Origin of the sequence: Streptomyces griseus, from assembly GCF_900460065.1 — a bacterium.
Lineage (GTDB): Bacteria > Actinomycetota > Actinomycetes > Streptomycetales > Streptomycetaceae > Streptomyces > Streptomyces griseus.
Window position 1 is genome coordinate 57672 of the sequence record NZ_UAVD01000036.1, and the last position, 57227, is coordinate 114898.

General features: G+C 70.2%; 49 protein-coding genes, 1 tRNA gene and 2 pseudogenes. 20 read left to right on the forward strand and 32 right to left on the reverse strand.

Annotation, left to right across the window (positions count from 1 at the left end):
- Positions 1-429 precede the first annotated feature (429 nt).
- The 5 genes from DTB53_RS26010 to DTB53_RS26035 all read right to left on the reverse strand — a co-directional run bounded on the left by DTB53_RS26010 (position 430) and on the right by DTB53_RS26035 (position 7164).
- On the reverse strand, positions 430-1962 hold the full coding sequence (locus DTB53_RS26010; RefSeq protein WP_042496550.1) for a DUF7059 domain-containing protein: 1533 nt from the start codon (positions 1960-1962) through the stop codon (positions 430-432).
- 78 nt (positions 1963-2040) lie between these two features.
- Positions 2041-2727 (reverse strand): hypothetical protein, encoded by a 687-nt coding sequence (locus tag DTB53_RS26015; protein ID WP_030701059.1) that lies wholly within the window; start codon positions 2725-2727, stop codon positions 2041-2043.
- Positions 2728-3171: 444 nt separating this feature from the next.
- Positions 3172-5598, reverse strand: a complete 2427-nt coding sequence (locus DTB53_RS26025; RefSeq protein ID WP_042496554.1) for a sodium-translocating pyrophosphatase — start codon at positions 5596-5598, stop codon at positions 3172-3174.
- Between the two features lie 542 nt (positions 5599-6140).
- Positions 6141-6611 (reverse strand): ATP-binding protein, encoded by a 471-nt coding sequence (locus DTB53_RS26030; RefSeq protein WP_012379796.1) that lies wholly within the window; start codon positions 6609-6611, stop codon positions 6141-6143.
- A 199-nt stretch (positions 6612-6810) separates the two neighbouring features.
- Entirely contained in the window at positions 6811-7164 is a 354-nt protein-coding gene (locus DTB53_RS26035; RefSeq protein ID WP_003967428.1) for an STAS domain-containing protein, read from the reverse strand.
- 79 nt (positions 7165-7243) lie between these two features.
- Between DTB53_RS26035 and DTB53_RS26040 the strand changes: the two genes are divergently transcribed.
- Positions 7244-9712 carry a DEAD/DEAH box helicase gene (locus DTB53_RS26040; protein ID WP_075025225.1) on the forward strand — a complete coding sequence of 823 codons (2469 nt, stop codon included), beginning with the start codon at positions 7244-7246 and terminating at the stop codon, positions 9710-9712.
- Here the strand turns inward: DTB53_RS26040 and DTB53_RS26045 are convergent.
- From DTB53_RS26045 to DTB53_RS26055, 3 genes and pseudogenes are all read right to left on the reverse strand, one after another.
- Positions 9675-10187 (reverse strand): Rv3654c family TadE-like protein, encoded by a 513-nt coding sequence (locus tag DTB53_RS26045; RefSeq protein WP_106431700.1) that lies wholly within the window; start codon positions 10185-10187, stop codon positions 9675-9677. The two genes, DTB53_RS26040 and DTB53_RS26045, sit on opposite strands and share 38 nt — an antisense overlap.
- 256 nt (positions 10188-10443) lie before the next feature.
- On the reverse strand, positions 10444-10929 hold the full coding sequence (locus DTB53_RS26050) for a TadE family type IV pilus minor pilin (protein WP_042496560.1): 486 nt from the start codon (positions 10927-10929) through the stop codon (positions 10444-10446).
- Positions 10916-11026, reverse strand: a pseudogene (locus DTB53_RS26055) (DUF4244 domain-containing protein); the annotation flags it as partial. The gene DTB53_RS26050 and the pseudogene DTB53_RS26055, both read right to left, overlap by 14 nt.
- A 233-nt stretch (positions 11027-11259) precedes the next feature.
- Between DTB53_RS26055 and DTB53_RS26060 the strand changes: the two are divergent.
- From DTB53_RS26060 to DTB53_RS26080, 5 genes are all read left to right on the forward strand, one after another.
- Positions 11260-12294: a tyrosine-type recombinase/integrase gene (locus DTB53_RS26060; RefSeq protein WP_236586395.1), complete on the forward strand. Its 1035-nt coding sequence runs from the start codon at positions 11260-11262 to the stop codon at positions 12292-12294.
- 71 nt (positions 12295-12365) lie between these two features.
- Positions 12366-14810 (forward strand): tyrosine-type recombinase/integrase, encoded by a 2445-nt coding sequence (locus DTB53_RS26065; RefSeq protein ID WP_236586394.1) that lies wholly within the window; start codon positions 12366-12368, stop codon positions 14808-14810.
- A complete protein-coding gene (locus tag DTB53_RS26070; protein ID WP_012379803.1) occupies positions 14807-15388 on the forward strand; it encodes a DUF6262 family protein in 582 nt (193 codons plus the stop codon). The genes DTB53_RS26065 and DTB53_RS26070 overlap by 4 nt, the downstream gene beginning before the upstream one ends.
- A 347-nt stretch (positions 15389-15735) precedes the next feature.
- Positions 15736-16389, forward strand: a complete 654-nt coding sequence (locus DTB53_RS26075) for a hypothetical protein (protein WP_012379804.1) — start codon at positions 15736-15738, stop codon at positions 16387-16389.
- Complete coding sequence (locus tag DTB53_RS26080; protein WP_042496567.1) at positions 16358-17551, forward strand: helix-turn-helix domain-containing protein; 1194 nt, start codon at positions 16358-16360, stop codon at positions 17549-17551. The genes DTB53_RS26075 and DTB53_RS26080 overlap by 32 nt, the downstream gene beginning before the upstream one ends.
- 53 nt (positions 17552-17604) lie before the next feature.
- Here the strand turns inward: DTB53_RS26080 and DTB53_RS26085 are convergent, their stop codons facing one another.
- The 6 genes from DTB53_RS26085 to ssd all read right to left on the reverse strand — a co-directional run bounded on the left by DTB53_RS26085 (position 17605) and on the right by ssd (position 24988).
- Positions 17605-18663 (reverse strand): hypothetical protein, encoded by a 1059-nt coding sequence (locus tag DTB53_RS26085; RefSeq protein WP_042496572.1) that lies wholly within the window; start codon positions 18661-18663, stop codon positions 17605-17607.
- Positions 18664-18784: 121 nt separating this feature from the next.
- A complete protein-coding gene (locus DTB53_RS26090; RefSeq protein WP_052295625.1) occupies positions 18785-20023 on the reverse strand; it encodes a hypothetical protein in 1239 nt (412 codons plus the stop codon).
- Between the two features lie 924 nt (positions 20024-20947).
- Entirely contained in the window at positions 20948-21790 is an 843-nt protein-coding gene (locus DTB53_RS26100; RefSeq protein ID WP_012379808.1) for a type II secretion system F family protein, read from the reverse strand.
- Positions 21787-22710, reverse strand: coding sequence for a type II secretion system F family protein (locus DTB53_RS26105; RefSeq protein WP_012379809.1), 924 nt, complete (start codon positions 22708-22710; stop codon positions 21787-21789). Before DTB53_RS26105 ends, DTB53_RS26100 begins: the two co-directional genes overlap by 4 nt.
- Positions 22707-23855 carry a TadA family conjugal transfer-associated ATPase gene (locus tag DTB53_RS26110; protein WP_003967436.1) on the reverse strand — a complete coding sequence of 383 codons (1149 nt, stop codon included), beginning with the start codon at positions 23853-23855 and terminating at the stop codon, positions 22707-22709. Before DTB53_RS26110 ends, DTB53_RS26105 begins: the two co-directional genes overlap by 4 nt.
- Entirely contained in the window at positions 23852-24988 is a 1137-nt protein-coding gene (gene ssd / locus DTB53_RS26115) for a septum site-determining protein Ssd (RefSeq protein WP_012379810.1), read from the reverse strand. Before ssd ends, DTB53_RS26110 begins: the two co-directional genes overlap by 4 nt.
- A gap of 499 nt (positions 24989-25487) precedes the next feature.
- Here ssd and DTB53_RS26120 point away from each other — a divergent pair, with 499 nt between their 5' ends.
- Positions 25488-26333 (forward strand): HAD family hydrolase, encoded by an 846-nt coding sequence (locus DTB53_RS26120; RefSeq protein WP_012379811.1) that lies wholly within the window; start codon positions 25488-25490, stop codon positions 26331-26333.
- 769 nt (positions 26334-27102) lie between these two features.
- On the opposite strand, the gene DTB53_RS26125 is transcribed toward DTB53_RS26120, so the two are convergent.
- Positions 27103-27927, reverse strand: coding sequence for a Fic family protein (locus DTB53_RS26125; protein WP_003967439.1), 825 nt, complete (start codon positions 27925-27927; stop codon positions 27103-27105).
- A 102-nt stretch (positions 27928-28029) separates the two neighbouring features.
- Here DTB53_RS26125 and DTB53_RS26130 point away from each other — a divergent pair, with 102 nt between their 5' ends.
- Complete coding sequence (locus DTB53_RS26130; protein ID WP_030701078.1) at positions 28030-29025, forward strand: ATP-binding protein; 996 nt, start codon at positions 28030-28032, stop codon at positions 29023-29025.
- Positions 29026-29222: 197 nt separating this feature from the next.
- Here the strand turns inward: DTB53_RS26130 and DTB53_RS26135 are convergent, their stop codons facing one another.
- Positions 29223-30767 (reverse strand): lipoprotein, encoded by a 1545-nt coding sequence (locus DTB53_RS26135; RefSeq protein WP_042496576.1) that lies wholly within the window; start codon positions 30765-30767, stop codon positions 29223-29225.
- Between the two features lie 493 nt (positions 30768-31260).
- On the opposite strand from DTB53_RS26135, the gene acs reads away from it, so the two are divergent.
- From acs to DTB53_RS37565, 5 genes are all read left to right on the forward strand, one after another.
- Positions 31261-33258 carry an acetate--CoA ligase gene (gene acs / locus DTB53_RS26140; RefSeq protein ID WP_030701082.1) on the forward strand — a complete coding sequence of 666 codons (1998 nt, stop codon included), beginning with the start codon at positions 31261-31263 and terminating at the stop codon, positions 33256-33258.
- Between the two features lie 230 nt (positions 33259-33488).
- Positions 33489-34910, forward strand: coding sequence for a Na+/H+ antiporter NhaA (gene nhaA / locus DTB53_RS26145; RefSeq protein ID WP_003967443.1), 1422 nt, complete (start codon positions 33489-33491; stop codon positions 34908-34910).
- 40 nt (positions 34911-34950) lie between these two features.
- Entirely contained in the window at positions 34951-35490 is a 540-nt protein-coding gene (locus tag DTB53_RS26150) for a phage holin family protein (protein ID WP_012379814.1), read from the forward strand.
- Positions 35487-36545: an alpha/beta fold hydrolase gene (locus DTB53_RS26155; RefSeq protein ID WP_012379815.1), complete on the forward strand. Its 1059-nt coding sequence runs from the start codon at positions 35487-35489 to the stop codon at positions 36543-36545. The genes DTB53_RS26150 and DTB53_RS26155 overlap by 4 nt, the downstream gene beginning before the upstream one ends.
- Positions 36546-36660: 115 nt before the next feature.
- Complete coding sequence (locus DTB53_RS37565; protein WP_075025224.1) at positions 36661-36864, forward strand: hypothetical protein; 204 nt, start codon at positions 36661-36663, stop codon at positions 36862-36864.
- 101 nt (positions 36865-36965) lie between these two features.
- On the opposite strand, the gene DTB53_RS26165 is transcribed toward DTB53_RS37565, so the two are convergent.
- The 3 genes from DTB53_RS26165 to nth form a co-directional block, all read right to left on the reverse strand.
- Positions 36966-38171 carry a MarP family serine protease gene (locus DTB53_RS26165; RefSeq protein WP_003967446.1) on the reverse strand — a complete coding sequence of 402 codons (1206 nt, stop codon included), beginning with the start codon at positions 38169-38171 and terminating at the stop codon, positions 36966-36968.
- A gap of 91 nt (positions 38172-38262) precedes the next feature.
- The gene (locus DTB53_RS26170; protein ID WP_030701089.1) at positions 38263-39051 is read right to left on the reverse strand and encodes an NUDIX hydrolase; all 789 of its coding nucleotides are present in this window, start codon (positions 39049-39051) and stop codon (positions 38263-38265) included.
- Positions 39052-39184: 133 nt separating this feature from the next.
- Positions 39185-39931: an endonuclease III gene (gene nth, locus DTB53_RS26175; RefSeq protein ID WP_012379816.1), complete on the reverse strand. Its 747-nt coding sequence runs from the start codon at positions 39929-39931 to the stop codon at positions 39185-39187.
- 520 nt (positions 39932-40451) lie between these two features.
- Here nth and DTB53_RS26180 point away from each other — a divergent pair.
- Positions 40452-41126 (forward strand): Crp/Fnr family transcriptional regulator, encoded by a 675-nt coding sequence (locus tag DTB53_RS26180; protein WP_003967450.1) that lies wholly within the window; start codon positions 40452-40454, stop codon positions 41124-41126.
- 142 nt (positions 41127-41268) lie between these two features.
- On the opposite strand, the gene DTB53_RS26185 is transcribed toward DTB53_RS26180, so the two are convergent.
- The 4 genes from DTB53_RS26185 to sp36 form a co-directional block, all read right to left on the reverse strand.
- Positions 41269-42105, reverse strand: a complete 837-nt coding sequence (locus DTB53_RS26185; RefSeq protein WP_012379817.1) for an MBL fold metallo-hydrolase — start codon at positions 42103-42105, stop codon at positions 41269-41271.
- Complete coding sequence (locus tag DTB53_RS26190) at positions 42102-43022, reverse strand: NUDIX hydrolase (RefSeq protein WP_012379818.1); 921 nt, start codon at positions 43020-43022, stop codon at positions 42102-42104. Before DTB53_RS26190 ends, DTB53_RS26185 begins: the two co-directional genes overlap by 4 nt.
- 327 nt (positions 43023-43349) lie before the next feature.
- Positions 43350-43820, reverse strand: a complete 471-nt coding sequence (locus DTB53_RS26195) for a RidA family protein (RefSeq protein ID WP_003967453.1) — start codon at positions 43818-43820, stop codon at positions 43350-43352.
- Positions 43820-43978, reverse strand: coding sequence for a Sp36 family protein (sp36, locus tag DTB53_RS26200; RefSeq protein WP_003967454.1), 159 nt, complete (start codon positions 43976-43978; stop codon positions 43820-43822). The genes DTB53_RS26195 and sp36 overlap by 1 nt, the downstream gene beginning before the upstream one ends.
- Before the next feature lie 72 nt (positions 43979-44050).
- On the opposite strand from sp36, the gene bagA reads away from it, so the two are divergent.
- Together bagA and bagB are read left to right on the forward strand one after the other, a co-directional pair.
- A complete protein-coding gene (bagA, locus tag DTB53_RS26205; protein ID WP_003967455.1) occupies positions 44051-45025 on the forward strand; it encodes an ATPase BagA in 975 nt (324 codons plus the stop codon).
- Positions 45022-46521: an ATPase BagB gene (gene bagB / locus DTB53_RS26210; RefSeq protein WP_012379819.1), complete on the forward strand. Its 1500-nt coding sequence runs from the start codon at positions 45022-45024 to the stop codon at positions 46519-46521. The genes bagA and bagB overlap by 4 nt, the downstream gene beginning before the upstream one ends.
- 268 nt (positions 46522-46789) lie before the next feature.
- Here the strand turns inward: bagB and DTB53_RS26215 are convergent, their stop codons facing one another.
- Positions 46790-47140: a WhiB family transcriptional regulator gene (locus DTB53_RS26215; protein ID WP_003967458.1), complete on the reverse strand. Its 351-nt coding sequence runs from the start codon at positions 47138-47140 to the stop codon at positions 46790-46792.
- Positions 47141-47970: 830 nt separating this feature from the next.
- On the opposite strand from DTB53_RS26215, the gene DTB53_RS26225 reads away from it, so the two are divergent.
- Positions 47971-50223, forward strand: coding sequence for a transglycosylase domain-containing protein (locus tag DTB53_RS26225; protein ID WP_003967459.1), 2253 nt, complete (start codon positions 47971-47973; stop codon positions 50221-50223).
- A 91-nt stretch (positions 50224-50314) separates the two neighbouring features.
- Here DTB53_RS26225 and DTB53_RS26230 read toward each other — a convergent pair whose 3' ends face one another.
- A complete protein-coding gene (locus DTB53_RS26230) occupies positions 50315-50779 on the reverse strand; it encodes a GatB/YqeY domain-containing protein (RefSeq protein ID WP_003967460.1) in 465 nt (154 codons plus the stop codon).
- A gap of 142 nt (positions 50780-50921) precedes the next feature.
- Here DTB53_RS26230 and DTB53_RS26235 point away from each other — a divergent pair, with 142 nt between their 5' ends.
- The 3 genes from DTB53_RS26235 (at position 50922) to DTB53_RS26245 (ending at position 52869) form a co-directional block, all read left to right on the forward strand.
- Positions 50922-51860 (forward strand): metallophosphoesterase, encoded by a 939-nt coding sequence (locus tag DTB53_RS26235; RefSeq protein WP_012379821.1) that lies wholly within the window; start codon positions 50922-50924, stop codon positions 51858-51860.
- 133 nt (positions 51861-51993) lie between these two features.
- Positions 51994-52767 carry a Pr6Pr family membrane protein gene (locus tag DTB53_RS26240; RefSeq protein WP_012379822.1) on the forward strand — a complete coding sequence of 258 codons (774 nt, stop codon included), beginning with the start codon at positions 51994-51996 and terminating at the stop codon, positions 52765-52767.
- A 28-nt stretch (positions 52768-52795) separates the two neighbouring features.
- Positions 52796-52869 (forward strand) — tRNA-Pro (locus DTB53_RS26245).
- Between the two features lie 77 nt (positions 52870-52946).
- On the opposite strand, the gene DTB53_RS26250 is transcribed toward DTB53_RS26245, so the two are convergent.
- From DTB53_RS26250 to DTB53_RS26280, 7 genes and pseudogenes are all read right to left on the reverse strand, one after another.
- Positions 52947-54134 (reverse strand): site-specific integrase, encoded by a 1188-nt coding sequence (locus tag DTB53_RS26250; RefSeq protein ID WP_012379823.1) that lies wholly within the window; start codon positions 54132-54134, stop codon positions 52947-52949.
- A complete protein-coding gene (locus DTB53_RS26255) occupies positions 54131-54352 on the reverse strand; it encodes a helix-turn-helix domain-containing protein (protein ID WP_042496582.1) in 222 nt (73 codons plus the stop codon). Before DTB53_RS26255 ends, DTB53_RS26250 begins: the two co-directional genes overlap by 4 nt.
- Positions 54346-55757, reverse strand: a pseudogene (gene repSA, locus DTB53_RS26260) (replication initiator protein RepSA). The gene DTB53_RS26255 and the pseudogene repSA overlap by 7 nt, the downstream one beginning before the upstream one ends.
- The gene (locus DTB53_RS26265; RefSeq protein WP_012379825.1) at positions 55754-56410 is read right to left on the reverse strand and encodes a DNA cytosine methyltransferase; all 657 of its coding nucleotides are present in this window, start codon (positions 56408-56410) and stop codon (positions 55754-55756) included. Before DTB53_RS26265 ends, repSA begins: the two are co-directional and overlap by 4 nt.
- On the reverse strand, positions 56407-56607 hold the full coding sequence (locus DTB53_RS26270) for a hypothetical protein (protein ID WP_042496586.1): 201 nt from the start codon (positions 56605-56607) through the stop codon (positions 56407-56409). Before DTB53_RS26270 ends, DTB53_RS26265 begins: the two co-directional genes overlap by 4 nt.
- A 5-nt stretch (positions 56608-56612) precedes the next feature.
- A complete protein-coding gene (locus DTB53_RS26275; protein WP_012379827.1) occupies positions 56613-56795 on the reverse strand; it encodes a hypothetical protein in 183 nt (60 codons plus the stop codon).
- A 92-nt stretch (positions 56796-56887) separates the two neighbouring features.
- Positions 56888-57220, reverse strand: coding sequence for a hypothetical protein (locus DTB53_RS26280; protein ID WP_012379828.1), 333 nt, complete (start codon positions 57218-57220; stop codon positions 56888-56890).
- Positions 57221-57227 lie beyond the last annotated feature (7 nt).

Genomic DNA, 57227 nt, shown 5'->3' on the forward strand with positions numbered 1-57227 from the left:
GGCGGGCCGGCCGGTCCCGGAGCCGGACCTCGGCGGCCCGGCACGGGGAGGTTGTCACCCCGGGGCATCGCCCACACGAACCCGGGGTGAACAGCACTCCCCCGCCGACCGGCGGAACCCCAACGGCCGCATCCGGACCGCGTCGACCGCGTACGGACCGCATCGGCCGCGTACGGACCGCGCGGCGACGGCCCGGGGACCGCCCGGGGACCCCACGACCGGAACGCGCGCGCAGGGGGCGCCGGAGGACGCGCCTCACGGGAAGCCACTGGTGGGGAGGGCGGCGCCGCCCGACCGGGGAGCACCCCTGCCGCGTACCGGAAGACGGCGGCGGTCACCCGCCCCGTACCGGTGTACGGCGACGGTCACCGCCCTACGGACTCGGCCTCCCCCTCGCACCTTCCTTCGTACGGGCGGCCCGATCCCGCCCTACTGGCCCCGCGGCACGGCGGCGGGCGCCGGTTCCAGGAAGCCCTCCTCGACCAGGAGCCGGATCGCCTGCGGGGTGCGGTCGCGCAGGAGCACCGGGTCCTCCGCCATCAACTGCGCGATGGCGTCCAGGATCCGCCCGGCGGGCAGCGAACCGTCGCACACACCGGCGAACCCGGCGGCCACCGCGTCGACCTTGGTCGCCCGCATCATGCCGCGGTGCTGACGCAGCACCACATGCTCGGGGTCCTCCGCGCCCGGCAGGCCGACCTGCTCCTGCACGACCTCGGCGGCGAGGACGAAGTGGCCGGCGAGGAGCGCCGCGTCGTCCTGGTCTCGGAGGTAGTCCTGGCGGGCGAAATGCTCCTGGACGGCCTGCCCGAGCGGCTGCTGCACCGCGTGCGGCCACTCCTCGACCAGGATCGAGGGGTTCCCGGCCTCGGCCGCGGCGGACTTGCGCAGGGTGATCCAGCCGAACCCGACGGCCGTGGCGCCCCGCGCCTCGAACTCGTCGAGCCACGCCTCGTACCGCTCGGCGTACTCGGCCGGGTCGCTGCGGTGGTCGCCGCTGTCCCGCAGCCACAGCTCGGCGTACTGCGTGACGTCCTGGACCTCGCGCTGGACGATCCAGGCGTCACAGCCGTACGGCACCCAGGAGCGCAGCCGGTCCTGCCACTCCTCGCCCTCCACGTGCTGCCAGTTGGCGAGGAACTGGGCGTAGCCCCCCTCGTTCAGATGGGCGCCGGACTGCTGCACCAGCGCCCGGCACAGGTCGTCGCCGCCCATGCCGCCGTCCCGGTAGGTGAGACGGGCGCCCGGCGAGATGACGAACGGCGGGTTGGAGACGATCAGGTCGAACGTGTCGGAGCCCACCGGCTCGAAGAGGGAACCCTCGCGCAGGTCGGCGGGGGCGGCGCCGGACAGGGCGAGGGTGAGCCGGGTGAACTCCAGGGCACGGGGGTTGAGGTCGGTGGCGGTGACCCGGCTCGCGTGCTGGGCGGCGTGCAACGCCTGGATGCCGGAGCCCGTACCGATGTCGAGGGCGGAGGCGACCGGGGCCCGGACGGTGATCCCGGCGAGGGTGGTGGAGGCTCCGCCGACTCCGAGGACGACACCCTCCTCGCGCGAGCCGATCCCGCCCGCGCCGCCGACCGCGCACCCGAGGTCGGACACGATGAACCAGTCCTCGCCGTCCGGCCCCCCGTACGGCCGTACGTCGACGCCCGCGCGGACCGTGCCGTCGTCCGCCGCCCGGGTCACCCAGCCGTCCGCGACGCACTCGGCGAGCGGCAGGGCGGCCCGTGCCCGTTCCTCGGCGACGGGACGTTGCAGCAGGAACAGCCGCACCAGCGTGTCGAGCGGGGTGTCACCCCGGGTGGCCCGCAGGGCGGGGACCGTCTCGCTGCGGGCGAGGGCGGCATAGGCGGGGGCGCCGAGGCGGTCGAGGAGCCCGTCCGCGGTGAAGTCCGCGGCGAGCAGGGCCTCACGGAGGACGGCGGCGTGGTCGGGTGCGGGAAGGCTGCTCTTACTCACCCACCCATTGTGTCCGCTCCCACCCACAACGGCAGCGGCCCGGACACCCACCGGGTGTCCGGGCCGGAAGAACGGCGCTCAGCCCTTCTTCTCCGCGGAGTCCTCGTCCGCGGATCCCTTGTCCGCGGCCCCCTTCTCCGTCGAGTCGCTCGTGTCGGCGTCCGCGCCCTCGGCGGAGGCGTCGGATCCGGCCGCCGAGGAGCCGGAGGGGCCGGTCGAGGCAGTCGGCTTCTGGCAGCCCTTCTGCTTCGACATCGCGACGCCGACCTCACCGGACTGGAGCTTCTTCAGGGCCTGGTCACCGCTGGTGCTGATCTTGTTCAGCTCGTCGGCGATGCCCTTCAGCCCGTCGGCGAACTTCGCCTGGTCCTTCGTGTCGAGCGCGTCGACGTCGGTCTTGAGGTCGGCGTACGCCTTGGAGGAGGCGTTGAGCTCCTTGACCGCTTCCTTCTGCGTGGTCTCGCCGTCGTCCACCGGCGGCGGACCGGCGGAGTCCACGGCGGCGCCCAACGACTTGTACGCCTGGGAGATCTGCTGGAAGGCGGCCGAGTCGGTCTTCTGGACGTCGGCGGGCTTGCTGTTGTCCGCGGTCTGCTGCTGGATGGACGCGTTGGCGTTGGCGATCTTCTGCAGTTGCGGCTGAACCTGGTCGCAGACCTTCTTGGCCCAGTCGTTGACCTTGTTGTCACTGTCGTCGCTGCAGCCCGACAGCGTCAGTACGAGTACCGCACCGCCGGACAGTGCGGCTGCAAGCTTCTTGTTCACCGGATGGGTCCCTTCCAAGGCTCTCGGCCCGGAACTTACACGTCGAGGGGACGACAGCCGGGTGCCGGTCATCCGGTGTGCATGCTTTTGAAGCCATTTGCACCAAGGGAAATGAGGGAGACGCCACTCGCGTCGAGAATCGGACGCACGCTCGATCACTCATCCGAAAGGGATCGGGACGGGCGACGGAGGAGGCGGAGAAGCGACGTTCGAGGCCGGAGAGGATCCGGAGGCCGGGCGTGCGCAACGAGGCAGGCACGGGCCAACGGGCCGGAGACAGCAGCGACAGCCCGGAGGCAGGGTGGAGGACGGGGCCGAGGGCGGGGCGGAGAACGGGGCGGAGGACGGGGCGGACGGCGCGTCAGCGCGCGCCGTCCGCCCGCTTCCTGATTTCGCGTCACACCGCCCGCGGGACACGCAACCGGCGCACCACCCTGGTTACGCTCACGGGGCCGCCGCGGGATCGGGCGCGGGGACCGAGGGGCCGCCACCCGAGCCGTCGTCGTCGCCCACGGCGATGCCGCGCCGCCTGGAGACATGGACCGCGCCGACGATGATCCCGATGGCGACGACGGCCACCAGCGCCCGCACCCACGGGTTGGCGTCCGCCCCATAGCTGAACTGCACGATCGCCGGGGCGATGAGCAGGGCCACCAGGTTCATCACCTTCAGCAGCGGGTTGATCGCGGGACCCGCGGTGTCCTTGAACGGGTCGCCGACCGTGTCGCCGATCACGGTGGCGGCATGGGCCTCGCTGCCCTTGCCGCCGTGGTGGCCGTCCTCGACGAGTTTCTTGGCGTTGTCCCAGGCGCCCCCGGAGTTGGCGAGGAACACGGCCATCAGCGTGCCCGTGGCGATCGCCCCGGCGAGGTACGAGCCGAGGGCGCCGACGCCGAGGGTGAAGCCGACCGCGATCGGCGCCAGGACCGCGAGCAGGCCGGGCGTGGCCAGTTCGCGCAGGGCGTCGCGGGTGCAGATGTCGACGACGCGCCCGTACTCCGGTTTCTCCGAGTGGTCCATGATCCCGGGGTGCTCGCGGAACTGCCGCCTGACCTCGTAGACCACGGATCCGGCGGACCGGGACACGGCGTTGATGGCCAGCCCGGAGAACAGGAAGACGACCGCGGCGCCCAGGATCAGGCCGACGAGGTTGTTGGGCTGCGAGATGTCCAGGCTCAGCCCCAGCTCGCCCGCCCCGGCCCCGACCTCCTCCACCGCCGTGGCGATGGCGTCGCGGTAGGACCCGAAGAGGGCCGCCGCCGCCAGGACGGCGGTGGCGATGGCGATGCCCTTGGTGATGGCCTTGGTCGTGTTGCCGACCGCGTCCAGGTCGGTGAGCACCTGGGCGCCGGCCCCCGTGACGTCCCCGGACATCTCGGCGATGCCCTGGGCGTTGTCGGAGACCGGCCCGAAGGTGTCCATGGCCACGATGACGCCCACCGTGGTGAGGAGCCCCGTCCCGGCGAGGGCGACCGCGAAGAGGGCCAGCATGATCGACGTACCGCCCAGCAGGAACGCCCCGTAGACGCCCAGGCTGATCAGCAGTGCGGTGTACACGGCCGATTCCAGGCCGATGGAGATGCCCGCGAGCACCACGGTGGCCGGGCCGGTGAGCGAGGACTTCCCGATGTCCCGCACCGGGCGGCGGTTGGTCTCGGTGAAGTAGCCGGTGAGCTGCTGGATGAGCGCCGCCAGGACGATGCCGATGGCCACCGCGACCAGGGCGAAGATCCGCGGGTCGCCACCGTGCCCGGCGATCGCCTCGTCGGTGACCCCGTCCAGCTCGGCGTAGGAGGAGGGCAGGTAGGTGAAGGCGGCGACGGCCACCAGGGCGAGTGAGATGACGGCGGAGATGAAGAAGCCGCGGTTGATCGCGGTCATGCCACTGCGGTCGGCGCGGCGCGGGGCCACGGCGAAGATCCCGATCATCGCGGTGACGACGCCGATCGCCGGAACCATCAGGGGGAAGGCGAGGCCGGAGTCGCCGAACGCGGCCGTACCGAGGATGAGCGCGGCGACGAGCGTCACGGCGTACGACTCGAAGAGGTCGGCGGCCATGCCGGCGCAGTCACCGACGTTGTCCCCCACGTTGTCGGCGATGGTGGCGGCGTTGCGCGGGTCGTCCTCCGGGATGCCCTGCTCCACCTTGCCCACCAGGTCGGCGCCCACGTCCGCCGCCTTCGTGAAGATCCCGCCGCCGACCCTCATGAACATGGCGATCAGCGCCGCGCCCAGGCCGAACCCCTCCAGCACCTTGGGCGCGTCGGCGGCGTAGACGAGCACCACGCAGGAGGCCCCGAGCAGGCCGAGACCCACCGTGATCATTCCGACCACGCCACCGGTACGGAAAGCGATCTTCATCGCTTTGTGCGAGACAGCGGTGAGATCCTTTTCCGGCTCGCCTTCCGCCGGAGTCGCCTCACGCGCGGCAGCGGCCACCCGCACATTGCTCCGTACGGCGAGCCGCATGCCGATGTATCCGGTCGCCGCCGAGAAAAGCGCACCGACCAGAAAGAAGAGGGAACGCCCGGCGCGCTGCGACCAGTTGTCGGCCGGCAGCAGGAACAAGAGGAAGAACACGACGACGGAGAAGACACCGACCGTGCGCAGTTGTCGGGCCAGGTAGGCGTTCGCGCCCTCCTGGACCGCCGCGGCGATCTCCTTCATGCGCCCGGTGCCCTCGCCGGCCGCCAGGACCTGGCGTACGAGCAGCTGCGCGACGATCAGCGCGGCGACGGCGACGACCGCCACCACGATGACGATCAGCCGGTTGCCGTCGGTGAGTACCGCCGCCGCGAGGGAGACGGGTCGATCGGAAAGTGCGGATTCTTGCGTCAGTGCTGCCATGGGGGTGGTGAAGAACTCCGCCATACGTCCTCCTTGACGCTCAGCGCTCAAGTCGTGGACGGATTGTAAGGAGCGGAACCCGATCAAAACAGTGGTCGGGAAGAGAATTGACCACCCTCCCCCTAACGCCGAAAGATCAGCGGAGGGATTCTGCTCGAATGCAGTAATGAGGCAGGCGCATTACGCGCAGACAATCAAGCAGGCAATCAAGCAGGCAATCAAGCAGGCAATCATAGAAAAAGGCCCTGCTCAGCAGGGCCCGGGAAAACGAAACATCATCCGCGCGGCTCGACGCCCACGATCCTCGCCTCCCGGGGTCCGGAGGGCGAATCCCCACCCCGGCGCCTCAGCCTCTCCGCGCCTCACAGCCACGACGTCCCATGGCCTTCCCGCGTCCACGGCGTCCGGCAGCACGGGCAGAGGTACAGGAACGACGGACGCCGCCATGTGCGCGTGCGTACGCGAGCGGTAGGGGGCGGAGCCGACAGAGCGGGGACAGGCCGCCTCAGACGCCGGCATGAGGACTCACGGCGCAGGTGCCGACCCTCGACGGGGCCCGCCACCTTTCAGGGGCGCACCGCGGCGTCGGCCGTCGGCCAGCTCATGCGGATCACTCCGCCGCCCGCACCGGATCGAACCTCCACGTCGTCGACGAGACCGCTGATGACCGCGAGGCCCATCTCGTCCTCGCCCTCACCGTCCGTCTCGGGATCGGGCCGGTCCGGCCCCGCTCCGGAGTCGCCGGAGCTGTTGCCCGACCCGGACGTGGCGAGGTCCCCGCCGGGGCCGGGAACGCTGTCCCCGACCTCGATGGAGAACGCCTTCTCCTCCTCGGTCAACGCGACGCTGACCGGCTCGGTGATGCCGTGGCTGCGATGCAGCCCGACCGCGCGGCTGCACGCCTCCCCGACGGCGAGCCTGACCTCGTCGAGCACCGCCTCGTCGACGCCGGCCCTGCGCGCCACGGCGGCCGCCACCAGGCGGGCCGTCCTGACATGTTCAGGCTGGGCGCTGAAGCGGAGTTCAACGGTGGCCATGACATCCCCCTCAAACGTTCGGGCGTACGCCTCAGAGGCCCCGGGCATGTCGCCCGGCACCCCTGCTCTCCTCCTCCGGAAGCCGACAAAGCCGACAGCCGACCCAAGGGTCGACCGCCTGCCCGTCACGGCCCACACGCTGCCGCTGCCGGCCTGCTCACTGCCTGCCGACCGGCCCGGGGGCCGACCCGCTCCGACCTCAGTCGGTGGCGGCGACAGCCTCGTCGACCGTGGTGTGAATCGGGAACACCTTGGTCAGACCCGTGATCCGGAAGATCTTGAGAATGCGCTCCTGGTTGCAGACCAGGCGCAACGAGCCCTCATGGGCCCGGACACGCTTCAAGCCGCCCACGAGCACGCCGAGGCCGGTGGAGTCGAGGAAGTCGACGCCTTCCATGTCGACAACCAGGTGGTAGCTGCCGTCATTCACCAACTCGACCAACTGCTCGCGCAGCTTGGGCGCGGTATACACATCAATCTCGCCACCGACCTCGACGACCGTACGGTCGCCACCAGGCCCGGACACATTGCGAGTCGACAGGGACAGGTCCACGGATCCTCCAGCACCTTGCTATCGAGCGGTCGCCCCTCGGTCTCCCCGACGGAGGCCAGGGGACGGATCGCCAGCCGCGATGGCATTCAATCACTTACCAGCAGCCATGCACGACGCCTTGGGACCATTGTCCGTCACGCCAGTGACACACTCGGTGCCGATGGCCAAGAATCACCGTCCCGGACGACCACCCGAGAGTGGGGGCTCCCGCCCCTCTCCCGCCATGATCCTCGACCGGCTCGCCACAGGGGCGGGCCGGGCCGCGCGCATCACTCATACGGAGCACCTGCCCCCACGATCGGGAACCCATGCCATCTGGCCGGATCGCATCCGGCCAGAAGTGATCTCGGCGATCGAACGGGCCGGGATCGCCCATCCGTGGGCCCACCAGGCGACCGCGGCGGAACACGCGCTGGACGGCGAATCGGTCGTGATCGCCACCGGGACCGCCTCCGGGAAGTCCCTCGCGTACCTCGCGCCGGTCCTCAGCACCCTGCTGGACGGCTCGGAGGCCCCCAACGGCCGCGGGGCCACCGCCCTGTACCTCGCCCCCACCAAGGCCCTGGCAGCCGACCAGCGGCGCTCCGTGAAGGCGCTCGCGGCCCCGCTCGGCCACGCCGTCAGGCCCGCGGTCTACGACGGCGACACCCCCGTCGAGGAACGCGAATGGGTGCGGCAGTACGCGAACTACGTCCTGACCAACCCCGACATGCTGCACCGCGGCATACTGCCCTCCCACCCCCGCTGGGCGTCCTTCCTGCGCGCCCTGCGGTACGTCGTGATCGACGAGTGCCACACCTACCGGGGCGTCTTCGGCTCCCACGTCGCCCAGGTCCTGCGCCGGCTACGCCGTCTGTGCGCCCGCTACGGGGCCGAACCGGTCTTCCTGCTCGCCTCGGCCACGGCGGCCGATCCCGCGGCCGCAGCCGGGCGTCTGACGGGTCTGCCGGTCCGGGAGGTGTCCGACGACGCCTCCCCGCGCGGTGAGCTGGTCTTCGCCCTGTGGGAGCCCCCGCTGACCGACCTGCACGGCGAGAAGGGCGCACCCGTTCGGCGGACCGCCACGGCCGAGACCGCCGACCTCCTCACCGACCTGACCCTCCAGGACGTCCGCTCGGTCGCCTTCGTCCGTTCCCGGCGCGGCGCGGAACTGATCTCGATGATCGCCAAGGAGCGCCTCGCGGAGGTCGACCGCTCGCTGCCGAAGCGGGTCGCCGCCTACCGCGGGGGCTACCTGCCCGAGGAGCGCCGGGCCCTGGAGCGGGCGCTGCACTCCGGCGAACTGCTCGGTCTGGCGGCTACCACCGCCCTGGAACTGGGCATCGACGTCTCCGGCCTCGACGCGGTCGTCATCTCCGGCTACCCGGGCACGCGGGCGTCCCTCTGGCAGCAGGCGGGCCGGGCCGGCCGCTCGGGGCAGGGCGCCCTGGCCGTCCTCGTGGCCCGGGACGACCCGCTGGACACGTACCTGGTCCACCACCCCGAGGCCCTGTTCCAGCAGCCCGTGGAGTCGACGGTGCTGGACCCGGACAACCCCTACGTCCTCGCCCCCCACCTCTGCGCCGCGGCTGCCGAGCTGCCGCTGACCGAGCCCGACATCGCCCTCTTCGGCCCGGCCGTGCCCGAGCTGCTGCCGCAGCTGGAGGCGGCGAAACTGCTGCGCAGACGGGCGTCGGGCTGGCACTGGACGCGCCGCGAACGGGCCGCCGACCTGGCCGACATCCGGGGCGGTGGCGGCCGCCCCGTCCAGATCGTCGAGGAGGGCACCGGCCGGCTGCTGGGCACCGTCGACGAGGCCGCCGCCCACACGGCCGTCCACGAGGGAGCCGTCCATCTCCACCAGGGCCGCACCCACCTGGTCCGGAAACTGGACCTGGAGGACTCCGTGGCCCTCGTCGAGCAGGCCGAACCCCCGTACTCGACGGTCGCCCGCGACACCACGGCCATCACCGTCCTGGAGACCGACACCGAGATCCCCTGGGGCCAGGGACGGCTCTGCTACGGCTCCGTCGAGGTCACCAACCAGGTCGTCTCCTTCCTCCGCCGGAAGCTGATCACCGGGGAGGTCCTGGGCGAGACGAAGCTCGACCTGCCGCCCCGCACGCTGCGCACCCGCGCCGTCTGGTGGACGGTCACCGAGGACCAACTCGACGCCGCCCGCATCAACCCGGAGATCCTCGGCGGCGCACTCCACGCCGCCGAACACGCCTCGATCGGACTGCTTCCCCTCTTCGCCACCTGCGACCGCTGGGACATCGGCGGCGTGTCCGTACCGCTGCACCCGGACACGCTGCTGCCGACGGTCTTCGTCTACGACGGCCACCCGGGAGGCGCCGGATTCGCCGAGCGGGCCTTCCACACCGCCCGCACCTGGCTGACGGCGACCCGGGAGGCCATCGCGTCCTGCGAGTGCGAGGCGGGCTGCCCCTCCTGCATCCAGTCCCCCAAGTGCGGCAACGGCAACGAGCCCCTGCACAAACGCGGAGCCGTACGCCTGCTCACCGAACTCCTCAGGGCGGCACCCCCGGAACCGGACGGACCGGCATAGCCCGGCTGCCGGCCGACGCTCCGTCCCCGGGACCGACGGGAGGGCCGGCCCGGGCCCTGACAGCGGGCAGGTAGGGCCCGAATCCCGAGCGGGCGGTCACATCGGCGATCTCCCCTCGCACCACGCAGCGAACGAGCACGGCCCCCTGCGCCAGGGCCACTCGCCTGGCCGTCCCGCACGCGGCCACCGCCCCTTCCAGCGCCCGGTCCGCGGCCGCGAGGGCCGCCAGATCCGCGGCCCCACCCGCCCGGTGACGGGCAGCCACGGCCTGTCCCAGGGCGAGCACCACGGCGAACACGGTGCAGAGGCCGGCCGCGGCGACAGCCACCCAGACCGTCGCCACCCCTCGGTCAGCACCGGGGCCCGCACACCGGATCACGATGGGGCGCGCGATGCGGCGTGCAATCCAGACTGCGATGCGCCCTTCTGGACGGCACGTCCTCCGGTCCGCGCCACACTCCATCCTCCGGCCCATACCTCTCCCCTCCCCCACTCTCCCTCTGCCCTTGCCTCGCCCCTGCTCTCCCCCGGCCTTTCGCTCTCCCCGGCCCTCTGGACTCTGCATCTCTGGCCCTCTGGCCTCCGCTCTCTGCTCTCTGCTCTTTGGCCTCACTCCGCTCGCGCTCCGTCCCCCTGCCTCGGCCTCGTCAGCCCCCGGCACAACCCCGCAGCCGAGATCTGCCCCGGCAACGGCAACCGTCCAGTCCCCCGACCGTCCATTCCTCTGGCCCTTACGGTCCGGCGTCCCCCACCGTGTCCTCCGCCAGGGCTGCCGCCTCGGCGCGCAACGTCAGGGCCAGCACGCCCGGCCCCGGGGTCGGAGCCTCCACCCGGACGCGCCACAGGTCTCCCGCCCGCCCCACCTCGACCCGGGCACCGTGGGGCGCCGCGGCTCGGGCGGCTTCCCGGACCGCCGCCTCCGGCTCCGAACGGGCCGCCGCACGCGCCCCCGCACGCGCCGCGTCCACGCAGCGAATCTGGTCCGAGGCCGCCATCAACGCCCACAACAGCGCCATGACGAAGGCCACCAGCACCGGGATCACCACGGCCGCCTCCGCGGTCACAGCACCCCGGTCGCCGATCCCACCGCCCGGCCCGGGCTGGCGCCCGTACAGCCCCTGCTGCCGCCTTCGCTTCCGCCCCCGGGGGTGGCCCCGGCCCGAGGCCACGGGCCCCTCCCTGGGGCAGGGGCCCGGCCGGGTCTCAGAACTTCGCATCGAGCGCGTCCTCCACCAGCGACTGGAGGGCCGACAGCACCGGCCCGCTGTTCACCACCTTGTAGAGCACCGCCGCGAAGGCGCACGCGGCGATGGTTATCTATAGGGGAAATCGGCCTGCAGGCACATGCGTGCTGGGTCGCTAGAGCTGCGCCTCTGAAGGGTATCCGCTAGGTGTCTGGCACGTCTGCTACGTTCGCTCTCATGTCCACTCGGTATGCGGCTGAACGTGCAATCTCACCCCACGACGGATCGGTCTCGTGGGTGGTGGTCTCTTCGGACTACGAACTTCATGCTGAGGCCACGGCCTTCTTGGCGAGTCTTCGGAGGGTGGACCGCTCGATCAACACGGAACGCACTTACGCCGGCCGGGTGGCTCTGTACCTGACGTACTGCGCCGTGCACGGTCTGGACTGGAAGAAGCCCGGGTTGCCGTGGCTGGCACGGTTCCTGCACTGGCTCGTCGACGAACCGCTTCCGTCGCGAGCCAAGAACAAGCCCGCAAGCCCGCGGTTCCGCACGAAGAAGACCGCGAACCAGATCATGACCACGGTCTGCGGTTTCCTGACGTTCTGCGGCCTGCAGAAGTGGGTGGACCAGGAGACGGTCAACCAGCTCTCCGAGCAGAAGTACCTGTCGTATCTGCCGCCGGGCTACGACCCGGGCGAGGATGGGCAGTTCCGCACGGTCCGGGCCAAGGCGATCAAGTTCGAGGTGGCGGTAGAGGGCTACGCGTGGCTGAACCCTGAGCAGTTCGCCAAGGTCATCGGCCTGACTCGGCGGGCTCGGGACCGTTTCCTGGTCGCGCTGCTGGGCGGCACGGGCATACGGATCGGCGAGGCCTTGGGCTTGCGGCGGGAGGACATGCACTTGCTGTCGAATTCGTCCGCGCTAGGCTGTCAGATCTCAGGCCCGCACGTGCATGTTCGGCGGCGCCAGGAGAACTCCAACGGGGCTCTGGCCAAGGCCCGTATGCCCCGCTGGATCCCGGTGACGGCCGAGCTGGTGACGTACTACGCCGACTACTGCTTCGAGCGGGACCAGGTGGCCGAGGCTGCCTACAGCGACATGGTCTTCGTCAATCTGTTCCGGCCGCCGCTGGGCCGGGCGATGACCTACCACAACGCCAAGGATCTGTTCGACCGGCTGGCGAAGCAGGCGGGCTTCGAAGCCCGCCCCCACATGCTGCGACACACCGCTGCGACTACCTGGATCCGCAACAAGGTCCCGCGCGATGTGGTGCAGAACCTGATGGGGCACGTGTCGGAGTCTTCGATGGAGCCATACGTGCATGCCACTGACGAGGACAAGCGCGAGGCCGTCGAACGCGTCGCCGCGATCCGGAAAGGCCAGGTCCAGGCGTGAGCGGGAACCTTGCGGAGGTCATCAGCCTCGGAGGCGGCGCTGGACCCGATCTGACCGCGTGGACTGCTTGGTTGAGAACGCAGCTCATCGAGGATTGGCGGCCTAACGAGTGGAACGGCGACATCCTGCTGTTCACCGGCGATCCGGACGACCCACGCACGAACAGCTGGCACTGTGTCGTCGATCCCTGCAACGCCGTCTCGAAAATCCGTTACGGAATGTGCACGGGCTGCCAGAAGGCATTCCGACGGAGCGGGCTGAGCGAGGTGGAGTTCAAGGCCACCTACCGCCCGGAACCCAACCGGGTCTACAGCCACACAGACACCTGCACCGTGGAACGGGACGGGAAGCACTGCCAGCGCGAGTACCACACCACCGGCCTCTGCCGCCCCCATCACGTTGCGTGGATCAAGGCCAGCCGGACGAAGAAGAACCTGTTCAAGGGGACGCGGGAGGAGTGGGTACGTGATGTCGCCAGCCCCTTCGAGGCGTTTCCGAGGTGCCGGGTCCTCGGATGTCCGATGGAGCGCATCACCCTCGAAGGGGGCATCTGCCGGATCCACTACAACCGGTGGCGGCACTATCGCGAGGCCCAGGACCAGGCACCGGACTTCGAGGACTGGCTCAGGCACGCGACGCCTTACCTGTCATTGCGGCAGTTCTCGCTGGCTGCACTGAGTGACGTTGCCCGCCTGGAGGTGCTCTACGCGATCCAGCAGCGCGACCTGCGAGTGGCGAACCTGGACCCGTCGACGATCCGCCTTGCCGTCGCTCGGCTGGAGGGAGTGCCGAATCTGGTGACGGTCGCACCGGAGGATCTGGTGCCGTCCGAGCTGCGGCAGCGCAACATCGCCACCCTGCTCCGGGATCTGGGCTGGACGGTCGCACAGGGGTATGACCGGTTCAGGGGCGTCGAGCCGACGGACAAGCTGGTCTGGGACATGAAGGCGGTGGGCTACGAATCTGCTTACCGAAAGGGCGGGAAAGCGTCCATCCGTGCGCAGTCGGTGGACTTCTCTGTGATCACCCAACCGTGGTTGCGTGAGGCCGTGATGGAGTGGGCTCGCTCGACCCGACCGCACACCAAACGGTTCCGGGAACACTTGTCCGCCTGCGAGGTCGCTTCGACAGCGCTGGGCCGGTTGCCAGGCGGCGGGATGGATCCGCGGAAGGTCCGCTTCGCCGAGATGACTCTGGTGACAGAGGCGATGCGCAAGCTGACCCGGGAGGACGGCGTCACTCCGCTTTCCAGCAAGTCCAAACGCGTCCGGCAGTCGGCGCTTTACACGGTCCTGGACTTCGGCCGCAGCGCCGGGCTGCTAGACGATCTGCACGGCACCTTCGCACGGCACGGCACTCACCGGATCGTGGTGGAGGAGTCGAACGAGGACGAGATCGGCAAGGCGATACCCGAGTCGGTGATCCGGCAGCTCGATGCCCGGCTGGACAGCATGGGACGCGGCTTTTGCTATCGCGGCTACGACCCGCAGACGATCGAGGCCATGTTCCAGACGGTCTACCAGGTGCTTCGGGACACCGGACGCCGGCCGCGCGAGGTGGTGAGTCTGAAGCGGAACTGCCTGGAGTTCGACGGCAGGGACTGCTTCCTGGTCTGGAACAACTACAAGGGCAAGCGGCACAAGCGCCGGCTGCCGATCACCCGGGACACCACCGAGGTCATCCAGAAGTGGGCCGAGCACCGGGACACCCTGACGGTCCCGCCGCGGAGCATTCCGTATCTGTTCCCGGCGATCACCGACCTGGGCCGGTATGCCCACATGGACACGAACAACCTGTCGCGGGCTCTGCGGCAGTGGGTTGACTCGATCGAGGAGATCCATTCGGAGGGCACGGGCCGGGACGGGCGACCGGTTCCGTTCGACCGGTCCAAGATCTTTCCCTACGCTTTCCGGCACTCCTACGCTCAGCGCCACGCTGACGCCGGGGTCCCGATCGACGTGCTCAAAGAGCTCATGGATCACCGGAGTGCAGACACCACGGCCCGGTATTACAAGGTGTCATTGAAGCGGAAGCAGGAGGCGGTGAAGACGATGCGGCTGCATGTGGTGGACCGGCACGGCAACCCTGCCCCAATATCGTCGAACAAGGCGTATGAGATGCGGTCCGTGGCGGTGCCGTTCGGAAACTGTCAGGAGCCGTCCAACGTCAAGGCGGGCGGGCATGCCTGCCCGATCCGGTTCCAGTGCGCCGGCTGCGGGTTCTATCGCCCGGACCCGTCCTACCTGGCGGCGATCGAGGACCAGATCCGCGACTTGAAGGCGGACAAGGAGACGGCCCTGGCGATGGGCACCGACGAGTACGTCATCCGCAACCTTCAGGACCAGATCGACTCGTTCAAGAAGGTCGCCAAGAACATGCATGAGCAGATCGAGGCGCTTCCCAAGCAGGAGCGAGAGGAACTGATGGAGTCTGTGACGGTGTTGAGGAAGTCCCGGGCGGCCCGCGGCCGCATGCTGCCGCTGACGGTGATCAACCGCAGTGAGACGACTGCATGACGGCCAAGCGCACACCGAGGGAGGTTCTGGCGGAGTCACGCCGCCGGGACAGCCGCGAGAAGCGGTCGAAGGTGCTGGCTGTCGTGGATGAGATGGCCGCCCGTGGGGACACCGTCTCCTTCGCTGCGGTCGCCAAGGCGGCCGGGGTGTCGAACTGGCTCGTTTATGCCGAGGGCGTTCGCGAGCACATCGAGGCGGCCCGCAAGAAGCAGGCGGGCCAGCCCCGGCGGGAGGCCCAGGCCGGCCGGTCATCGAGTGCGGCAAGTCTGGCGACCGATCTTGAGCTGTCCAAGCAGCAAATCACTGCCCTTCGGACCGAGCGGGACCAGCTGAAGACTGCCCTTCAGCGGCAGCTCGGCCAGCAACTCGACCAGGTCGGGGCCGCCGGTCTCGTGGCGAGGGTGGATGAGCTAACTCGCCAGCACGCGGAACTGACCGCCGAGCGGGACGCTCTGCGGCAGGAGAAGGCCGAGCTGGAGGGACGTCTGGTTGAGGCAGAGGAGGATCTGGCCGCCGCTCGGTCCAGTCTGCGGCGGATGATCCGTGCGGAGAATGCCGGTCCCGCCGCCGCGACGTGAGCTCCGGCCTCGGCCTGCGGTGGGACTGCTCGCCCCTCAGTCTGCCTCGCAATCCGGCTGGCATCTTGTCGGGCTAGTGGCCTTGTGCCACTGAGCCAGACGTGAGCACCTGACCTGCCACACCGAGCGTGTCCACATCATGACTACTCGTTTCCGCCCGCATATAGCCCCAAGAGAGTCTGGTTGCCTCACCCAGTGGAGCCGACGAGTCGGGCGCGTGTGTCGCGGATCACTTTGCCTGGGCACCCCAGATGATCGCCACTTCGAACACATTTTCCCATAAGGTCCCCGGAGCGGGGGCGACCGCCGCCTGGACCCTTAACTTTCCGCGTGATAATTTCTAGATCATGGATAACGGTGGTACGGAGCGCATCAAGCAGGCCCTGGCCGATCTGTGTGAACCCCTCCATGACGTGTTCGCCGAGGCTGGAGCCTCCAAGCTTCTTCAGCCGCCGGCCGAAGAGGATCTTGACCACGTGCCCGACTTCTCGGGACGCCACTACGGGTGGCTACGGACCCACATCGTGCGCGCCCACGCGCACTTCCGGCTGAATCAGCGCAACCTGGATCCGTGGCGACTGTCAGGGAAGCATCAGCGGAATGGCGAGCTCTGGATGACGGACGGCGACTACCGCCTGCGCATCCTTCACGGGCCGTCCGAGACGGACGTTCCTCCGCCTGGCCGCAACGGTGCCCGGCGCGCATACTTCCACAACCCCGCTCTTCCCCTCGCCGAGCCGATGTTCGGGCCTCCGAACGACCGGCTGCTCGTGCTGTGGCACATTCACCCCATCACCGGAGAGCCCTCGTTCAGAGTCGTGCGGCCGATTGGCGACTGGAAGTACGGCGGCAAGGCTCAGGTCGACGTGGACTTCCCTCTGCCCCAGACCTCGGACGATTTGATCAACATGCAGTTCAACCCTTCAGACGACGAAATCCATCTAAGCATTCCAAATGAGGAGGAAGGCAATGACTTCCGTGCTGGCGGCATCTCCGGGTGAACGCCTGCGCACGCTGAGAGAACTGATGGGCCTGACCCAGGCCCAGGTCTCCGGGATGTCTGGCGTGGCATCCTCATGGATTTCGGATGTCGAGAACGGCTACCGCGACCATGACGACGCCAAACTGGAGCAAATCGCGGAGGCCACTGAAACCCCCGCCGGTTTCTTCTATGTTCAGCCGAAGACCGTCCCCTTGGACTCGCTTCGGTTCAGAAAGCTCGCCTCCGCCAAGCGGACGGTGACCAAGCGAGTGCACGCGCTCTACAGCGAGAGCTATCGAGTATCTGACGACCTAATCACGTCGGAAAGATATCCAACCCCACCCCTTCCGTACACAGATGCTGACGAGATCACCGACGATGAGATCGAGGAACTCGCTGATCAGACGAGGGTCGCTCTCCGCCTTGCACCGGACAAGCCGATCCCTCACGTGACCCGAGCGCTAGAACGCGGAGGCATCGCCGTCGCGCCGATGGTGTTGACAGACAACGCCGGCGGAGATGAGCCCAGCGGAAACGATCACTTTGGCGTCTCATACTGGAGCGGGCTGGGTGACACGGCCCTGATCGGCTACTTCCCCGCGAGCGGCGATCGCGATCGATTCACCCTCGCCCATGAACTGGGGCATCTGGTGCTTCACAGCTTCAGGCCGAGAGTGCGTGATGCGGAAGGAGAAGCCAACAGATTCGCGTCAGCGTTCCTCGTGCCGCGTAATCGCGCGAAGGAAGACCTATCGGCCCACATGACCTTGACGGACTACGCTCGCATGAAAGCGATTTGGGGCGTGTCCATCCAGGCGCTGATCATGCGCGGAGCCGCTGTGGGTAAGATCGACGACTCTCGCAAGAGGTCTCTTTACGTGCAGCTCTCGCAGCGGAACTGGCGCAAGAAGGAGCCAGTGGAGGTGGGTCAGGAATCACCCCTGCTGTTGTGGACGCTTCTTGAGCGCAAGTACGGTGCACGTCCCTACGTGCCAGGGGCAGAGCATCTAGCCATTCCTCCCGCCGTCCTGAGGTCCATCGCACCGAGCCCAGCAACCTCTGTCCGGCAGTCACCGCCCAAGGCTGAGGGGCCGCAGTCGACCGGCGAGGGCGGAACCGTAGTGCAGTTCAAGCGGCGCGGTGCGGGCAACACGGCCAGCCCGTCACGTGCTGTGCGTTAAGAGCGCAGCCGGGGATGGGACAGGCGCGTGCCTGCCCCATCCCCGGTGCTTGATCACTGGTGCTTCGACTGGCTGAGCGAGGCTGTTGTGGCCCGGTCGAAGGGTAGATCCGTCAGGGGGAGTAGGTGTTTCGTCAGCTCTGGTACTGCCTTCGATAGGCACTCCATTGCGATTCCCAGGGCCTGGCGATGCTCGCGCGCGAAGAGGTGATCGAACGCCGGCGCCTTCCAAGCGTCGCCACCGAGCAGGGCGTCGAAAACGGCCAGGTCTATGGTCTGCGGCAGCTGGCGAGCGATGGGGCTTCGGCGTCGTAGCCGCTCGGCGAGGTCCATGAAGTTAACCAGCCACGTTGGCGTCTGCGACATTGCGTCGCGGACGGAGGGCACAGGGCGTTCAACCGGGGGTGCGCCTGCCACTCGGTAGGCCTGGTGAATCGTTACGAGCTCCTCACGGAGCAAGGCGTCAGCCATCTCCGCCACTCTCAAGATCTGGCGATCGTGTGGATCTCCCGTGTTCAGCCCTTGCTCGATCTCTCGTCGCGTCCCCTCGGCGCCCACAGTGTCGGTCCGGCCGCCGGCACGTAGCGCGGCGGATACCAGCGCTTGGAGAACGTGACCTGCCAGCAGCTTGGCCAAGGGATTGGGAAGAACCGTCCCGATGCGCGTCACCTCATCGAGAGTCAGCAGCGCTCCGAGGACTCTGTGAGGATCAGCCAAGAGCGCATCGTGCCTAAGGAAGGAGACGAGCCCCGACGGGAGGTCTCCAATCTTCTTGAGCTGCTGATCCGCGGCAGCGCTTTCCTCCTTGAAGGAAGTCTCCCCGATCGCGGCGAAGTGCTGCGGTACGTGTTCCAGGACCTGCTCACGACGCTCCAACTCGGAGCTGGCAAATAGGTCAACCCCGATGTGACGCGCTACCCCACGGCCCGCCTCAGTGACGGTTTGGCGAACGAGCGCGGAGCGGTCCGCACCGACCAGTTCCTGCAGCCCGCGCAACCACAGGAGGCGGTCCTGCTCTCCGCTCTGTCCGCGGGTGGACTTGCACTCGCTGATGCCGATGTGTGGACGGAGCCTTGAGTCGAAATCGATGGACAGCACATCGATGTCTGTCACGGTCCGCGGCCGACCTCCGACGCTCTGCGTAACGGGGTGACGTACACGGACGAGTGCACCATCTGCGAACTCAGCGCGGGCGAACCGGCGCTCCAGTTCGTCGCCCTTCTCTTTTCCAGCCCTACCGGTCATAGCGCCGTCGCCCCATTTCCTGTCGCAGTGCGGCGAGAATGTCTTGCGAAGCGCTGCGGCTGGGGGCGGCCTCCTTGGATGGCTGGACCAGGCGCCGCGCGCGTTCTGCCTCAGGATGACGGTAACCGCGCTGGCCTTGGAGAGCGCCCGACGTAGTGTTTCCGTCCGCGCTGTCCTCAAGGTAGGTGATGGCCTCTTCCGCGACGTCTGCCTGCAGAAGGACGAACTTCTTGAACTTGTACGCAGGCTCAACGCGGACGATTCCGGCAGTTTCAAGCATGGAGTAGTCAGTGCCGATGTTGGGGGCATCTCCTGCCTCGCCATCACGCAGCAGCCTTCGGAGGAAGGCGGTTGGAGAAAAGAGCCGATTGCTGGCGAATCGTCGAGCGAACACCATGGAGCCGATGAGCTGACGCACGTGCCCGGACGGGTCGGCTCCTGTCGGGGCGTCGAACACGGATCGTCCCATGTGCGGAGAGAAGAGAAATGCGCGCTCCTGGCCTCCGAGTGTAGTGACGATGGATCGCAGCAGAAGCCCTTGGGAGACGGCATAGTCCACCCACTTCCGATCCCCGGACTGAATCTCATCCTCGGGCATTCCAGCTGTCGCAGCCACCTCCTCCAAAATGCCGCTCAGCGCAGCGCGCACAGCCCCATCCTCCGCCTGCAGTGCGGCATGAGAATGGTCCTTGTCAACTGCCCAGACATTGGGGTTGAAGAGCACCTCAGCCCCGTCGGCGCTACGTTGACGCGTGCAGAGGTGCAGAGATTCGAGGTTCTCGATGGCGCGAACGGCGAGGTCTTCAGGTCCGAGTGTCGCGCACTCCTCCTTCGCCGTCGAGATGGTGATGGGCATGATGGTGGTCGTGCGGAGAATCGTGAGAGCCATCATCTCAAGCGGTTCAGGCATGACGTTACTGAGAACGCTGTCGGCGCGCTGGTAAAGGTCTTCGATAGGCGGGATCTTCTCGGACACCACCTTGATGGCACCCTCGCCGTCGCGCTCAAGGTCGACAAGGCCCAGCACCTCAAGCGTGGGAAGAAATTCCCTGCGGATCTCCCGCTTACTGATGCCAGCGCTGACCCCCAGGGCCTCGACACGTTCGGGGGGGCTCACGCCACTGCCGCGAAGGCGGAGTGCGAGCTCGAAAATCCTGCCGGCGAACTCAAGCTGGGCGAGGTCAGCCTTCGGCTGACTGGCCCCGTAGGTGCTCAGGTGTCGTGACATGCCGACGAGCAGTTCTGCAGTTGGTAGCAACGGAGTCTCCGGGAGGCAGCGAGGAGCCGCCACAGCATCGTTGTGGTCCGGCCGACTGAGTGACCTCAGTCGCACACCATGGTGCGACACCGCCCGCACAGATAGTCACTCTTTCCGGAGATCTGCTCTACCTTCGTCGTGCGAAACTTTCCGCCAGCGGTCTTGCTGTCTGGTGGTCTTGCTGTAGAGCCGCCGACGTCTCCGTACGGCAGCGTGGTCGAGATACCGGGCACCTGCAGGCGCGTGCTCACAACCCATCAGTACACGGCCCCGTACAGGCCTATGTACTGCCTGACCCCCATCAGCGCGGTGTAGTTCGTCCACACCTCCCGCACCTTCCGGCACTTCGTGATCTGCACTGCCAGAGGCAACCGCCGCCGGGACAACGCTCCGCCGGGCTGGAAGCGCCTGGCAGCTCATGGCGAGTGAAGACGATACGCCTTTCGTACTCGAACGTACCTCATGTGCCTAGGGAGCCTGCCTGTCATCTACCAGTGGGTTTACTTGACAACCCTAGATAAGGGAGGTTCCCACCGCGTACTCGGACGTGGTCATCCCTCGGTCGGAACGACCGAGCCGCCCCGCCCACCGAGCGACCCAGGTCGGCCTCCGGCCCGGCACACCTGAGGACAGTGGGCCTCCGCGCAGAACGTCGACGGCCCGGTCCCCGAGCTTCTTTTCCATTTCATCCCCCGATGAGCATCGATAACGAGCGGGCGCCCGAACGGAACGCCACGGGTTGACAGCGAAACTGAATGGCCGACAGGTCGATCCCGGCCGCGAAAGCCCGGCCGCACTTCCAGCCCGGCGGACGCACCAGCCAGCTTTGGCGGGCGCGGTTCACCGACTCGCACGGCCTTACCGACTCGCGCGGCCTCATCGGCCCGCGCAGGCTCACCGGCCCGGTCGGCCGTTCGCGAGCAGGTCGCCGGCCAGGCCGATGATCACCGGCGCCACCCCGACCGCCAGGAAGGCGGGGAGGAAGCAGAGGCCGACCGGCGCGGTGATCAACACCCCGGCCCGTTGCGCCCGCGCCACCGCCGCGGCGGCTCGCTCGGCGCGTATCGACGCGGCCAGCCTGGCCACCGGCTCCGCGGCCGGAGCTCCCGTCGAACCGGCCCGGTGCAGACAGCGGGCCAGTGGGCCGGCGCCCGGTATCTCCCCGAACCGACCCCACGCCTCCGCCGGCTCACCGCCGAGGCGGATCTCGGCGGCCGTGCGGGCGAGCCGGTCGCCTACGGGGCCGCCGATGGAGTCACCCACCTCCGCGGCAGCCTCCCGAGGACCTGCCCCGACGGCGATACAGGCCGCGAGCAGATCCGCGGCCAGCGGAAGCTGACCGGCGATCACGGCCCGCTCCGGGTGGGCACCGCCGGGACGAGCGCGGGGCCGGGTCCGCCCCCACCGCCACATCCCGTACGCGGCGATCGAACCGACCGCGCAGCCCATCGCACCGCCCACCAGAATCCATCCCGCCAGGCAGGACCCGACCGGGGCCGCCCATCGCCGGGCCGACTCGGGGAGACCCGAAGCACCGCTCGCCCGGAACGGCGCGACCAGTCGGCTCCCCCAGCCCGGGCGTGCCGCGATGACCGTCCCCAGCAGCAGTGCGCCCCGCCCACGGACCGCCCGCTCTCGACATCCGGCGGCGATCACGGCCGCCAGCTGGACCGCCGCGCCCAGCAACGCCGCGGCCGTCCCCAGGCTGTGGAGAACTTCTCCGCCCGCCACGTTCACGCCGCCTCCGCTCCACGCACGATCCGGCAGGCCCAGTACAGCCCGGCCGCCTCCAGGAACACGCCCACCGCCAGACAGGCCAGGCCGCCCGGGGTGTGCAGCAGCACGCGCAAGGGTTCGGCTCCGAGCGCCGCTCCCAGTCCCAGACCGGCACATGGGAGCAGTGCCAGGACCACGACCGTCGACCACGCTCCCGCCAGGTGGGCGCGCAGCTCCTCCCGTCTGCGCCGGTCCTCCCGCAGCGCCGCCTCCAGGCGCTCCAGCCCGGTCGCCAGTCCGGCCCCTCCGTCCACGGCCACGCGCCAGCACGCGGCCATCCCGGACAGCCCCTCCAGCCCCGGGGCCTCGGCCGCCTGCCGCAGCGCCGCCGGCACGTCCCCGCCGAACCGCGCCGCCGCCAGCACCGCGGCCTCCGCATCTCCCAGCCGGCCGCCCGACGTGGGCGTGGCCGATGGATCGGCCCCAGCCGGACGTTCACGCAGCGCGGCCAGCAACGCCTGTCCCGGCTCACGGCCGGCCCGCAACTCCCCGACCACGGCTCCGCACAAGGCCGCCACCGCGGTCGCGGCCCGCTCCGCCTCCCGCGCTCCCGCCCGTCTCCGCAGCCACCGGCCCACCAGCGGGACCGCCACGGCCCCGGCGACCAGCGGCAACACCGAACCTCCCAGCGCCGCAAGGAGCACCGCGACCGGAACGCACCACCACTCCCGACGCCCACGGGCCGTGTCCCTCACCCGTTCCAGGGTCTGGAGCAGGTGTGGCCGCCAGCGGCTCCACGGCGGATCCGACTCCGTGGAGACGTCCACGAACAGCACCCGCGCCCGCCGAACACCCGTGTCCCGCACCATCGCGAGCCACACCGCTGCACCCGCGCAGAGGGCCACCGCATGGGCCGCGTACGCCGACGTCGGCCCCGTCACAGCGCACCCCCGATCAGCGACCGCAGACGTTCCCACCCGCGCTCCGGAACGAACCCGCCGACACCCCAGCTCAGGGCCGGAACCGTGAGGACCAGCCCCGCCGGATCCCGCTCCAGGACGTGGACCTCGGCGACGCGCCGTTGTCCCGTGCGGTCCCGCACGAGATGCACGACCACCGAGAGCGCGGCCGCCAACTGGCTGTGCAGTGCCACCCGGTCGAGGCCGGCCGCGGTGCCCAGCGCCTCCAGCCGGGCGGGAACGTGCTCGGCGGCATTGGCGTGGACCGTCCCGCACCCGCCTTCGTGTCCGGTGTTCAAGGCGGCCAGCAACTCCGTGACCTCGGCTCCTCGCACCTCTCCGACCACCAGTCGGTCGGGCCGCATGCGCAGTGCCTGCCGCACCAGATCCCGCAGCGTCACCCGGCCCGCCCCCTCCTGATTCGCCGGACGGGACTCCAGGCGGACCACGTGCGGATGGTCCGGTCGCAACTCGGCGGAGTCCTCGGCGAGCACGATCCGCTCGTTCGGGCCGACCGCGCCCAGCAGGCTGGCGAGGAGCGTCGTCTTGCCCGCCCCGGTGCCGCCGCTGATCACATAGGAGATCCGCGCTTCCACGAGCGCCCGCAGAATCCGGTCTCCGCCCGGCGGCACCGTGCCGGCCTCCACCAACTCCGCCGGCGAGAAGGCCCGAGGCCGCACCACCCGCAGGGAGAGACACGTCGAGCCGACGGACACCGGAGGCAGCACGGCGTGCATCCGGGTGCCGTCGGGCAGTCGTGCGTCCACCCACGGGCGGGCGTCGTCCAGCCTCCTGCCGGCCACCGCGGCGAGACGCTGCGCCAGCCTGCGCACCGCCGCCGCGTCAGGGAAGGTGACGCCCGTCAGCTGAAGGCCTCCGCCCCGGTCCACCCACACCCGGTCCGGCGCGGAGACCAGCACATCGGTCACCTCCGGATCCACGAGCAACGGCTCCAGCACCCCCGTGCCGACCAGTTCGCCGCGCAACTCCGCCGCGGCCCCGAGCACCTCGGCATCCCCCAGCAACCGCCCCTGGGCCCGCAGAGCGGCGGCCACTCCGGCCGGGGTGGGGGCGGCACCGCTGCGTGCCAGCCGCTGGCGTACGGCGTCGAGCAGTTCGTCCGTCATGCCGTCCCTCCCCCGGGCAGCCCGGTCACGGGGTTCGCGCCACCGGCGGCCGCCACCTGCTCCCAGAAGGCCGAACAGAACCGGGCCAGCGGGCCCCGTCCGCTGCCTCCGGGTGGGGTGCCGTCGTCCTGGGAGGCCAGAAGGCCCGGTTCCAGAGGAAGTTCGCCGACGAGTTGGAGGCCGGTGGCCCGGGCGACCCATCGCCCGTCCAGCCCCGACGCATACGGGCCCCGGGGCACCACCCGCAGATCGTCCAGCACCATGCCGGCCGCGGCCGCAACCCGTCTCGCCGCCGCCACCGCGCGCAGTTCGCCCGGCACCACGAGCAGACCGAGATCAAGTTGGGCCAGTGCTTCGGCGACCGACTCGTCGACCCGGCGCGGAAGGTCCACGACCACCACCCCGCCGAGCCGTCGCGCGGCGGCCAGCACCGCACGCATCGCCTGCGGCGGAATCACCACCTCGTCGTCCCGACCCCAGCTCAACACCCGCAACCCGTGGAGCGCGGGCAGCGAGTCCTCAAGAGCTCCGCCCCCGAGACGGCCCTTCGACTGCGCGAAATCCGGCCACCGCATGCCTTCGGCACGTTCGCCGCCGAGCAGGACATCGATCCCGCCGCCCAACGGGTCGGCGTCGATCAGCATCGTCCGCCCACCTGACCTCGCCGCACTCACGGCCAGGGCGCAGGCCAGTGTCGATGCGCCGGAGCCGCCCCGGCCGCCCATCACACCGACGCTGAAGGCGGGCCGTCCCACGCCCTCGGCGGCATTGGCGATCTGGTCGACGAGCCAGGCCTCGGAATCGGGCAGTCGCAGCACGTATTCGGCCCCGATCTCCACCGCGCGCCGCCACACCTCCGGGTCGTCCTGGTCCCGGCCGACCAGCATCACCCCCTTCCGGCGACCGGCGCCGCGGCAGCGCGCGGCGGCGTCATCTCCCACCAGCACCATCGGAGCCCGCTCCCAGCCGCCCCGACGTCCCGGCGGCCCGTGATGAACCTCCGGCTCGGCTCCGGCCGCCGCGCACAGCCGCAGCAGGTCGTCGAGCAGGTCCACGTCCTCCGTCACGATCAGCGGGCCTCCACGCCGCCCCTCGGCGACCGCCGTTCCTTCTCCCGCGATGGATCCAGCCACGATCTCCGCCCCCTTCTCACTGCCCTTCAGCGCGGTTCGCGGTGTTCTCGGAGCGTTCCGAGATGCGCGATTCCGGCACCCGCGGACTTCGCGGGTGGAATCAACGTGCAGCACCCCGGAAAATCATGTGGATCTTGATGAAAAACTGTGGACAACTTCGAGGCTGTGAATAACTTCGTAACCCGAACCAGCGACTTCCGGAGCGCAGCCCTGTGGCTACACACTGTGACGAGACGAGTCGCACGCCACCGGCTCGCGCAATCGGGCCGATGGACGGCCAGACGGGAGGCTCGGGTGGTTTCCACCCCTCAAACGCGTCCGGACATGCGACGACCCCCGCCGGGGGGGAGAGCGGGGGTCGTCCCCACGGCCGACTCGGGGGGGGGAGGAGTCGGGCCGGGTTAGCACGGTCGCGAACGATCCGTGACTTCCATGGTGTACCCGAGGGCCTTCTCAGGCAAACCCACGCGCCGGAGTTTACGCCGAATGGTGGGCCCCTATGCTCAGCGTTGTGGAAAACTGCTTCTCGCCGCGCACAGCAGCCTTCTTTGACCTGGACAAGACGGTCATTGCGAAGTCTTCGACGCTGACCTTCAGCAAGTCCTTCTACCAAGGCGGACTGATCAACCGCCGCGCTGTACTGCGCACTGCGTACGCACAGTTTGTGTTCCTCGCCGGGGGCGCCGATCACGACCAGATGGAGCGGATGCGTGAATACCTCTCCGCGCTCTGCAAGGGATGGAACGTCCAGCAGGTCAAGGAGATCGTCGCCGAGACCCTGCACGACCTGATCGACCCGATCATCTACGACGAGGCCGCCACCCTCATCGAAGAACACCACACGGCGGGGCGCGACGTGGTCATCGTCTCGACCTCCGGCGCCGAAGTCGTCGAGCCCATCGGCGAATTGCTGGGCGCCGACCGCGTCGTCGCCACACGTATGGTCGTCGGTGACGACGGGTGCTTCACGGGCGAGGTCGAGTACTACGCCTACGGGCCGACCAAGGCCGAGGCCGTGAAGGCGCTCGCGGTCTCGGAGGGGTACGACCTTTCGCGCTGCTACGCCTACAGCGACTCCGCGACCGATGTACCGATGCTGGAGTCGGTCGGCCACCCGCACGCGGTCAACCCCGACCGCGCGCTACGCCGCGAAGCGACCCTTCGCGAGTGGCCGATTCTCGTCTTCAACCGCCCGGTCCGGCTCAAGCAGCGACTGCCCGCCTTCACGATGCCTCCCCGGCCCGCTCTCGTGGCGGCGGCCGCGGTCGGCGCGGCAGCCGTCACCGCCGGTCTCGTCTGGTACGCCAGTCGCCGACGTACCGTCGGCGCCGCTCTGCCGGGGTGAGACGGGGCGGTTCCCGGCGGGGCGAGCAGGGACGCTCCACCGGACCGATGCCGCGCCCGATTAGCCCTTGATTGAACCCAAAAGTAAAGAAGCGGGGTCAGGGGTTTCCCTTCCCCTGGCCCTGGAGTACAAAGGATTTAACGGCCCGCGAGACCAAGGACATCCGTGAGGATGACCTGTTGACGCAGTACGGCCCCACGGACCGCGCACGAAAGCCGAGCACCCACGCGACGTCGACCCGTCGATTACGGGCCAGCCGCACCAGGTGACGGGCAAAGTACCCGACCTGATGGGCACATTACGAGGACGCTTGGTAACTGGGCGGACGTGCCAGCGGCGGTACCGCACATCGGTACCGCCGCAACCCTTGACCGGCCCATCACCCCGGCCCATCGCCCGGCCTCACGCTCCGGTCCATGGCCCCACCGCGCCGCGGCCACGGTCCCGGCACGGCAGAGGACTTCCCCGGCGCCCTAATGCCGCGTCTGCCTCAGCCGCAGCGCCGGCCCCGGTGCCGCGGCCCATCCCCGGCCGACGCCCCCCGTTCGACTCAGCCCCAGGCCGGCGGATGCCCGCATCCCACCCGGCTCCGCATCAGACACCGGCATCAGGCACCGGCATCACACGACACGAGCAGCGGATGCGTCCTGAAGCTCCCGGATGCGTCCGGACGCGCCCGGCCCCATCCAGCTCGGCAGCCGGATACCGGCATCACGCACCCAGCTCGGCGAACGCCGGGGTTCCTGCCCCCGGACAGCGGCAGGCCGGCTCAGGCGGCGCCGCGCTGGAGCGCCTCGCACACCGCGGTCGACTCGCGCACACCCAGTTCGACGGAGCGCCCGCAGTGGGTGATCCAGGCGGCCATACCCTCGGGGGTTCCGGCCGTGTAGCCCTCGAACGCCGCGACGTAGGCCGCCCGGCCCTGCTCGGCGTGTCCCACCTCGGCCGGGCAGATCGCCTTCGGGTCCAGCCCGCTGCCGATCAGCACGATGCGCTCGGCGGTCCGGGCCACCAGACCGTTGTGCGAGCCGAACGGCCGCAGTGCCAGCAGTTCGCCGTGCACCACGGCGGCCGTGACCAGGGCGGGGGCACTACTGTCGGCAATGACCAGCCGCGAGAGCCCTTCGAGCCGTCCGGCGACCTCCTCGGCCCCGGGGACCGGCGCCTCGATCAGCGGCTCGTCGACCGTCTCGCCCGCCAGCCGGGGGCGCCCCACCGCGTCGTCCGGGGTCGCCCCACCGGCCGCCACCAGGTGCAACCGGGCCAGCACCCGCAGCGGCGACTGCCGCCAGATGGAAAGGAGTTGACCCGCTTCCGCGGTAAGCCTCAGCGCGGCGCCGACCGTGCGCGCCTCGTCCTCACCACGAAAGTCGGTGCGCCGACGAACCTCCTCCAGGTTCCAGTCGGCACCGGACAGCGCGGCCGAACCGCGAGAGCCGCGCAGCGCCGCTTCGGCCGTGACCTCATTGCTGCGGCGTCGCATGACGCGATGACCGTAAACCCGGTCGACGGCCTTGCGCACGGAGTCCACGGCTTCGGGAACGCCGGGCAGGGAACCGAGCGCGGCGAGCGGATCAGAGGCAGTCGTACTCATAAGTAGCGAGGCTACGCGCCCACCCCACCCGCACCACCCTCAAGTGGCCATCTTCACGAACAGTGACAGCGCAACGCAACGGACCCACTACCCTAGGTGAACATGAAGATCGCTTTCGTCGGGAAGGGCGGCAGCGGAAAGACCACGCTGTCCTCGCTCTTCATCCGTCACCTCGCCGCCAACGAAGCCCACGTCATCGCCGTGGACGCCGACATCAACCAGCACCTGGGGGCCGCTCTCGGCCTGGACGAGGCAGAGGCCGCCGCGCTGCCCGCCATGGGGGCGCACCTCCCTCTCATCAAGGACTACCTGCGGGGCTCGAACCCTCGTATCGCCTCCGCCGAGACGATGATCAAAACGACTCCCCCCGGCGAGGGCTCCCGGCTGCTGCGGGTCCGCGAGGAGAACCCGATCTTCGCGGCCTGCGCGCGCACGGTTCGCCTCGACGACGGGGACGTCCGGCTGATGGCGACGGGGCCCTTCACGGAGTCCGATCTGGGCGTGGCCTGCTACCACTCCAAGGTCGGGGCCGTGGAGCTCTGCCTCAACCACCTGGTCGACGGTCCCGACGAGTACGTCGTGGTCGACATGACGGCGGGCTCCGACTCGTTCGCCTCGGGTATGTTCACGCGCTTCGACATGACGTTCCTGGTCGCGGAGCCGACCCGTAAGGGGGTGTCGGTGTATCGCCAGTACAAGGAGTACGCACGCGACTTCGGCGTCGCCCTGAAGGTCGTGGGAAACAAGGTGCAGGGCCCGGACGACCTGGAGTTCCTGCGCGCGGAGGTCGGCGACGACCTGCTGATCGGGATCGGCCACTCCGACTGGGTACGGTCGATGGAGAAGGGCCGGCCGTCCAGGTTCGAACTGCTGGAGGCCGACAACCGGATGGCCCTGCAGACGTTGCAGGACACCGCCGAGGACTCGTACGGATCGCGTGACTGGGAGCGCTACACGCGCCAGATGGTCCACTTCCACCTGAAGAACGCCGAGAGTTGGGGCAACGAGAAGACCGGAGCCGACCTGGCCGCCCAGGTCGACCCCGCCTTCGTGCTCGACGAACGCCACACCGGAGCGGGCGTGACCACGCCCGTCTGACCCGTCACACGGAACCCCCTCGCCGGCACCTTTCCGTAGCCGACGAGGGGGACGAGGGGGACGAGTGATGCGGCACGCGCGACCGGCCCATGCCTCGGCCGGCGTTCTCCCGGTGCTCCGGCCAACCGCTCCGGGCTCCAGACCGTCGCTCGGGGCTTCAGCCAACCCATCCGGGCTTCAGACCGTCGCTCGGGGCTTCAGCCGGTCGCTCCGGCGGGGTCCGGACCCGCGTCCTCCTGACCCGAGGCGTTGCCGGGAGCCTGGTCCGGAGCTTGGTCCGGGGCCTCTCCGGCGTCCTCGGCGGGAGCCTGGCCGGGGGCTTCTGCGGCGCCCCCGCCCGGAGCCTGACCCTCACCCCCGTCCTGCTCCTGTTCCTGGCCCCGGCCCTGGTCCTTGCCCTGCCCCTTTTCCGAGCCCTTCTCCGTGTCCTTGTCCGTCCCTGTCCGCGTCCCCGTCTCCTTGTCCGCGGGGCGCGCGGCGGCCTGCTGCGTGCCGAGGTAGGACGACCAGCCCGTCTTGGGCGCCTCGCCGACGCCGAGCGTGGTGAGCTTGGCCAGCGTCCGAGGGTCCTGTGCGTCCAGCCAGTCGGCGAGCTGGCGGAAGGACACGCAGCGCACGCCCTCCTTGGTGCACACCTGGGCGATGGTCTCCTCGATGGCGCGCATGTAGGTGCCGCCGTTCCAGGACTCGAAGTGGTTGCCGATGATCAGAGGCGCCCGGTTGCCGTTGTACGAGCGGTCGAAGGCCTGGAGCAGACCGTCCCGCATCTGGTTGCCCCAGTACTCGTGCTGGGAGGGGTCGCCCTGGGTGGCCGTCCCGGACTGGTTGACCATGAAGTTGTAGTCCATGGAGAGGGTCTCGAAGGCGCGGCCCGGCATCGGGACGAGCTGGAGCGGAATGTCCCAGACCCCGTCCTTCTTCTTGGGCCAGACCTGGTTGCCGACGCCGCTGGAGTCGTAGCGGAAGCCCATGGTCCGGGCGGCGGCGACCATGTTCTTCTGACCTTCGAGACAGGGGGTGCGGGCGCCGATCAGTTCCTTGTCGTAGTCGAAGGGGAGCGGGGCCTCGCCCTTCAGCTCCGGCGTGTTGGTCTTCCAGCTCTTGACGAAAGCTTTCGCCTGGCTGATCTCGCTCTTCCACTCATCGACGGACCAGGTCCCGACGCCCCCGTCCGCGCCGCAGAAGTGGCCGTTGAAGTGGGTGCCGATCTCGTTGCCTTCCAGCCAGGCGGCTCGCACCTCGGCCAGGGTGTCGCGGATGCCCCCGGTGTCGTTGAAGCCGATGTCGGAACGGCCCGGCGCGTGCTGGGGCGGGTTGTAGAGGTCCTTCTTCTCCTCCGGCAGCAGGTACACGCCGCTGAGGAAATAGGTCATCTTGGCGTTGTACTTCTTGGCCACGCCGCGGAAGTGCGAGAAGAGTTTCTGGCTGTCCTCCCCGGCACCGTCCCAGGAGAAGACCACGAACTGGGGAGGCTTCTCGCCGGGCGCCAGGCGCTTGGCGGCCGGCAGCTTCGGCTGGACCCCGGTGAAGGCGGTGGACCCGTCTCCGATGAGCTTGATCGCGTTCTTCGGTGCGGCGCCCGCCGGAGGGTTCTCCTTGGCGCCGTGGGCGCCCTTCTCCGTGTCGGCTCCGGCACCCCCGGACGCGGACCCCCCGGATCCGGACCCGGAGCAGCCCGCGAGTACGGCGACCAAGGCCGTGGACATGACGCCCAAGGCGATCCTCTTCGTGGCGGCCATCATCCGCCCACCCTCTTCCTTGCAGGTTATTTGCGTTGAAGTGCCGACACGGCGCGGCCAAATTCGCACGCGGTTCCGCACAGCAAGGGCGACATACCGAATGAAAAGCTGCTTATTCGCTAATAAGAGTTATTAACTAGGCCGAACGCCTCCAGCCAGCACGAACGCTTCCGACCAGCCCGAACACCCCGGCCTGAACCGAGCGACCCCCGGGGCCGTGTAAACAGGTGACCCACTCCGCATCGCACTCGACCCCTCCGGCACGCCCACCACACCCGGCACGCCCAGCACAACCGGCACACAACGCACCCGGCACACCGGACGCACCCCGCACACCCGACGCACACGACGCACACGACGGGGAGGAACCGCCGTGCGTGACGCGTCGTGCGACGGCCCTCGACCGCGGAGCGGGATCATGGCCCCATACACGAAAACACAGGTCTAAACCAATTCCCGGAAGGCCCTTGTCACCTGGCCCCGCGCCTGATGAGCTATGCCCCGGGACACAACGGACACCCTGGGACTGGGAGAAGTCGTGAGCAACGAGAGCCTGGCCAACCTGCTTCGGGAAGAGCGGAAATTCGCTCCGCCTGCCGAGCTGGCCGCCAACGCCAACGTCACCGCAGAGGCGTACGAGCAGGCCGAGGCGGACCGGCTGGGCTTCTGGGCCGAGCAGGCCCGCCGCCTGACGTGGGACACCGAGCCGACCGAGACCCTCGACTGGAGCAACCCGCCCTTCGCGAAGTGGTTCGCGGACGGCAAGCTGAACGTCGCGTACAACTGCGTGGACCGCCACGTCGAGGCGGGCAACGGCGACCGGGTCGCCATCCACTTCGAGGGCGAGCCGGGCGACAGCCGGGCCATCACCTACGCGGAGCTGAAGGACGAGGTCTCCCGCGCCGCCAACGCGCTGACCGAACTGGGCGTCGGCAAGGGCGACCGGGTCGCCGTCTACCTGCCGATGATCCCCGAGGCCGCGATCGCGATGCTGGCCTGCGCCCGCATCGGCGCCGCGCACTCCGTGGTCTTCGGCGGCTTCTCGGCCGACGCCATCGCCGCCCGCATCAAGGACGCGGACGCCAAGGTAGTCATCACCGCCGACGGCGGCTACCGCCGCGGCAAGCCGTCCGCGCTCAAGCCCGCCGTCGACGACGCCGTCTCGCGCTTCGAGAACGTCGAGCACGTCCTCGTCGTCCGCCGCACCGGCCAGGACACCGCGTGGACCGAGGGCCGCGACGTCTGGTGGCACGAGATCACCGCCCGGCAGTCCGCCGAGCACACCCCCGAGGCCTTCGAGGCCGAGCAGCCGCTGTTCATCCTCTACACCTCGGGCACCACGGGTAAGCCGAAGGGGATCCTGCACACCTCCGGCGGCTACCTCACCCAGGCCTCGTACACGCACCACGCGGTCTTCGACCTCAAGCCGGAGACCGACGTCTACTGGTGCACCGCCGACATCGGCTGGGTGACCGGGCACTCGTACATCGTGTACGGGCCGCTGGCCAACGGCGCGACGCAGGTCATGTACGAGGGCACCCCGGACACCCCGCACCAGGGCCGGTTCTGGGAGATCGTGCAGAAGTACGGCGTCACGATCCTCTACACCGCCCCCACGGCGATCCGTACGTTCATGAAGTGGGGCGACGACATCCCCGCGAAATTCGACCTGAGCAGCCTCCGCGTCCTGGGTTCGGTCGGTGAGCCGATCAACCCCGAGGCGTGGATGTGGTACCGGAAGAACATCGGCGCCGACAAGTGCCCCATCGTGGACACCTGGTGGCAGACCGAGACCGGCGCGATGATGATCGCGCCGCTGCCCGGCGTGACGGAGACGAAGCCGGGAAGCGCCCAGCGCGCGCTGCCGGGCATCGCCGCCACCGTCGTGGACGACGACGCCAACGAGGTGCCGAACGGCGGGGGCGGCTACCTCGTCCTCACCGAGCCGTGGCCCTCCATGCTCCGCACCATCTGGGGCGACGACCAGCGGTTCATCGACACCTACTGGTCGCGTTTCGAGGGCAAGTACTTCGCGGGCGACGGGGCGAAGAAGGACGAGGACGGCGACATCTGGCTGCTGGGCCGGGTCGACGACGTCATGCTCGTCTCGGGGCACAACATCTCCACCACCGAGGTCGAGTCCGCCCTCGTCTCCCACCCGTCGGTCGCCGAGGCGGCCGTGGTCGGGGCGAACGACGAGACGACGGGCCAGGCCATCGTGGCGTTCGTGATCCTGCGCGGTTCGGCCACCGCCTCCGACGAGCTGGTCGCGGAGCTGCGCAACCACGTCGGCGCGACCCTCGGCCCAATCGCCAAGCCCAAGCGGGTCCTCCCGGTCGCCGAGCTGCCCAAGACGCGCTCCGGCAAGATCATGCGCCGCCTGCTGCGCGACGTCGCCGAGAACCGCGAGCTGGGCGACGTCACCACCCTCACGGACTCCTCCGTGATGGACCTGATCACCACCCAGCTGCCGTCCTCCTCGTCCGAGGACTGACAGCCGGAGGGGACGCACCAGTACGGCTCCGATGGGCATCCGGCAACGCGCCGGGTGCCCATCGGGCGTTTAGCCTCGATATCACCCATAGCGGTCCCGCTCTTTACGCCCCCGGTAGAGTGGGCGCTTCACCCACAACTGCAGAGAACATCTCCACAGGGGCGCCGGGAAGTCTGGTCGGCATGTCCATCAGTCCTGCCCTCATGCCGCCCTGACCTGGAGGTCCTCTCGTGGCACCGCCCAATCCGCCCACCCCCGCGCCCCCGGCGCCGCCCCGGCGCCCGCTGCTCGGCAGGCTCTCGCTGCCCGAGCGGAACTACGTGGCGGAGGCGCTGCGCACCGAGACGGTCGGCGGTGTGCTGCTGCTGGTGGCGGCGGTCGCCGCGCTCGTCTGGGCGAACACCTTCGGCGGCTCGTACGACGAGGTCAGCGGCTTCCACTTCGGGCCCGGCTCCCTCGGCCTGGATCTCTCCGTGGCGCACTGGGCGGCGGACGGACTGCTCGCCGTCTTCTTCTTCGTCGCCGGCGTCGAGCTCAAGCGCGAACTGGTCGCGGGCGAGCTCCGCGACCCGAAGGCCGCCGCCCTCCCGGTGGTGGCGGCGCTGTGCGGCATGGCGGTGCCCGCCCTCGTCTACTTCCTCACCACGGCCGTCGGCGGCGGCTCGTCGGCCGGCTGGGCGGTCCCCACCGCCACCGACATCGCCTTCGCCCTCGCCGTCCTCGCGGTGATCGGCACCTCGCTGCCGTCCGCGCTACGGGCCTTCCTGCTCACGCTGGCCGTCGTCGACGACCTCTTCGCGATCCTGATCATCGCGGTGTTCTTCACCTCGGACCTGAACTTCCTGGCGCTCGGCGGGGCCGTTCTCGGCCTGGTCGTCTTCCATCTCCTCCTGCGCTTCGACGTCCGGGGCTGGTACGTCTACGTTCCGCTCGCCCTGGTCATCTGGGGCCTGATGTACAACAGCGGCGTGCACGCCACCATCGCCGGTGTCGCCATGGGCCTGATGCTGCGCTGCACCCGTCGCGAGGGCGAGGAGCACTCCCCCGGCGAGCACATCGAACACCTGGTCCGCCCGCTCTCCGCCGGGATCGCCGTGCCGCTGTTCGCCCTGTTCTCCGCCGGGGTCGCGCTGAACGGCGAGGCGCTGGCCGGCGTCTTCACCCGGCCCGAGACGCTCGGCGTCGTCCTCGGTCTCGTCGTCGGCAAGACCGTGGGCATCTTCGGCGGCACCTACCTCGCCGCCCGCTTCACCAGGGCGGAGCTGAACAAGGACCTGGCCTGGGCCGATGTCTTCGCGGTCGCCTCGCTCGCCGGCATCGGGTTCACCGTCTCGCTGCTCATCGGCGAGCTCGCCTTCGAGGGCGACCCGGAGATGGTCAACGAGATCAAGGCCGCCGTCCTGATCGGATCGCTGACCGCGGCCCTGCTCGCCTGCGTGCTGCTCAAGATCCGGGTACGCAAGTACCGGGCGCTGGTCACGGCCGAGGAGCTGGACGAGGACGAATCCGGGGTACCCGACGTCTACGAGCAGGATGATCCCGAATATCACCTGCGGATGGCCGCCCTCCACGAGCGGAAGGCGGCGGAACACCGCCGTCTCGCCGAAGAACGGGCGGGGGCAGCGCGCAACAAGCCGAACAGTCCGGCATGATCTGACATCGGATGTGTCGAAGACGGAGAGGGAGTCAGGGATGAGCGACCCCGGCAACTACGCGGGCAGTGCGGACCGCAGCATCGGGCAGTTGGTCGCCTCGGCCACGGCCGAGATGTCCGCGCTGGTGCACGACGAGATCGCCCTGGCCAAGGCGGAGGTGCGGCAGGACGTCAAGCGCGGGGTGATCGGCAGCGCGGCGTTCATCGCTGCGGGCGTGCTGCTGCTGTTCACCATGCCGATGCTGAGCTTCGCCGCCGCGTACGGGATCCACAATCTGGGCCTGGGCCTGGCGTGGTCGTTCCTGATCGTGGCGGGGGCCTTCATCCTCCTGGCCGCCCTGATCGGGTTCATCGGTCTGCGGAAGTTCAAGAAGATCAAGCCGCCGGAGAAGTCCATCGCCTCCGCCAAGCAGACCGCCGCCGTCCTCCAGAAGGCCAAGCCGCACCCGCGCCCGTCGATCGAGGCCGCCGCGATCATCGAGCGCTCCGGCAGCACGCTGTCGAAGAAGGGCGTCGAGAGCGCCGGGGGCGCCTCCGGCAAGGGCAAGGCCGACGCTGTGGCACGCTCGACCACATGACGGTTCCCGATTCCAGCGCATTCGGCCCGACGGGCCCGGCAGCTCCCGAGGGCCCCATGGCCCCTGAGGGCCCGGCGGCCCCGGCCGAGCAGGCCACCGGCCCCGCGGACTCCGTGAGCCCCGCGGGCCGGGCCGCCGCCGGGGGCCCGGTGCGTCTCGACGGCCCCTGGACCCACCGCGACGTGGCCGCCAACGGCGCGCGCTTCCACATCGCGGAGATGGGCGAGGGGCCGCTGGTGCTCCTGCTGCACGGCTTCCCGCAGTTCTGGTGGACCTGGCGCCACCAGCTGCCCGCGCTCGCCGACGCGGGGTTCCGGGCTGTCGCGATGGACCTGCGCGGGGTGGGCGGCAGCGACCGCACACCGCGCGGTTACGACCCCGCCAACCTGGCCCTCGACGTCACCGGGGTGATCCGCTCCCTCGGTGAGCCCGACGCGGCCCTGGTCGGCCACGACCTCGGCGGCTACCTCGCCTGGACGGCCGCCGTGATGCGGCCCAAGCTGGTCCGCCGGCTCGCCGTCTCCTCCATGCCGCACCCGCGCCGCTGGCGCTCCTCGATGCTGTCCGACTTCGCGCAGTCGCGGGCCGGTTCGTACGTCTGGGGCTTCCAGCGCCCGTGGCTGCCGGAGCGTCAGCTCCTCGCGGACGACGCGGCGCTGGTCGGAAGCCTCATCCAGGACTGGGCGGGGCCCCGCACCCCGGAGTTCCCCGACGAGGAGGCCCTGGACGTCTACCGGCGGGCCATGAGCATCCCCTCCACCGCCCACTGCTCGATCGAGCCGTACCGCTGGATGGTGCGGTCGATGGCGCGTCCGGACGGGATCCAGTTCAACCGGCGGATGAAGCGTCCCGTCCGGGTGCCCACGCTGCACCTGCACGGATCGCTCGATCCGGCGGTCCGCACCCGCAGTTCGGCCGGGTCCGGGCAGTACGTCGAGGCGCCCTACCGGTGGCGACTTTTCGACGGTGTCGGGCACTTCCCGCACGAGGAGGATCCGATCGGCTTCTCCACCGAACTCATCAACTGGCTCAAGGACCCCGAGCCCGACCGGTAGCCGCCCGCCCGTCACGGGCACGCACGTCCGAGGGACGGCCAATTGCCTGCCGCATAGGCCAATTGGCTGACTCGCGCACGATTACCGACCTTGGGTCACGGGCAGACGTCGGGGTATGGGCTGGACGCACGACTTCACTGACGAAGCACGCAACCGCCGCTCCACCGCGTCAGCCGGTGTGAGCACTCATGAGGGGGGCGGCCCCCGGGGCCGGGTGCACGAAGTGCATGACCTTCACCGTTCCCGTCTCGGGATTCCGCGTATCCTCCGCCGTCGGGCCCGCTGGGTCTCGGCACGGCTCCGACACCCCCGTAACTGACCCTCACCGGCCCGGCCGAAACCGATCGCGGGGGCCTCGGGGGGATTCACGGGCGGGCCCAGCGGCGGACCCATGGGCGGGTCCGCCGGGGGGGACAGACCTCAGAGGGCGCAGCCCTGGCTGTCGACCTGCTGGTCGGCCTCCCGGCCGATCTCGATGTCCTCGCGGATCTCGTCGACCGTCAGCGCGTAGCCGGTGTCCGGGTCGTCGAGCGACTTGGCGAACACCACTCCGTACACCTTTCCGTCCGGAGTGAGCAGCGGGCCGCCCGAGTTGCCCTGGCGCACCGTCGCGTAGAGCGAGTACACATCGCGGCGCACCGTGCCCCGGTGGTAGATGTCCGGGCCGTCGGCGTCGATGCGGGCGCGGACGCGGGCCGAGCGCACGTCGTACGCGCCGTTCTCGGGGAAGCCGGCGACGATCGCGCTGTCGCCGGTCTCCGCGTCGTCGTCCGGGCTGGTGAACTCCAGTGGCCTGGCCCGGAGATCGGGGACGTCCAGGACCGCGATGTCGCGCTGCCAGTCGTAGAGGACGACCTTCGCGTCGTACAGCCGGCCCTCGCCGCCGATCTGCACCGTGGGCTCCTCCACGCCGCCGACCACGTGGGCGTTGGTCATCACGCGGCGCTCGGAGAAGACGAAGCCGGTGCCTTCGAGGACCTTGCCGCAGCTCGGGGCGGTGCCCACGACCTTGACGATCGACTTCTTGGCGCGGGCGGCCACCGGGCTGCCCACGAGGGCCGGGTCGGGGGCCTTCACCTCGGTGATCGGTTCGTTGGCGAAGGGGCTGAAGACCTGGGGGAAGCCGTTCTGCGCCAGGACGGACGAGAAGTCCTGGAACCAGCTGGGCGCCTGCTTCGGCATCACCCGGTCGACCCCGAGCAGCACCGAGGAGCTGCGGACCTCCTTGCCGAGGGTCGGCAGCGAGGTGCCCGCCAGCAGCAGGCCGATCATCCAGGCCACCAGCAGCATGGCCACCACGTTGACCAGGGCGCCGCCGGTGGCGTCCAGGGCGCGCGCGGGCGACCACGTGATGTACCGGCGGAGTCTGTTGCCGAGGTGGGTGGTGAAGGCCTGGCCGACCGAGGCGCAGACGATCACGATGACGACCGCGCCGATGGCGACGGCGGTGGAGACCTCGGCGTCCTCGGTCAACCGGTCCCAGATGACCGGCAGCAGGTAGACGGCGACGAGACCGCCCCCGAGGAAGCCGATCACCGACAGGATGCCGACGACGAAACCCTGGCGGTAGCCGATGACCGCGAACCACACGGCAGCCAGCAGCAGCAGGATGTCCAGCACGTTCACCGTCTGTAGCCTCGCAGTTTCGTCACCTGGCCCGTCGGTGGTGACGGGGTCCGGGCCGGGCCCGGAACAGCGCAGCAGGACAGCCAGCGTGTCATGCGCGCCAGTCGAGCGGCACCTGTCTGGCCCTGTCCCAGGGGCGTTCCCATCCGGCGTAGTGCACAATTCGGTCGATCACTCCGGCGGTGAACCCCCAGACCAGGGCCGATTCGACCAGAAATGCCGGGCCGCTGTGCCCGCTCGGGTGGATGGCCGTGGCCCGATTCGCGGGGTCCGTGAGATCCGCCACGGGAACCGTGAAGACCCGGGCCGTCTCGGCCGGATCGACCACCCCGACCGGGCTGGGCGCACGCCACCAGCCGAGCACCGGCGTGACGACGAAGCTGCTGACCGGGATGTAGAGCCGGGGCAGCACACCGAAGATCTGCACGCCCCGGGGGTCGAGCCCGGTCTCCTCCTCGGCCTCCCGCAGCGCCGCCCTCAGGGGCCCGGTGGTGGCCTGGTCGCCGTCCTCGGGATCCAGCGCACCGCCGGGGAAGGACGGCTGCCCGGCGTGGGAGCGCAGGGTCCCGGAACGCTCCATCAGCAGCAGCTCGGGCCCGCGCTGCCCCTCGCCGAACAGGACCAGGACGGCGGACTGCCGGCCCGCCCCGCTCGCGGGCGGCAGGAAGCGGCTGAGCTGCTGCGGCTGGACGCTCCGCGCGGCGGCGGCGACGGGGTCGAGCCAGGAGGGCAGGCCGTCGGTGGTGACGTCGACGGCCGGGCCGGGGGCAGGGCCGGGTCCGCCGCGCCCGGGCTCCTCGGCGAGGCCGTTCGCGGTGAGGTCGTCTCCGGCGAGGCCGTTCCCGGCGTGCGTCGTGCCGTGTGTGTGCGTGTGCGTCATGGGCACCCCCATCGATTCACAACGCCTGTCGTCGGCCATTTCGTTCCGAGCCGTTCCGTCCTGAGGGGTGAAAGTGCGGGGGTGAAGGCGGCGGGGGTGAAGGCGGCGGGGGCCGTGCGCGGAGTCGTCTCCCTCACCCGGCCCCGAGCGCGGGCGCGGGCTTGCCCGGGTAGTCGGCGGGCGGGCTGAGCCGCTGGCCGGGATAACCGCCCATCTCGTACTTGAGGAGCTTCCTCGCCTTCTCCGGATCGGTCTCGCCCTCGCCGTAGGACGGACAGAGCGGGGCGATGGGGCAGGCCCCGCAGGCGGGCTTGCGGGCGTGGCAGATCCGGCGGCCGTGGAACACCACCCGATGCGAGAGCATCGTCCACTCGCTCTTGGGGAAGATCCCGGCGACGACCGCCTCGACCTTCACCGGATCCTCCTCGTCGGTCCACTTCCAGCGCCGCACCAGGCGTCCGAAGTGCGTGTCGACGGTGATGCCGGGGACGCCGAAGGCGTTGCCCAGGACCACGTTGGCGGTCTTGCGGCCGACGCCGGGCAGCTTCACGAGGTCCTTCAGGCGCCCCGGGACCTCGCCGCCGAAGTCGTCCCGGAGGGCGGCCGAGAGGCCCAGCAGCGACTTGGTCTTGGCCCGGAAGAACCCGGTCGGCCGGATGATCTCCTCCATCTCCTCCGGCACGGCCGCCGCCATGTCCTCGGGGGTGGGGTAGGCGGCGAAAAGCGCGGGGGTGGTCTGGTTGACCCTCAGGTCCGTGGTCTGGGCGGAGAGGACCGTGGCCACGAGGAGTTCGAACGGGTTACGGAAGTCCAGCTCGGGATGGGCGTACGGGTAGACCTCGGCGAGCTCGCGGTTGATCCGGCGCGCCCGGCGGACCATCGCGAGATGCGACTCCGCCTTCGGCGCCTTGCCCGCCGAAGAAGCCTTGGCCGTCCTGGTTGCCTTGGCCGCCTTGGTAGCTTTACCGGTTTCGTCAGCTTTATCGGGATTGCTGGATTTGCCGGGCGTTGACGATGACGACGGTGACACTGCGGACCTCCTGGCCGACTTCCGGAGCGGCTTTCCCGGCTCTCCGGGGGAGCCGTGCGCCCCTCCGGGGGAGCCATTCGCGGCATTCTCCGGGCGCGACCGAGGCTGTTCGCCCACAGCGGAATCGTCGCCCTTCAGGACCCCGTCAGCCCCCTTGGCCTGCACTCTCCCCGGCGTTCTGGACACCCGGCCAGCCTAGAGCCAGGCACCGACAACCACCGGTGTCACGGCATATCCACCCCCGATCGGCCCCCTGCCGTACGGTCCGGCACGCCCGTGCGTCAAACTGGTTTGTGATTGATCGCACTGTTTTACCGTCCTGCATGATGGGGACCACGGTTCCCTGAACAGGCCGACAAGGAGAGAACTCGTGGACGACGTTCTGCGGCGCGCCCCGCTTTTCGCGGCGCTCGATGATGAGCAGGCCGCGGAGCTCCGCGCCTCGATGAGTGAGGTGACCCTCGCGCGCGGAGACGCGCTGTTCCACGAGGGCGACCAGGGTGACCGCCTGTACGTGGTCACCGAGGGCAAGGTGAAGCTCCACCGCACCTCGCCCGACGGGCGCGAGAACATGCTGGCCGTGCTCGGCCCCGGCGAGCTGATCGGGGAGCTGTCGCTCTTCGACCCGGGCCCGCGTACGGCCACCGCCTCCGCGCTGACCGAGGTCAAGCTCCTCGGTCTCGGCCACGGCGACCTGCAGCCCTGGCTGAACGCCCGGCCCGAGGTGGCCACCGCGCTGCTGCGCGCGGTCGCCCGCCGGCTGCGCAAGACCAACGACCAGATGTCCGACCTGGTCTTCTCCGACGTGCCGGGCCGGGTCGCCCGCGCCCTCCTGGACCTGTCGCGCCGCTTCGGCGTCCAGTCCGAGGAAGGCATCCACGTCGTGCACGACCTCACCCAGGAGGAGCTGGCCCAGCTGGTCGGCGCCTCCCGCGAGACGGTCAACAAGGCGCTCGCGGACTTCGCGGGCCGCGGCTGGCTGCGCCTGGAGGCCCGTGCGGTCATCCTGCTGGACGTGGAGCGGCTGGCGAAGCGTTCGCGCTGACCCCCGGCCCCGTACGCGAAGGGCCCCGCCGACCGGGGCACGTACCGGAGTACGCGAGTACGCGCTCCGCCACGTCCGTCGGCGGGGCCCTTCGCCGCGCGGTGAAGGCGCCCTTCGCCTCACGGGAGCCGGGGCAGCCGGATCAGGGCTGGATCAGCCCGTGCTCGGTCAGGTACTCCAGCTGGGCCCGCACCGACAGTTCGGCGGCCGGCCACAGGGAGCGGTCCACGTCGGCGTAGACCGTCGCCACCACGTCCGACGGCGTGCGGTGCCCGGCCTCCACCGCGGTCTCCACCTGGGCGAGCCGGTGCGCGCGGTGGGCCAGGTAGAACTCCACCGCCCCCTGCGCGTCCTCCAGCACCGGCCCGTGGCCCGGCAGCACCGTGTGGACGCCGTCGTCGACCGTCAGCGACCGCAGCCGCCTGAGCGAGTCCAGGTAGTCGCCGAGCCGCCCGTCCGGGTGCGCGACCACCGTCGTACCGCGGCCCAGAATCGTGTCGCCCGTCAGCACCGCCCGGTCGGCGGGCAGATGGAACGAGAGCGAGTCCGCGGTGTGCCCCGGCGTCGGCACTACACGCAATTCCAGGCCGCCGGTGGTGATCACGTCGCCGGCCGCGAGGCCCTCGTCGCCCAGCCGCAGCGCCGCGTCCAGGGCCCGTACCTTCGTCCCCGTCAGCTCCGCGAACCGGCCCGCGCCCTCCGCGTGGTCGGGGTGGCCGTGGGTGAGCAGCGTGAGGCCCACGCGCCGCCCGGACCGCTCCACCGCCTCGATCACGGCCCGCAGGTGTACGTCGTCGAGCGGCCCGGGATCGATGACGACCGCGAGATCCGCGTCGGGCTCGGCCACGATCCAGGTGTTCGTCCCGTCGAGGGTCATCGCGGACGGGTTGGGCGCGAGGATGTTGACCGTGCGGGTGGTCGCGGGGCCGGAGGCCACGGTTCCGCGCGGCTGTCCGGGCAGGGCCGCCGCGTCGCTCACGCTCCACCGCCCGCCGGGGCACCCGGGCCCGCTGAAGCCACTGGCGCCGCGGGGACGTGCTGGGTGAACTCGTCGTGCCCCGGCCAGCTCAGCACCAGCTCCCCGCCCTCCATGCGGGCCTGCGCGAGGACCGGGGTCATGTCCTGCCCGTCGGCCGCCCCGAGCGCCTCGGCGGCCGTCCTGTGGGGCGCGAGGGCCCGCAGCGTGGTCACGGTGGGCGGCATCATCAGCAGCTCGCCCGCGTCGTAGCGGCGGGCCGCCTCCGCCGGGTCGATCCACACCGTGCGGTCGGCCTCGGTGGAGACGTCCCGGGTGCGCTGCCCCTCGGGAAGCGCGGCGACGAAGAACCAGGTGTCGTACCGGCGCGGTTCGAACTCCGGGGTGATCCAGCGCGCCCAGGCGCCCAGCAGGTCCGAGCGCAGCACCAGGCCGCGCCGGTCCAGGAACTCCGCGAAGGACAGCTCCCGGGCGACCAGCGCCTCCCGGTCGGCCTCCCAGTCGTCCCCGGTCGTGTCGCCGACCACGGTGGTGGCGGTCGGCCCGGCGAGCAGGACGCCCGCCTCCTCGAACGTCTCGCGCACCGCCGCGCAGACGACGGCCTGCGCCTCGGTGACCGTCGCCACGCCGAGCCGGGCGGCCCAGTGCTCCAACGGGGGCCCGGCCCACCCGATCAGCCGGTCGTCGTCGCGCGGATCCACTCCGCCACCCGGATAGGCGTACGCGCCCCCGGCGAAGGCCATGGAGGTCCGGCGGCGCAGCATGTGCACGCGGGGCCCGCCGACGCCGGGGCCGCCCGCGGCATCGCGGAGGAGCATCACCGTCGCGGCCCGCCGGGGCGGTGCGGCCGTCAGCTCACCGGCGGCGAGCGCCCGGATCCGGTCGGGCCATTCCGGGGGGTACCACTGACCTTGGGACATGGCCGGAGGCTATCCGGAACCGCGCCGATGTTCGAGAGCCCCCGGTCGTCGCGGTGACCCGACACGCTCCGTACACATCCGGCCCGCCTCGCAGCACACCCGCCGTGCCTCGCCCCCCCGCCCTGCGTGCCCCCGTGCCGCGGGCGCCCACGCGGCACACCGTACCGCGCGGCACGGCGTACCCCCGAGGCGCGACCCGTACGAGGCCCGGCTGTCCCGTACGCGCCCGACTACCCACCCCCGTACCCGCACCCATCCCCGTACGCGAACGATCCCGCCCGGTCGCGGTGACCGGACGGGATCGAAAGACAGGGCGGACGGGGAACCTCAGGCGTCGGCGAGCTCCACCTGGACCTCGACCTCGACCGGAGCGTCCAGCGGCAGCACGGCGACGCCCACGGCGCTGCGGGCGTGCACGCCCTTGTCGCCGAGGACCGCGCCCAGCAGCTCGCTGGCGCCGTTGATCACGGCGGGCTGGCCGGTGAAGTCGGAGGCCGAGGCGACGAAGCCCACGACCTTCACGACGCGCTCGATCCGGTCCAGGTCACCGGCGACCGACTTCACGGCGGCCAGCGCGTTGAGCGCGCAGGTCTTCGCGAGCTCCTTCGCCTCGTCCGGCGTGACCTCGGCGCCGACCTTGCCGGTGACGGCGAGCTTGCCGTCCACCATCGGCAGCTGGCCCGAGGTGTACACGTACACCCCGGACCGCACGGCCGGCTGGTACGAGGCCAGCGGCGGCACGACGGCGGGCAGGGTCAGGCCCAGCTCGGCGAGGCGCGATTCGACGGCGCCCGCCACTACGCCTTCTCCCGCTTCAGGTAGGCCACGAGCTGCTCGGGGTTGTTCGGGCCGGGAACAACCTGGACCAGCTCCCAGCCGTCCTCGCCCCAGGTGTCCAGAATCTGCTTGGTCGCGTGCACGAGAAGGGGCACGGTCGCGTATTCCCACTTGGTCATGGGCCCGACTGTAACGCCTGGCACGTACGGTCCCGTGCGTAGGCCGGGGCAGGACTGGTTAGGCTCGAATACGTGAGCAGGTTCCAGGTCGTCAGCGGCAAGGGCGGTACCGGTAAGACCACGGTCGCCGCCGCCCTCGCGCTCGCCCTCGCGACCGAGGGCAGGCGCACCCTCCTCGTCGAGGTCGAGGGCAGGCAGGGCATCGCCCAGCTCTTCGGTTCCGACGCGCTCCCCTACGAGGAGCGCAAGATCGCCGTCGCGCCGGGCGGCGGCGAGGTGTACGCGCTGGCGATCGACGCCGAGCTCGCCCTCCTCGACTACCTCCAGATGTTCTACAAGCTCGGCAGCGCCGGCCGGGCGCTGAAGAAGCTGGGCGCGATCGACTTCGCCACCACCATCGCGCCCGGCGTCCGAGACGTCCTGCTGACCGGCAAGGCCTGCGAAGCCGTACGCCGCAAGGACAGGCAGGGCCGGTTCGTCTACGACCACGTGATCATGGACGCCCCGCCGACCGGCCGGATCACCCGCTTCCTGAACGTCAACGACGAGGTCGCCGGGCTGGCCAGGATCGGCCCCATACACAACCAGGCCCAGGCCGTGATGCGGGTCCTGAAGTCCCCGCAGACCGCGGTGCACCTGGTGACCCTCCTGGAGGAGATGCCGGTCCAGGAGACCGCGGACGGCATCGCCGAGCTGCGCGCCGCCGAACTGCCCGTGGGCAGCGTCTTCGTCAACATGGTCCGCCCGCATCTGCTCGACGAGGACGCCCTGCGCACCGCGGCGGGCGGTCGCCGCAAGGAGATCGCCAAGGCGCTGACCCGGGCCGGAGTGACCGGTTCCGCCGCCCTCGTACGGCCCCTGGTCGAGCAGGCGGCCGAGCACGCCGAGCGGGTCGGCCTGGAGCGGGAGCAGCGCGCGGTGCTGGCCGGCCTCGGCCTGCCGACGGCGGAGCTCCCGCTGATCGGCGACGGGGTGGACCTCGCCGCACTGCACGACCTGGCCACGGAGCTCCGTAAGCAGGGCGCGGGGGAAGAGGGAGACGCATGAGGGCGGACACGGCCGGCGGGGAAGCGTCCGCGGCGGGGCTGGACACGGACGCGCTGCTGGACGACCCGGGTATCCGGATCGTCGTGTGCTGCGGCTCCGGCGGGGTCGGCAAGACCACGACCGCCGCCGCCCTGGGCGTACGGGCCGCCGAGCGCGGCCGGAAGGTCGTCGTCCTCACCATCGACCCGGCCCGCCGGCTCGCCCAGTCCATGGGCATCGACCGGCTGGACAACGTGCCGAGGCGGGTCGACGGCATCGACGGCCAGGGCGAACTGCACGCCATGATGCTGGACATGAAGCGGACCTTCGACGAGACCGTCGAGGCGCACGCGGATGCCGAACGGGCCCGGGCGATCCTGGAGAACCCCTTCTACCAGTCCCTGTCGGCCGGGTTCGCCGGTACGCAGGAGTACATGGCGATGGAGAAGCTCGGGCAGCTGCGGGCGCGCGACGAGTGGGACCTGATCATCGTCGACACCCCGCCCTCGCGCTCCGCGCTGGACTTCCTGGACGCGCCGAAGCGGCTCGGGTCCTTCCTCGACGGGAAGTTCATCCGGCTGCTGATGGCGCCCGCGAAGGTGGGCGGCCGGGCCGGCATGAAGTTCCTCAACGTCGGCATGTCGATGATGAGCGGAACGCTGGGCAAGCTGCTCGGCGGCCAGTTCCTGAAGGACGTCCAGACGTTCGTCGCCGCGATGGACACCATGTTCGGCGGCTTCCGCAGCCGCGCGGACGCCACGTACAAGCTGCTCCAGGCGCCCGGCACGGCCTTTCTCGTGGTGGCGACTCCGGAACAGGACGCGCTGCGCGAGGCCGCCTACTTCGTGGAGCGGCTCGCCGCCGAGAAGATGCCGCTGGCCGGCCTGGTCCTCAACCGCGTGCACGGCAGCGAGGCCTCACGGCTCTCCGCCGAGCAGGCGCTGGCCGCCGCGGAGAACCTCGACGAGGCCCGCACGGAAAATCTTGACGACGCCCGCATTGTGGATCAGAGGGCCGGGAAAGCTGGCCTTGGTGACCAGGAAGCCCCCGACCCGGCGGTCACCGCTTCCGGACCGACCGAGCCGCCCCTCTCCCCCGAGGCCGGGCAGGCGTCCGGCCCCGAGCCCGCAGCCGAGCACGAGGACACGACGGAGAACGAGCCGCCCCACGAGAGCATCGCGACATCCGCGACCACCCCTGACGACGTGACGACCGACGCGGACCCGGGCGACTCCGCCGGCACGACCGACGACGAGATCCCGAGCGACGAGGCCTTGGACGAAGAGGCCCTGGGAGTCGAGGAACTGACGGCGGGTCTGCTGCGTCTGCACGCCGAGCGCATGCAGGTCGTCGCCCGCGAACACCGCACCCGCGACCGCTTCACCGCACTGCACCCCGAGGTGCCGGTGACGGCCGTGGCAGCGCTGCCCGGCGACGTACACGACCTGAACGGCCTCCGGGCCATCGGGGACCGCCTGGCGGACGGTTCCGCGCCTGCCCCTGCCGGAGTGGCGTAGACACCAGCCGCCGGAGCGACGCACGGACACCACACGCGGGAGCGACGTGCGGACATCACCCACCGGAGCAACGTGTAGGCACCACCCGCCGGAGCGACCTGCGGCCGCCGCTCACCGCGGTGGCGCGGGCGTCATCAGCCTCCGGAGCGGCACGGACACCAGGGCCCCACGGCCCGACGTGGCGCGGGCGCCCTCGTCCGGAGCGGCAGGGGACACCGCCCTCCGGACCTGATGGCACACGGGCCGGCCGGCTCAGCCGTGCCGCCGCCTACCCGACGGCCGCGTACGTCTCGTGCAGCTCCTCGTCCTCCAGCCCGATCACCCCGGGCAGCACACCGGTGGACCGCTCGTACTCGCTGCGCGCGGTCTCCAGCAGTCGGCGCCAGGACGTGACGGTGGGCCGACGCCGCAGCAGTGCGCGGCGCTCGCGCTCCGTCATTCCACCCCACACGCCGAATTCGACGCGATTGTCGAGCGCATCGGCCAGGCACTCGGTCCGCACCGGACATCCGGTGCACACCGCCTTGGCCCTGTTCTGCGCTGCCCCTTGTACGAACAGTTCATCCGGATCGGTAGTGCGGCAGGCTGCCTGCGCACTCCAGTCGGTTACCCAGCCCATGCCGGCGCCGTCCTCTCCCGAATCGAGGCTCCCCCACGGCGGAAGCGGCATATTCACCGCTGCCAGTTGAGGACGTTACGGAAGGTGGGGACAGCACAACACCCCCTTCGGGCCCAATCTTGAATGGTCCGAACGGACTATGCGTATGCGGCAGATCACCCAGGGGAGTGAGCCGAGGACATGCGCGACTATCTCCGCGAAAACGGGACAGTGCACTCAAGTCGCAAGGGACTTCTCGCGACATACGGGGCGATTTCGGGAGCGCCTCGATGGCTACGTGAAGAACCATGCGGTTGCTCATCCGCCGGGCGAAGAATGACCAGAAGATGCGCATGGGATGGCTGGGGACTTGATACGGAACCGGTCTGCTGTGACAGTTGAGAGCAGCTTAGGCCAAGGCCTCTCCGTCTGTCCGGCGAATGAGAACGTAGGCGCCGCGCGTGCGCGCGCCCGCGCGGCGCCGCCGGCCGAGCCCCTCTCCCGCCGGAAGACGGCCAGGGACCCGCAGGGCGGGCACGCGCCCTTCCGGATGACACGGCCGGCCCTTCCGGATGCCGCGGCCAACCCGGTCGGATGCCGCGCCCACCGCCACCGGAAGACCGCCACGGACCCCGCAGAACGAGCGCGCCCCCCTTCCGGATACCACGGCCGGCCCTTCCGGATGCCCCGGTCGACCGGTACGGATACCAGGGCCGACCGGTCCGGATACCACGGTCGGCCGGTCCGGAAGTCGCGTCCGAGCCGCCCGGATGTCACGGTCCGGTACCCGAACGCTCCGAGAGGCCCCTGCTCCTGCGACACGTTCATCACTACGGATTAGGCTGCCCCCTATGCCAAAGAAGCGCTCGGGCGGGGGTCTCACCACGACCCAGCAGGCCGCCAAGTTCCTCGGTGTCGCCGCGCTCTCCGGAGCTGTCCTGGCAGGCATCGCGCTGCCCGCAGCCGGAGCGCTGGGGCTCGCCGCCAAGGGGACGGTCGAAGGGTTCGACGAGATCCCCTCCAACCTCAAGACTCCACCGCTCAGTCAGCGGACCACGATCCAGGACCGCGACGGCGGCACCATCGCCACCGTGTACTCCCGCGACCGCACGGTCGTCCCGCTCAAGGACATCTCGCCGCACATGCAGGCCGCGATCATCGCGATCGAGGACTCCCGCTTCTACGAGCACGGCGCGGTCGACCTCAAGGGCATCCTCCGCGCGATGAACCGCAACGTGCAGGCGGGCGGGGCGGCGCAGGGCGCGTCGACCCTCACTCAGCAGTACGTGAAGAACGTCTTCGTCGAGGAGGCGGGCGACGACCCGGAGAAGGTCGCCGAGGCCACGCAGCAGACGCTCGGCCGCAAGGTACGCGAGCTGAAGTACGCGATCCAGGTCGAGGAGGAGCTCGGCAAGAAGAAGATCCTGGAGAACTACCTCAACATCACGTTCTTCGGGCAGCAGGCGTACGGCGTCGAGGCCGCCTCCCAGCGCTACTTCTCCAAGCACGCCAAGGACCTCAACGTCCCCGAGGCCGCGCTGCTCGCCGGCATCGTCCAGTCGCCGAGCCGCTACGACCCGGTCAACGACACGGAGGAGGCGACCAAGCGCCGCAACACCGTGCTGGCACGGATGGCCGCGGTCAAGAGCATCTCGCAGGCCGAGGCCGACAAGGCCATGGAGACGCCCATCAAGCTGGACGTCTCCCGTCCGAAGAACGGCTGCATCACCGCCGTCAGCGGCTCCGGCTTCTTCTGCGACTACGTCCGCAAGACGATCCTCACCGACCCCGCCTTCGGCAAGACGGACGAGGACCGGGCCAAGCTCTGGAACCTCGGCGGTCTGACCATCCGGACCACGCTGGACCCGCGCGCCCAGAAGGCCGCCAACGAGGCCGCCACCGCCAAGGTGAACAAGGACGACAAGTTCGCGGCGTCCGTGGTGCAGGTCCAGCCGGGCAGCGGCAAGATCCTCTCCATGGGGCAGTCCCGCCCGTACGGCCTGGACCAGAAGCAGAACGAGACCGTGCTGAACCTCTCCGTCAGCAACAAGATGGGCGGCAGCACGTACGGCTTCCAGGTCGGCTCGACGTTCAAGCCGTTCACCGCGGCCGCGGCGCTGGAGAAGGGCATCAGCCCGGCGACATCGTTCTCGACGGACTGGAAGATGACGCTCAAGGAGCGGGACTTCCGGAACTGCAAGGGTTCACCAGCCGGTTACGCGGACTGGGCCCTGCAGAACGAGCTGGAGTCCGAAAAGGGCACCTGGGACATGACGAGCGCGCTCGGCAAGTCCATCAACACCTACTTCGCGCTGCTGGAGCAGAAGGCCGGCCTCTGCGAGACCGTGGAGATGGCCAAGAAGGTCGGCTACGAGCGCGGCGACGGCAAGAAGGTCGGCGAGTACCCGTCGATCACCCTCGGCGGCGAGGTCAGCACCCCGCTCTCCATGGCCGGCGCCTACGCCGCGTTCGCCAACCGGGGCACCTACTGCACGCCGATCGCCATCGAGTCCATCAAGGACCCGCAGGGCAAGAAGCTCTCCGTGCCGAAGACGTCCTGCTCGCGGGCGATGAGCGAGAGGACCGCGGACACGATCAACCAGATGCTCAAGGGCGTCGTGGAGGACGGCACCGGTACGCAGGCCGGACTGAGCGACCGGGACAACGCGGGCAAGACCGGTACGACCAACGACCGCAAGGACGCCTGGTTCGTCGGGTACACGCCGAACCTCTCCACCGCGGTGTGGGTCGGTGACGACGTCGGCGAGAAGAGCTCGATGTTCGGTGTCACCATCGGCGGCCAGTACTACGACAAGGTCTGCGGCGGCTGCCTGCCCGGTCCGATCTGGCGCATCGCGATGACCGGGGCCCTGGACGCGGCGGACACCCCCGGGTTCAACCCGGTCTCCGTCCCCCGGGGCAAGGAGAAGGAGGACAAGGAGAAGGGCGACCGGGACCGCGACCGCGACGACGAGGACCGCGACGACGCCAAGCCCGGCGGCGACGGCAACCGGTTCCCCGGCCTCGAACTCCCGGACGGCGCGATCGGCGGACCCGGCGGTGGCGGCGGACGGGGCCAGGGCGGCGGACAGAACGGTCCCTGACCCGTAGCCGTACTCCTGAATGACAGAAAGGATGGGCGCCCGGTCCTGGACCGGGCGCCCACCCTTGTCTTCTCCGTCCCTGCCGCGTGTCTCAGCCGGCGAGGAGCCTCTTCACCGCGCCCGCGACCCGGCCACCCTCGGCGAGCCCGGCCACCTTCGGGTTGACGATCTTCATGACGGCGCCCATCGCGCGCGGCCCCTCGGCGCCGGCGGCCTTCGCCTCCTCGACGGCGGACGCCACGATCGCGTTCAGCTCCTCGTCGGAGAGCTGCTTGGGCAGGTAGCCGTCGAGCAGCTCGCCCTCCGCCTTCTCCCGCTCGGCCTGCTCGGTCCGGCCACCCTGGGCGAAGGCCTCGGCCGCCTCACGGCGCTTCTTCGCCTCCTTGGCGATCACCTTCAGCACCTCGTCGTCGGAGAGCTCGCGCGCCGACGTGCCGCTGACCTCTTCCTTGGTGATCGCGGTGAGGGTGAGCCGAAGGGTGGACGAGGTCAGCTCGTCACGCGCCTTCATGGCCGTGTGGAGGTCTTCCTTGAGCTTGGACTTGAGCGTGGTCATGCCGCGATTGTGACAGGTGCGGGGCCGGAGTCGCCCACCGGTTTGCCGACCACCCCACCCGGTTCCCCCGGCCGCCCCACCGGTTCCCCCGGCCGCCCGACCGGTTTTCCGCTCACCGTTCCGCTTCTGCGACGATGGGCGCATGCGCGCACGCTACGGAGTACCCCTGAAAGTCACGGCAGTCGGCGCGGCGGTCGGCGTCGCCGGACTCGCCTACGCCGCCGGGTTCGAGGCCCGCTCGTTCCGCCTGCGACGGGTCACCGTTCCCGTACTCCCGCACGGAGCACGCCCGTTGCGGGTGCTCCAGGTCTCCGACATCCACATGGTGAGCGGTCAGGGCAAGAAGCGTGCCTGGCTCCAGTCGCTGGCCGGCCTGCGCCCCGACTTCGTGGTCAACACGGGGGACAACCTCTCCGACCCGGAGGCCGTGCCCGAGCTGCTCGACGCGCTCGGCCCGCTGATGGAGTTCCCGGGGGTGTACGTCTTCGGCTCCAACGACTACTACGGCCCCAAGCTCCGCAACCCCGCGCGCTACCTCCTGGAGAAGGCCCGGGGCAAGCACGGCCTCAACGGCAACGCCCCCGCGGTCGGCGTCGTCCACAACCCGTGGGAGCCGATGCGCGACGCCTTCGACGAGGCGGGCTGGCTGAACCTCTCGAACACGCGGGGCCGGCTGAAGCTCGACGGCCTGGAGGTGGCGTTCACCGGTCTGGACGACCCGCACATCAAGCGGGACCGCTACGCCGAGGTCCAGGGCGGCCCCGAAACCGGAGCCGACCTCTCCATCGGCGTGGTCCACGCCCCGTACCTGCGCTCCCTCGACGCCTTCACGGCCGACGGCTACCCCTTGATCCTGGCGGGCCACACGCACGGCGGACAGCTGTGCATCCCGTTCTACGGGGCACTGGTCACCAACTGCGACCTGGACACCGACCGGGTGAAGGGCCTGTCGAGCCACACGGTCGGCGACCGGCGCGCCTACCTCCACGTCTCCGCGGGCTGCGGCACCAACCGCTACACCCCGGTCCGCTTCGCCTGCCCGCCCGAGGTCACCCTGCTGACGCTGACACCGAAGGCCTGAGCCGGGACCCCGGTGGGGCGGGATCCGGCGGGGCAGAGGCAGGCGGGGCGGTGCACGCGGGCGGGGGCAGGCGGCCCGCAGCACGCCGGCCGGCGAGTCGCGAGGGTCTTCCCACCCGCTTACGGTACGCATCATGACCCCGCCCCGGACCACCCTGCTCCCCCGCCCCCGGGCGGCAGAGGTGCTCCCGGACCCCGCGGCGCGCCGCCGCCCCTGGGCCGCGGCCCTGCGCGCGACCGCGTGCGGAGCCGCCGCCGCGGGCCCGGTCATCACGCTGGCCACCGGCCACGCGGCGCCACCCGCGCTCATCCACTTCACGGTCCTGGCGAACCTCCTGGTCGCGGGGGCTTTCGCGTGGTCGGCCGTACGTTCCTGGCGAGGCGGCCCACCGCTGTCGCCGCGGCTGTGGGGCGGGGTACTCCTGCTCGCCGCGGTCACCGCCCTGATGCACCACCTGGTGCTGGTGAACCACGGCGGCCCCCCGATGAACGCCTCCCACGGCGGCCCGGCCCCGGGCGGCGGCTGGTCCGCCACCGCGAGCCTCCTGCTCCACACGGCGACCCCCTCCGCCGTCGCCGCGGACTGGCTCCTGCTGACCTCCCCCCGCACCCTGCGCCTGGCCCACATCCCCCTCTGGCTCTCCGCCCCCGCGGCCTACCTGGCCCTCGTCCTCGCCCGCGGAGCCCTGCTCTCCCCCGACGCCGGGGCCCGCTACCCGTACCCGTTCCTCGACGTCGACACGTACGGCTACGCCGGCACCCTCACCCAGGCCCTCGCCCTCGGCCTCCTCTTCGCCGCCCTGGCCGTCCTGATCACCACCGTGGACCACCTCCGGCCGAACGTGGCGGGGTGGTTCCAGCACCGGAGAAACCGGATTTCGCCTCCGGCCGCCGGTGGGCTAAAGTAATCGATGTCGCCGGGAGACCGGTGGACATCGGGGTGTAGCGCAGCTTGGCAGCGCGCTTCGTTCGGGACGAAGAGGTCGTGGGTTCAAATCCCGCCACCCCGACAGCTAAGCACCAGGTCAGAGGGCCGGTACTGATTTCAGTACCGGTCCTCTGGCGTTGTGCGTGTCTATCTGCGTGACTACCGCTCCGGAGGCGCAGGAGTACCGAAGATGCCGTCCATGGCCGTCGCGCCGGTCTGGATCACCGGGCGGATCTGCTTCCGGTAGACCTCCTCCGTGACGGCCGTGCTGGAGTGGCCCACCAGCCGGGAGATCTCTTCGAGCGGGATGCCTCGGTCGGACAAGATCGAGACGAACGACGTCCGGGTTTCCCGGGTGGTCCACTCATGGGGCTTGAGGTCGACGCCCGGCATCTGCGCGGCCCCAGCCAAGACCTTGCGGAACTCTCGCCGGACGTTCGCCGCGTCCAACTCCGTGCCGACCGCCGAAGTGAACACGAGCCCCGATTCCTGCCACTGATCACCAGCCGCGACACGCTGCCAGCCCTGACGCTCACGCTGGACCTTGAGCGCGTCGACAGCCCGACCCGGCAGCGCGAGTGTACGGCGGGACTTCCTCGTCTTGGTGTCGCCGGAGCTGCGGACCGAGCGCCAAACGGCGATGTGCGGCGGGATCTCCGGGGTGACGGTCGGATCTCCGTCGAGGTCGACATGATCCCAGCGCAACGGACGCATCTCCTCGGTACGGCCACCGGTGAGGAGCGAGACCACGACGTACGCGTAGAGCGGTGAGTCCTCGGCAGCCACGAGCACGGCGTCTGCCTGCTTGAGCGTGAGCGACTTGGACGGCCGACCGGGACGGCCGGCGGGGACCGAGCACAGCTCGACGACGTTGCGCTTCACCTTGTCCCTGGCCATGGCTCGCTTGACCGCACGGTTGAGGCACGAGCGGATGGCCTCCAGCGATCGCGTGCTGAGGACCTTGGTCTTGTCCGCAAGCCACCTGTCGACGTCATCAGCGCTCAAGTCCCGGAGCTTCCGGGCGCCAAGGGAAGGGATCACGTGGGTGTTGCAGAGGGTCGTGTTCGTCTCGACGGTCGACTTGTCGCGGCCCGAGAGCCCGTACGCAAGCCAATCCGTCACCGCGTCCCTGACGGTGTAGCCCGTTGGCGCGATGGCAAGGCCATCCTCGAAGTCCCGCAGCACCTCCTTCAGCTTGGCCTTGGCCGCAGTCTTGGTCTTGCCGCTCGCCCGCTTCACGATCCGCTTGCCGCTGGGGTCATAGCCGAGGCTGGCCGTGGCAATCCAACGTTGCCGCTTCTCATCCCAGTGCAGCCCACCGTCACCACGACTACGCCGCTTAGTCACTGCTCAGCCCCAGCTTCCCGCTCCAGGAGCGCAACGTAGTCAGTGATGGCGGAAGCCGGAACGAGGCGGGTCCGCCCTTCCTTGACGGTTCGGAGACGACCAGCACGGATCAAGTCGTAGACAACGCTTCGGCTCAGCCCCAGCACCCTCACAGCATCGGGAACGCGGTACAGGGCCGGAGGGATCGCCGGTCCCCCAATGTCGAGTACGGTCACCATTCCTCCTCAGGGCTCAGCAGTTCGGCTCGGTGTTCGCGGGCGGTTTCGCGGTTGTGTTGGATGTCGCGGTGGATGTTGGCGGCGAGCCAGGATTCGCCGGGGGTGTGGCCGTTTCCGGCGTAGGTCCAGTGCGCGAGTGTGAGCGTGGTGGCTTCGGGGTGGTCGTCGGGGTCGGGGAGGCCGAGTGCGGTGCGTTGTTCGGCGGCGCGGTAGTCGGCGCGGGTCTGGCGGAGTGCTCCGAGGGTGGTGGAGTAGGCGCGGGACTTGGTGGAGAAGTGGCCGCGGAAGCCGAGCATGTGGGCCCAGTCGCGGAGCTTGCGTTCCGGGTAGGCGTGATGCAGGTCGAGGCACGCCTCGATCAGCCGGCGCGGGTGCTCGGGAACGTTGAGCAGCACCAGGGCTTCCTTGTTGCCGACGCGGTGGTCCACGGTGCCGGTCGTCTCGGCGGCTTTGGTGGCGTACTTGGCAACGTAGGAGGCGACAGCCTGTTCGGTGAGGTCTTCGCCGTTGCCGAACGCTCCGATGGGCTGCACGTCGAGCTGCGTGCCCCACCGCAGCGTCCAGCCTTCGTTGAACCCAGCTTCCGGGTTGGCGGGCACGTCGACCTCGACGCGGGCGGCGGCGGCGCGGATCGCGTCGTCCAGGAGGTCATGGGTAGCCCAGGCCGGTGGCGGGGTGTCGGGGCCTTCGGGTCCGTCGAAGCGGATCACGGCGTGGAAGTGCACGGCTCCGCGCTTCTGGTACTCGGCGACCTTCCCGAAGGACACCTTGGACTGTTCGCGGGCGGCTTTCTGGGTGAGTCCGGCGCGGCGGGCGATTTCGCGGCGGAGATAGATCGTGAAGTAGCGCCAGAGGTCGGAGGCGTGGTTGTTCCACAGCACCGCCCCCGCGTAGTCGTAGGTGTCCGGGTCCAGCGGCGTGCCCAGCTCCGGGGCATCCTCAGCGTGCCGGACACCGCAGCGGCAGGGCCGGGTGCCGGGCCGGTTGTGGACCGGACCGAACGACGGGGCCGTCAGCGTCGCGAAGACGCGGGGGTGATCCCGAATAGTGGTGGGGGTGCCCTTGTCCGGGTCGCCGGTGAGTCCGGCGCGGATGAGGTGGTAGGTGTCGCCTGCGTAGGTCCAGGCGCAGGCGGGGCAGCGGGAGGCGCGGCGGTTGCCGCAGGCGACCCGCAGGCGACCCGCAGGCGACCCCCGGGCTCGGCGTCCGTCGAGTAGTGGTGGAGCAGGGTGCCGGTTGCCCGGTCGATGGTTTTGGTTGCTCCGGTGAGGTGGATGGGCTGGGAGCAGCCGCCGGTGCGGCGGAGTTGTTCGGTGAGGCGGTCGAAGCCGGGAGACCCGGCCACCCTCAGCAGGTCGGTGAGGGTGGCCGGGTCCAGGCCCGCCGTGGTGGCGGTGTCGCTCACGCGGCCACCTCCAGGCGGGAGGCGAGCAGGGCGGTCGCGATGTGGTGGGTGTAGGCCGGGGGGATGCATTCGCGGATCCCGTCGCGGTTCATCCAGGGCACGCCGATGTCGGTGCGGGCTTCCTGCACTCCGCTGAAGTTGCCGACGTAGTGGGCGAAGTGGCCGGCCGCGCGGGGGCGGCCCATCTTGGTCAGGGGTGCCCAGTGGGCGGGGTGGCGGGGCGGGGTGAAGGTGAAGGTGCCGCCGGTTTCGAAGAGGCGGTGGCGGTAGGTCCGCATCCCGAACGTGGCGGCGCACAGGGTGACCGGGTCGCGGAGTTCGCGGTGGGCTTCTTCGACGTTCTCGATGACCCAGGGGCGGCCGGTGGCTTCGAGGGCGGCCCGGGTGGGGGCGATGAGGTCGGGGTGGTCGCGGTGCTGGATCTTCTGGGCGCGGCTGTAGCGCTGGCACGGGGGCGAGGCGTGGATGAAGTCGAACTCCGCCCCGTGCTCGCGGACGTAGTCGATGGCGTCGGCCTGGATGAAGCGGAAGGGGTAGCGGGGCTGGGGGGCCAGGTCGATGCCGGTCACGTCGAAGCCAGCTCGGTGGTAGCCCATGGCGGCACCGCCCTGGCAGCAGAAGAGGTCCAGCACCCGGAGCCGGTTGGTAATCATCGGCGGCCACCACCGTTGCGGTGGGCCGGGCCGTGGTTCGCGGCGTAGCCCTCGACCAGGGCCTTGACCTGGCTGTCGCCCGTCGCGGTGGTCGTGGCCCCGCAGTGGCAGACGGCCGAGCCGGTGGCGGGGGTGTTCGGGGAGGGCTTGCTGACGTGGAGGCCGGGGCGGTCGGGGGTGGGGGTCAGGTCGGCCATGGTGCTCACCGGCCGGTGCGGACGAAGGCGCGGGCGGGGGTGGTGTGGCCGGTGCCGTGGCAGGCGGGGCAGTTCGCGGTGATGGTCTGGCGCTGCCCGTCGGGGGTGGTCTGGCCGGTGGTGATGGTGACGGTGGGGAAGTTGTCGCAGTGGCCGCAGATCGGCCGGGGCGGCATGGGCTGGGGCATGATGGGATCTCCCTTTCGGGTCCGTTGGATCTGGAAGTGGTGGGCACCCGGGACGGCGGAAACTTGGCGGTGGAAGCCGCCCCGGGGGCCGGTTAGCGGTTGTTCGGGCTGTTGAGCAGCGAGCGCAGGACCACGGCGCACACGGCGACCGAGGTGGCGGTGATCGCGGTCGCCAGGAGCATCGAGACCAGGACCGTCCCGACGACCAGGACTACGGCGGTCCCGGCGGCGGCGACGACGAGGAGCGAGCCCGGGGTGAACCGAACGGCCGGCCGGGCGGGCGGAGCAGCCGGAACCGGGGCCGGGGCGCTCGGGGTGTGGTGGCAGGTGCAGGCCGGGGGATGCACGAGGCCGGTGAGCGGCGGGACGAGGGACGTGCCGGGGGTGGGTGCGGTGTCCGGGGGCGGGATCTTCGGGGTGAACACGGGCGGG

Excerpts from the sequence above, each read along its gene's own strand:
- DTB53_RS26025 (WP_042496554.1), bottom strand. The coding sequence starts at position 5,598 with ATGGCGGAGTTCTTCACCACCCCCATGGCAGCACTGACGCAAGAATCC.
- DTB53_RS26030 (WP_012379796.1), bottom strand. The coding sequence starts at position 6,611 with ATGGCCACCGTTGAACTCCGCTTCAGCGCCCAGCCTGAACATGTCAGG.
- DTB53_RS26040 (WP_075025225.1), top strand. The coding sequence starts at position 7,244 with ATGGCATTCAATCACTTACCAGCAGCCATGCACGACGCCTTGGGACCA.
- DTB53_RS26045 (WP_106431700.1), bottom strand. The coding sequence starts at position 10,187 with ATGGGCCGGAGGATGGAGTGTGGCGCGGACCGGAGGACGTGCCGTCCA.
- DTB53_RS26050 (WP_042496560.1), bottom strand. The coding sequence starts at position 10,929 with ATGCGAAGTTCTGAGACCCGGCCGGGCCCCTGCCCCAGGGAGGGGCCC.
- DTB53_RS26070 (WP_012379803.1), top strand. The coding sequence starts at position 14,807 with ATGACGGCCAAGCGCACACCGAGGGAGGTTCTGGCGGAGTCACGCCGC.
- DTB53_RS26075 (WP_012379804.1), top strand. The coding sequence starts at position 15,736 with ATGGATAACGGTGGTACGGAGCGCATCAAGCAGGCCCTGGCCGATCTG.
- DTB53_RS26080 (WP_042496567.1), top strand. The coding sequence starts at position 16,358 with ATGACTTCCGTGCTGGCGGCATCTCCGGGTGAACGCCTGCGCACGCTG.
- DTB53_RS26090 (WP_052295625.1), bottom strand. The coding sequence starts at position 20,023 with ATGTCACGACACCTGAGCACCTACGGGGCCAGTCAGCCGAAGGCTGAC.
- DTB53_RS26110 (WP_003967436.1), bottom strand. The coding sequence starts at position 23,855 with ATGACGGACGAACTGCTCGACGCCGTACGCCAGCGGCTGGCACGCAGC.
- DTB53_RS26120 (WP_012379811.1), top strand. The coding sequence starts at position 25,488 with ATGCTCAGCGTTGTGGAAAACTGCTTCTCGCCGCGCACAGCAGCCTTC.
- DTB53_RS26125 (WP_003967439.1), bottom strand. The coding sequence starts at position 27,927 with ATGAGTACGACTGCCTCTGATCCGCTCGCCGCGCTCGGTTCCCTGCCC.
- DTB53_RS26130 (WP_030701078.1), top strand. The coding sequence starts at position 28,030 with ATGAAGATCGCTTTCGTCGGGAAGGGCGGCAGCGGAAAGACCACGCTG.
- DTB53_RS26135 (WP_042496576.1), bottom strand. The coding sequence starts at position 30,767 with ATGATGGCCGCCACGAAGAGGATCGCCTTGGGCGTCATGTCCACGGCC.
- acs (WP_030701082.1), top strand. The coding sequence starts at position 31,261 with ATGCCCCGGGACACAACGGACACCCTGGGACTGGGAGAAGTCGTGAGC.
- DTB53_RS26150 (WP_012379814.1), top strand. The coding sequence starts at position 34,951 with ATGAGCGACCCCGGCAACTACGCGGGCAGTGCGGACCGCAGCATCGGG.
- DTB53_RS26155 (WP_012379815.1), top strand. The coding sequence starts at position 35,487 with ATGACGGTTCCCGATTCCAGCGCATTCGGCCCGACGGGCCCGGCAGCT.
- DTB53_RS37565 (WP_075025224.1), top strand. The coding sequence starts at position 36,661 with ATGGGCTGGACGCACGACTTCACTGACGAAGCACGCAACCGCCGCTCC.
- DTB53_RS26170 (WP_030701089.1), bottom strand. The coding sequence starts at position 39,051 with ATGACGCACACGCACACACACGGCACGACGCACGCCGGGAACGGCCTC.
- nth (WP_012379816.1), bottom strand. The coding sequence starts at position 39,931 with ATGGTCCGCCGGGCGCGCCGGATCAACCGCGAGCTCGCCGAGGTCTAC.
- DTB53_RS26190 (WP_012379818.1), bottom strand. The coding sequence starts at position 43,022 with ATGTCCCAAGGTCAGTGGTACCCCCCGGAATGGCCCGACCGGATCCGG.
- sp36 (WP_003967454.1), bottom strand. The coding sequence starts at position 43,978 with ATGACCAAGTGGGAATACGCGACCGTGCCCCTTCTCGTGCACGCGACC.
- bagB (WP_012379819.1), top strand. The coding sequence starts at position 45,022 with ATGAGGGCGGACACGGCCGGCGGGGAAGCGTCCGCGGCGGGGCTGGAC.
- DTB53_RS26215 (WP_003967458.1), bottom strand. The coding sequence starts at position 47,140 with ATGGGCTGGGTAACCGACTGGAGTGCGCAGGCAGCCTGCCGCACTACC.
- DTB53_RS26225 (WP_003967459.1), top strand. The coding sequence starts at position 47,971 with ATGCCAAAGAAGCGCTCGGGCGGGGGTCTCACCACGACCCAGCAGGCC.
- DTB53_RS26230 (WP_003967460.1), bottom strand. The coding sequence starts at position 50,779 with ATGACCACGCTCAAGTCCAAGCTCAAGGAAGACCTCCACACGGCCATG.
- DTB53_RS26235 (WP_012379821.1), top strand. The coding sequence starts at position 50,922 with ATGCGCGCACGCTACGGAGTACCCCTGAAAGTCACGGCAGTCGGCGCG.
- DTB53_RS26240 (WP_012379822.1), top strand. The coding sequence starts at position 51,994 with ATGACCCCGCCCCGGACCACCCTGCTCCCCCGCCCCCGGGCGGCAGAG.
- DTB53_RS26255 (WP_042496582.1), bottom strand. The coding sequence starts at position 54,352 with ATGGTGACCGTACTCGACATTGGGGGACCGGCGATCCCTCCGGCCCTG.
- DTB53_RS26265 (WP_012379825.1), bottom strand. The coding sequence starts at position 56,410 with ATGATTACCAACCGGCTCCGGGTGCTGGACCTCTTCTGCTGCCAGGGC.
- DTB53_RS26270 (WP_042496586.1), bottom strand. The coding sequence starts at position 56,607 with ATGGCCGACCTGACCCCCACCCCCGACCGCCCCGGCCTCCACGTCAGC.
- DTB53_RS26275 (WP_012379827.1), bottom strand. The coding sequence starts at position 56,795 with ATGCCCCAGCCCATGCCGCCCCGGCCGATCTGCGGCCACTGCGACAAC.